The sequence below is a fragment of the Methylobacterium sp. PvR107 genome (assembly GCF_017833295.1).
GTDB lineage: Bacteria > Pseudomonadota > Alphaproteobacteria > Rhizobiales > Beijerinckiaceae > Methylobacterium.
In genome coordinates this window covers 3,945,413-4,001,126 of record NZ_JAFIBW010000001.1, presented here as the reverse complement: position 1 = coordinate 4,001,126, position 55,714 = coordinate 3,945,413, and the positions used below count along the sequence as shown (strand labels likewise).

Here is a 55,714-nt window from a genome sequence, read left to right as displayed (position 1 = left end):
CGCCGACGCCGCGAGGCCGGGTGGCACGGCAAGAGCGACCCGAGACTATCAGGGAGGTTGCGATGGGGCGCTTCTTCGCGTCGCTCTTCGGGCAGGTGGTGGTCGCCCTCGTGGCCGGCATCGTGCTCGGCATGGTCTGGCCGGATCTCGCGGTCGCGCTCAAACCGCTGGGCGACGTCTTCATCAAGCTCATCAAGATGGTGGTGGCGCCGCTGGTGTTCGGCGTCGTCGTGCACGGCATCGTCGGCGCCGGCGACCTGCGCAAGGTCGGCCGCGTGGGGCTCAAGGCCCTGATCTATTTCGAGGTGGTCACCACCATCGCGCTCGCGCTCGGCCTCGTCCTCGCCTACCTGTTCGCGCCCGGCCACGGCATGAACATCGATCCGGCGACCCTGGATGCCAAGTCGCTCGCCGGCTACACGGAGCGGGTCGGGCAGGTCACCGGCACTGTCGACTTCCTGATGAAGCTCGTGCCGACGACCTTCGTCGACGCCTTCGCCAAGGGCGACATCCTCCAGGTCCTGATCCTCGCGATCCTGTTCGGCGCCGGCCTGTCGCTGCTGGGCGAACGGGGTCAGCCGCTGGCCGATAGCCTGGAGCGGATCACCGAGGTTCTGTTCAAGATCGTCGGCTTCATCGTCCGGCTCGCGCCCCTCGGCGTGCTGGGCGCGGTTGCGTTCACGGTGGGCAAGTACGGGATCGTATCCCTGAAGCAGCTCGGCATGCTGGTGGCCTTGTTCTACGCCGGCGTCGCGTTCTTCGTGCTGGTGGTGCTCGGCACCATCCTGCGGCTTGCCGGCTTCAGCATCTTCAAGCTCCTCGCCTACCTGCGCGAGGAGCTGACGGTCGTGGCCGGCACCGCCTCGTCCGACTGCGTCCTGCCGCAGGTCATGCGCAAGCTGGAGCGGCTCGGAATCAAGGATTCCACCGTCGGCCTGGTGATCCCGACCGGCTACTCGTTCAACCTCGACGCCTTCTCGCTCTATCTCACCCTCGCCACGGTGTTCATCGCGCAGGCGACCAACACCGACCTGTCCTTCGGCCATCTGATGCTGATCCTCGGCATCGCGCTCCTGACCTCGAAGGGCGCGCACGGCGTGCCCGGCTCGGCCATCGTGGTGCTGGCCGCCACCCTCTCGGCGGTGCCGGAGATCCCGGTGATCGGGCTGGTGCTGGTCCTGTCGGTCGACTGGTTCGTCGGGATCGCCCGGGCGCTCGGCAACCTGATCGGCAATTGCGTGGCGACGGTGGTCATCGCCGCCTGGGAAGGTGATATCGACCGCGCGCGGGCCCGGCGCGTCCTGGACGGCGAGCCGGCGACGGATACGGCGGTGATCCTCGATGCGCCCATCCCGCACCCCCAATCCGCCTGACCGCGGCGTCCCGGCCCGGCGGATCATCGGAGACCTGTCATGACCGCATCGACGTACCATCCCGCCTGCGGCGGCCTGCCGGGGCAGACGTCGCTGATGACCGGCCGCGCGGTTTTCACCGAGGCCTACGCGGTCATTCCCCGGGGCGTCATGAGCGACATCGTGACGAGCTTCCTGCCCGGCTGGGACGGCACCCGGGCCTGGATCCTGGCACGCCCCCTGTCGGGCTTCGCCGAGACCTTCGCTCAGTACCTGATGGAGGTCGCTCCCGGCGGCGGCAGCGATCGGCCGGAACCCGACGCACAGGCGCAAGGCGTGCTGTTCGTGGTCGAGGGCAACCTGAGCTTGAGTCTCGAGGGCCGGAGCCACGCCCTGCGACCGGGCAGCTACGCCTACCTGCCCCCCGGCGCGGCCTGGAGCCTGCGCAACGGCGGCGCCGAGCCGGCCCGCGTCCACTGGATCCGCAAGATCTACGAGCCCGCGCCGGGCCTCGCCGTGCCGGACGCCTTCGTGACCCACGAATCCGCGATCGCGCCGGCCGGCATGGCCGGCACCAACGGCGCCTGGGCGACGACCCGCTTCGTCGCCTCGGAGGATCTGCGCCACGACATGCACGTGAATATCGTGACCATGCAGCCGGGCGGGACGATCCCGTTCGAGGAAACGCATGTGATGGAGCACGGCCTGTTCGTGCTGGAGGGGAAGGCCGCCTACCGGCTCAACCGCGACTGGGTCGAGGTCGAGGCCGGTGACTTCATGTGGCTGCGCGCCTTCTGCCCCCAGGCCTGCTATGCGGCCGGCCCCGGCCATTTCCGCTACCTCCTCTACAAGGACGTGAACCGGCACCCGGCCCTCACCCTGCGCGGTCCCGCACGATGAGCGCGCGGCCGGACGCCCCTTCTATCACGGCCCGGCCGCTGACGGCCGAGGCCTTCGCGCCGTTCGGGCAGGTGATCGACACGGCCGGCACCGCGCCGCGCCCGATGAATGCCGGCATGGCGCGCCGCTTCCACGATCTCGCCGCGATCGAGGTCGTGGGCGACGGCGCCCGCACGGTGATCGGGCTGGTCGAGGCGCAGCCCTACCCGCTGCCGTTGCGCCTGACCCTGGTCGAGCGGCATCCCCTCGGCGCGCAGGCCTTCGTCCCCTTGAGCGCCGCCCCGTTCCTGGTCGTGGTCTGCCCGGACGCGGATGGCCGGCCCGGCCGGCCCCAGGCCTTCGTTACCGCACCCCGCCAGGGAATCTGCTACGCCCGCGGCACGTGGCACGGCGTGCTGACACCGTTCGGGGCGCGCCAGGACTTCGTCGTCATCGACCGCGGCGGACCGGGCGTGAACCTCGAGGAGCACGTCTTCGCCGATCCCTGGACAATCCACCTGCCGGGCGTGGACTGACGGCCGGCCTGCCCGCGCCGCATCGCTGGAAGCGTGTATAGGCGGTCGCGCGGCGCGGCTGGGCGCCGGGCGAACCATCCGGGATCACGATGTGCAACCTCTACAGCCTGCGCACCGGACCCGCGGCGCTGCGCCGGGCCTTCGGGATCGCGGAGGACCGCACCGGCAACCTGCCGCCGCTGCCGGCGATCTTTCCCGATCAGCTGGCGCCGGTGGTGCATACCGGCGCGGCCGGCCGGGACCTCGCCATGATGCGGTGGGGCATGCCGGGGCCGAAGGCCTTCGGCGAACAGCCGGTCACCAATGTGCGCAACACGGCGAGCCCGCACTGGCGCCCCTGGCTCGGGCCGGCCCATCGCTGCCTCGTGCCGGTCACCGCCTTCAGCGAATACGCCGACACGAAGCCGCGCAAGACGCCGGTCTGGTTCGCCCTCGATGAGGAGAGGCCGCTCTTCGCCTTTGCGGGCATCTGGCGGCCCTGGACGGGCGTGCGGGGGACCAAGCGCGAGAACCCCGACCGGGTGGCAGAGGAGCACCGGGTGTTCGCGTTCCTGACCACGGAGGCGAACGGCGTCGTCGGCCCGGTCCATCCGAAGGCGATGCCGGTGCTCCTGACCAATCCGGAGGAATGGGCGACCTGGCTCGAAGCACCAACGGCCGAGGCGCTTCGGTTGCAGCGGCCCCTGCCGGACGACGCGATGCGCGAGGTTGCCCGCGGCGCGCGGTCGGACGGGCCCGGGATCGACGGCGAGGCTTGAACGGGCCAGCCCGTCCGCGTCAGCCGCCGGCGGGATCGGAGGACGGGTCTGCCGCGGCGGGCCTCCTCTCGGCGCTCCAGCCGCGGGCGCGCCAGCGCGCCGCCACGGCGGCGTTGAGCCGGGCGATCCGAGCCCGGTGCGCCTCCCAGAACGTGCGCGGCGTTGCCGGCACGGGATCCGCCCGCTCCCGATGCGCGGCGGCCGACTCTCCGGCGGCGAGGCGGATCGACCCGGCCGGGCGAGGATGCGCAGGGGCGAGCCGCGCTTCGGGATCGGCGAGGATCGCCTGGGCGCGGGCGCAGTAGAGCTGCGACAGGGGCGACATCACCTCCGCCCCATGTCCGGCCCTGTACTTCATCAGGGCGCGGCAGAGATCACCGTCCGCCCGGCGCCAGGCCTCAGCGAGGTAGCGGACCCCGTAGCGTACGTTGATCTCCGGCGCCGCCAGTTCCGCGACGGTGCCGCGGAAGCCGAGCATCGCCGCCGTGGTGGGCCTCACCTGCATGAGCCCGATCTCGCCGACGCTGCCCACCACGGTGGGATCGTAGCCGCTCTCGATCCGCGCCACGGCGTCGGCCACCGCCAGCGGCAGACCGGTTCCGGCTGCCTCGCGGGCGATCAGCGGCAGGAAGCGGGCGCGCGCATCCGCGGCCGGCACAGGCGTGGATGCTGGCGGAATGGGCGGCAGGGCGGCCATGCCGAGCGCGTGCACGGCCAGGAAGGTCGCAGGCCGCGCCTGCGCGGGCGCGGCGCAGACCAGCAGCAGCAGGAACAACGGAGCGCGCATCGGCCGCCACGCGGGAGGTTCGCGCTCTGGTTACGCCTCCGGCCTCAACGAAGCCTTAGCGTGCGGGGCGCCGCCGGATCTTGGTTCCGGAAGCCGCTCGCATCACTGGACCGAGCCGCCGTCCCGCGCCTGGAGCAGCCGCAGGGCCTCGCCCAGCACGGCGTGCAGATCCGCGGCGCCCTGCGGGCTGAGGGGCAGGCCGACCCGCTGGCCGTGGATCGTGTCGAGCACGACCATGGCCAAATCCTCGCCGATCAGCAGGCTCGGCTGCGGCAGGCAGAGCGGCAGGACGAAATCGCCCGTGGTCTCGCCGAGGACGTCCACCGCATCCGTCGGGCGGAAAGGCGGTTTCGGATCGGTCATCGTATCCTCCTGTCCTCACGGTCCGAGGCGGCGCCGGCCGCGCGCCTCAGTCGCGATCGCGGTCCGGCAGGCGGAGCGACCGCACCGTCAGCGTGTCGATATCCAAGGACCCGACCTGCAGGGAACCGACCCGGGCGCGGCCGACCGAGAGGCGGCCGATCGCGAAGGCGCCCAGCGCGATCGCGCCGATCGCCGCAGCCCCGATCGCGAGGGCGCCCAGGGCGGAGGCCCCCACCGTTCCGGCCCCGACGGCACCCGCCCCGATGGCACCCGCCCCGAGGAGGGCGGTGTCGCGGGGCGGCGGTTCGACCGCGGCCGCGCGGCGGCTGGAGTCCTCCGGAACCCTCGATGCGCTCATGCGGGATCCTCTCGCGACCCGTCCCTCGGGACGATCCCTATACCCGACCTTAACCGCGTTTTCACGCCGAGGATGGACGCTGAACACCGACCCGGACCGCGCATGCGCGGCTAGAAAGGAGCGTCTCCGTGCAGCATCTGCTCCAGGCCCTCGCGATCTTCTCCTTCGGCTGCATGCTGATCCATGTCGGGCGCCCCTACGCCCGGGCGACCACATTCCTGCTCTCGGCCACCGCGCTAATGCTGAGCGTGACTCTCGGAACCGTCCTCTTCCAGCGGATCGGCCTGCCCATGGGCACGGCCGAGGCCGGAGCGCCGTCCTGGCTGTCGCCGGGCTCGATCGATCCGTAGAGCCGCGTACGATAGCCGTCGGCTCCTGTCGCCTCCGCATCGACGATGGTGGCGGGCGCGGTCTGGTCGGAGAGGATGCATCCGACTTGACGCGCCGGAAGGCCTGCCTGACGCGCCGGGCCTGTCTGGGTCTAGCCGGATCAGGGCCAGACACGGATCGCCACCGGGCGGCGGATCAGATCCCGGTCGGAGGTGATGGTGCAGCCCTCGATGCGCAGGCTCGCGTAGGTCAGGATCGCGCTGTCGCCGACATCGTCGAAATTGCGTCCTTTGGCATCCGGATCGAGGATTGACGGATAGGCGATGAGCGGGGCCGTCGCCGTGCACGGGTCGTCATACAGGGTGGCGCCCTCCACGAGCAGGCGCGGGCTGTCCCAGGTGATCAGGTCGCGCGAGGAGGTCCAGTAGAAGCCGGAGCGCGGAAATCCTTCCCCCGCCTTGGCCATGAACACGGCGATCCAGGCGCCCGAGCCCCGGTGGCGGACCACCGCCCCGACCGGTCCCGGGAACGGTCCGACCGGGCGGCAGGTGGCCGGGCTCGGGCGGGTGGCCAGATACGGGTCTGGAAAGGCTGCACCGAAGCCGGTGCCGGTCCAGGCTCGCCAGCGCGCCGGGTCGGCGGGATCGTCGCTGCGAAACAGGCAGACACCCGCCTCCTGGTCGCTGCCGGGGCGGGTCCAGCCCGTGGTCGAGGCGAGAAAGTAGCGCCAGCGCCCGTCCGCGACGATGTTGGACGGGTTGAAGAAGCCCCGATGCCGGCCCTGGTCGACCTCCTGCCGGAACGGGGCGCCTGCCACGACGACCGGCGGAATCTTCCGCTTGAAGCTGCGCCCTCCATCCGCCGAGGCGGCCGCCGTGATCGTGTTGTACCAGCAGGCCATGTAGGTCCCGGCCGGGCAGCGGCCGGGATGCTCGTTGGCCTGGTACTCGTGGTGCAGCATCGCGGCCACGTGGCTGCCGTCCTCGGTCCAGGTGGCGGTGATCCAGGATCGGTCGTCGTAGACGGCCGGATCGGACTTCTCGCCGGAATCCAGCACCACCGTGCAGTCGAGCTTGAGATGGCCCAGATCCGGCCCCCGCAGCGCACGGTTGCGGTAATGCAGGCCGAAGAGAGCCACCGCGCCGGAGGCGTCGCGGAAGGCGCGGGCCGGCGCATCCGGGACATCGGCCCCGTCGCAGGCGTCGCGGCCGGCCTTGAAGACGATCGACGGCGGACCGACGAGCGTCAGGGCCGAGAGCGGGGGCTCGGAGGCGGCTTGGGCTGGGAGGGGTAAGAAAGTCGGGATCAGCAGTGCCGCGCATGCGACGCGCGACGGCCCCCCTCCCCCCTTTGCGGGGGAGGAGGGCCCCTGCGTCAGCAGGGGTCGGGCCGAGACGTAGTCCCGCAAGTGGGGAGCGACGCGTCGGGCGTGGTCGCAGCCCTCATGGAGGTTACAGCCTCGTTCTGCACCCTTGCTCCCCGCGGCCGACCCGCTTCGCGGGCCACCCACCCCCGCAGAGGGGGGAGGGAGTGTGCGCGGCGCGGCCCGCCCAAATCCCTTCGGCCACAGTGCGACACCACCGCGCCATTCCCGTGCGATCCAGTCCGCCACGCCCATGGCCGCCATCCGGCTGCGTCCCGGCCACGCCTGGACAAACGGGGCGAGATTCGCTTGAGAACCATTACAGAGTGCTTGCCGACCGGCGGCCTGACTGAAAGTCTCCCATGGTTCTCCTGATCCTCGGGCTCGTGCTGTTCATCGGCACGCATGCCTTCTCGATGGCCCGCACCCGGCGCGCCGCGATCGTCGACCAGGTCGGCGAGGGCCGCTACAAGCTCGGCTACACAGCCCTGTCGCTGCTCGGATTGGTGCTGATCGGGGTCGGCTTCCACGATTACCGGCTCGCCGGCTACATCCCGGTCTGGGACCCGCCGGTCTGGACGCGCCACCTCGCCCTGATCCTGGTCTGGCTGGCCTTCGTGTGCCTCGCTGCCGCCTACCTGCCGGGTCATATCCGCGCCAAGGCCAAGCACCCGATGCTGCTCGCCGTGAAGATCTGGGCCACCGCGCATCTCCTGGCCAACGGCGATCTCGGCTCGATCCTGCTGTTCGGCGGCTTCCTGGCCTGGGCGGTCTCGGCGCGGATCAGCGCCAAGCGCCGGGCGCTCGCTCCCGGTGCCGTCGTCGCCCAGCACGCCGGCCCGGTCGCGGCGCCCCATGGCTGGCGCAACGACATCCTGGCGTTGGTGATCGGCACGGCCGTGTGGTTCGTCTTCGCGCGTTATTTGCACTATCCGGTGATCGGCGTGCCGGTCTGGCCAGGAACACCGGCCTGAGACACCGCTGTCGCCAACCCGCCGCCCGTGTGTTAGGCGCGGGGCCCAATCGAGGTACGAGGTGGCGCGCCCATACAGGCGGGCCGGGATACGATGGCCGAGAACAACGAGTTCCTTCGCGAGGTCGACGAGGATTACCGCCGCGACCGGATCCTCCAGATCTGGAAGCGCTACAGCGGCGTGATCATCGCGCTCGCCGTGCTCCTGGTGGCGGGCGTCGCGGGCTGGCGCTACTGGCAGAACCAGCAGCGCGCGGCCGCCGAGACCGCCTCCGTGCAGTTCGACGATGCCAACCGCCTGGCCAAGGACGGCAAGGTCGCGGAGGCCGACAAGGTGTTCGACGCCCTGGAGGCGCAGGGCCCCGCGGGCTATCGCCTGCTCGCCCGGTTCCGGTCGGCCGCCGAGACCGGCAAGGGCGATGCGTCGGCGGGGGCCGCGGAGTTCGACAAGCTCGCCGACGATACCGGCCTCGGCGACGGGCTGCGCGACCTTGCGCGCTTGCGCGCGGCGTTGCTGCGCCTCGACGGGCCGAACCCGGACCCGGCGCTGGCCAATCTTCAGGGCCTGGCCGCCGGCACGCCGTTCCGCCACACCGCCCGCGAGATGCTGGGCCTCGCCGCCCTGAAGAAGGGCGATTACGAGGACGCTGGCCGCTGGTTCGACCAGATCGTGGCCGATCCCGACACCCCGCGGAACCTGCGCGAGCGCATCGAGGTCTACGCGGCGATCGTCGCGGGCGGCCCCGTCACGGTCACCGAGGCCAAGCCCGAAGCCGCCGCGCCGCCCCCGCCGATCACGCGCTGATCTCACTTCTGACTGTTCGAGAACCACCATGGATATGCCGACCGTCGCCATCGTCGGGAGGCCGAACGTCGGCAAGTCGACCCTGTTCAACCGTCTCGTGGGCAAGAAGCTCGCGCTGGTCGACGATCGCCCGGGCGTCACCCGCGACCGGCGCGAGGGCGACGTCGCGTTCGGCGGGCTCCACTTCCGAGTGATCGACACCGCCGGCCTCGAGGAGGCGGACGAGAAGACCCTCACCGGCCGGATGCGGATGCAGACCGAGGCGGCGATCCTCGCCGCCGACGTGGTGCTGTTCGTGATCGACGCCCGCGCCGGCGTGCTGCCGGCCGACCAGCCCTTCGCCGAGCTGGTGCGCCGGGCCGGCTGCCCGGTGATCCTGATCGCCAACAAGGCCGAGGGCGGCGCGGGGCTCGCCGGGGCCTACGAGGCCTTCACCCTCGGGCTTGGCGATCCGATCCCGTTCTCGGCCGAGCACGGCGAGGGCCTGGGCGAGCTCCACGAGGCGCTCAAGGGCGCCCTGCCCCACCGCGACGACGAAGAGGACGAGGACGAGGACGCGGCCCCCCCCGGCGGCCGGTCCCTGAAGGTCGCCATCGTCGGCCGCCCGAATGCCGGCAAATCGACGCTGATCAACCGCATGCTCGGCGAGGACCGCCTGCTCGTCGGCCCCGAGGCCGGCATCACCCGCGACTCGATCTCGCTCGACTGGGAATGGCGCGGGCGCCGCATCAAGCTGCACGACACGGCGGGCATGCGCCGCCGCGCCCGGATCGACGACAAGCTGGAGAAGCTGGCGGTCTCGGACGGGTTGCGCGCCGTGCGCTTCGCCGAAGTGGTGGTGGTGCTCCTCGACGCCACGATCCCGTTCGAGAAGCAGGATCTGACCATCGTCGACCTCGTGGAGAGCGAGGGCCGCTCCCTGGTGATCGGCCTCAACAAGTGGGACCTCGTCGCCGACCAGCCCGGGCTGCTCAAGCAGTTGCGCGAGGATTGCACCCGGCTGCTGCCGCAGGTGCGCGGCGTCGCGGTGGTGCCGCTCTCAGGCCTCGCCGGCGACGGCGTCGACAAGCTGATGCAGGCGGTGGTGCAGGCCGCGGAGGTCTGGGACCGGCGCATCTCGACCTCGCGCATCAACGACTGGCTGAACGAGGCGACCTCGCGCAATCCGCCCCCGGCGGTTTCGGGCCGGCGGATCAAGATCCGCTACGCCACGCAGGTGAAGAGCCGGCCGCCCCACTTCGCGCTGTTCGGCAACCAGCTCAACGCCCTGCCGAAATCCTACACGCGCTACCTCGTGAACGCTCTGCGCGAGGCCTTCGACCTGCCAGGTACGCCGATCCGGCTGAGCCTGCGAACCTCGCAGAACCCGTTCGACAAAAGCTGATCCGGATTCCGGGTGACCCGGGTTCTACGAGCCCCTCAGCACGCCGCCTCGGCGATCCAGTCCACCGCAGACGCCAGCGCGGCGCGCTCGTCCTGCCCCTCGGCCAGTGTCCGCTCGTAGGCCGCGATCTGACCGTCCGCGCTCGTCCCCTCGGCGACGATGCTCCGCGCGCGGGCCACATCTTCGGCGCAGGCGAGCGCGTCGGCATCCTCGACCACCAGGGCCAGCACCGCTTCCAGCGCCTCCGCGAACGGCACGGCTTCGCCGCGCGCCTCATCGATCAGCGTCGCCCGCACGCCGCTGTGCTGGGCGCGCCACAGGTTTTCCGAGGCCAGGGCCCGCGAGACCCCATCCAAACCGGCATGAAGGTCCGCTCGGCGCACGCACAGGCGCACGAGGCACCGGAACAAAGCGGCGATGCACAAGGAATCGTCGAGGCGCGTGCAGGCATCGGCGATGCGCAGCTCCAGCGTCGGGAACTTGATCGACGGCCGCAGCGACCACCACAGGAAACTCGGATCGGCGATGGCCCCGGAGCGGGTCATGATCGACACGAACCGTTCGTAGGCGGCCGCGTCGGAGAACAGCTCCGGCAGGCCGCTGCGGGGCAGCTCGCCGAAGATGCTGAGCCGATAGGCCATCAGCCCCGTCGCCTCGCCCTGCCAGAAGGGCGACGACGCCGACAGGGCGAGCAGCAGCGGCTGGAACGGCAGCAGCCGGTTCATCAGGTCGATGCGCGCGTCCGGATCCGGCACCTCGACGTGGACATGCATCCCGCAGATCAGCGCCCGCCGGGCCGCGATGCCGACATCCGACAGGATCCCTTTGTACCGCGCCCCGTCGGTGGCGGTCTGGCGGGCCCAGCGCGCCAGAGGATGGGTCCCGCAGGCCAGCAGGCGGAGCCCGTTCTCGGCCGCGATGCCGGCGAGCTGCGCCCGCTGGCCGCCGAGATTCTCCCGGGCAGCCAGCGCGTCGGTGAGCGGAGGCGTGCAGACCTCGACCTGCGCGGCCACCAGCTCGCGCCCGGTCTCGGGCAGCTCCGCCTTCACCCGCGCATGGAAGGTCGCGAGGTCGCCCCGCGGCGTCCCGCGGGTCTCGGCATCGGCGAGGAAGTACTCCTCCTCGATGCCGAAGCGGTAGCTGTGGGCGCTCATCGTGGTCTCCGGACGATCATCCGTCCAAGATAGACGCCGCGAACGCAGTTTCGACCTCACGGGACCGAACCGATCCGGCGCGCGGACCCGGACGTGCCGGGATCAGGCCGACCGGAGGCTCGTGGGGTCCGGTCGCGCGGCGCGCCACAGCCACAGGGCCGTTGCGACCAGCAGGAGGGTCGCGAGCGCGCCGGCCCAGCTCAGCGCGTCCCAGCCGGCCCAGCGGCCGGGACCGATGCCACGCACGAGCAGCGGGCCGACGATCTGTCCGGTCGCGAAGGCGGTGGTCATCCGGGCGAGCAGGGGTGTCGGATTGTCGGGCCGCGCCTCGCGCGCCAATTGCAGGCCGGCCATGGTGGCGATCATAAAGGTGCCGCCCACGCAGATCGCCGACACCGCGACCGCCCAGAGGGCCTGGACGGCCAGGGGCAAGGCGGTCCCGAGCGCCATGATGCCCTGGGCCGCTGCCCAGAGCCGCCGGCGCGGCACGTGCGGCAGCCATAAGGCCACGGCCGCGACCGAGACGGCCGCCGCAAGCCCGAATAGGGGCCAGGCGAGGCCGAACACCAGGGGATCCGGCGTCAGGGCCCGCGCCATGGCGGGCAGGAAAGTGGCCGGCACGATGTAGCCGAACCCGAACGTGCCGTAGCACAGCACCAAGCCGAGCTGACCGCTCCGGCCGCCATGGGCCGTCGCCGCAGCCTCGCGGGCCACCTGCTCGTCCGAGGCCGCATCCGGCACTCGCGGCAGCCACCAGGCGAGGATCGCCCCCGCTGCGGCGAGCAAGCCGAGTTCAAGCCAGAGCCAGTCCGCCGGCTGGCGGCCGCCGAGCCAGGCCAGGGTGCCGGCCAGCGCGATCCCGAGCCCGACACCCGCGTAGATCCACGCGCCGAGCTGCGGGGCCCGGCGCCGAGCCAGTTCGGCCAGGCACCAGCTGCTCGCGCAGACCAGGGCCCAGGCGCTGAACACGCCGGTCGCCGCGCGCAATCCCGCGCCCGTCACATGCGCCGCGGCCCTGTCGGCTGCCGCCGTCGCCAGCGTCGCCAGCGCCACGCCGAGCAGGCTCAGCAGCAATCCGCGGCGCGGGTTGCCGGCAAATCGCGCGGCCGTCAGGGCCCCGACCAGATAGCCGACATAGTTCGCCGCCGCCCATTCGGCGCCCGCGGCGGCGCTGAGCGTGCCGTCGCGCATCATCAGCGGCATGAGCGGCGTGAACGCGAAGCGGCCGATCCCCATGGCGACCGCCAGGGCGACGAGGCCGCTGCCGACGACGGCCAGGGCCGCCGGGTCGACGGGACGGGAGGAGGGATCGCGGGAGCTCATCGGACGGATTGAGCACGCCGCAACCCCGTTGAAAAAGTGAATTCTTCTGAGGTATCGTTCTCTCGATGAGAACGATGGACTTGGACGACCTGCACATCTTCCGCTGCGTGGTGCGCGAGGGCGGCGTGACGCGGGCCGCGAGCCTGCTCCACCGCGTGCCGTCGAACGTCACCACCCGGATCAAGCAATTCGAGGAGCGGCTCGGGGTCGCCCTGTTCCGCCGCCAGGGCCGCAACCTCGTTCTGACCGAGGCCGGACGGACGCTCCTGGGCCATGCCGAGAAGCTTCTGGACCTGGCGGACCTCGCCGAGCAGGAGCTGCGCAGCGGCGTCGTGGGCGGGCTGCTGCGGCTGGGCTCGCTGGAGAGTGCCGCCGGCGCGCGGCTGCCGCCGATCCTGTCGGCCTTCCACGCGCGCTACCCCGACGTGACCATCGAGCTGAGAACCGGCACGACCCGCGCGATGCTCCAGCAACTCGAGCGTTTCGAGATCGAGGCGGCCTTCGTGTCCGAACCGTTCGAGCGCGGAAAGCTGTCGTCGGTGCCGGCCTTCGACGAGCATCTGGTGCTGATCACCGGCCGGAAGGTCCCCCGGGTCGGCCACGCCGCCGCGCTGAGCGGGCAGACTCTCGTGGCGTTTCCGCACGGCTGCTCCTACCGCCAGCGCCTGATCGAATGGCTTGCCGAGGCGGGGGCCTCACCCGCACGGATCCTGGAGATGAGTTCGTATCACGCCATCGTGGCCTGCGTGGCCGCCGGCACCGGCGTCGCGATCATCCCGACCGAGGTGCTCGATCAGGCGGTGGTGGGTAGTGCGGTCGAGCGCCATCCGCTGCCGGCGCATCTGCGCCTCAACCGGACCCATCTCGTATGGTCAGGGGAGGCCAGCGCTCCTCTGCAGGCGCTGATGGCGCTGCTTCCCCCCGCGGGCGGGGCGGCGCCGTCCGGCGTGGAACGTGCGCCTCAGGCGGCCCGCAGCGGGCCGCCGACGAGCCACGCGGGATCGAACCAGCGGTCGGCGTCGCCGTCATAAGGCAGGCGCGTGATGTCCCAGTTCTGAATGTACTTCGCGTAGACGTTCCACACGGCAATGCCGCCGCCCACGAAGATCCGCCGGCCCGGGTAGCGCTTGAGCACGGCTTCCGGATCCTCGTGGCTGCGGATCACGTCGATGGTGCGGTCCTTGAAGGCGAATTCGGGCACCGAGGCCACGGTCTTCGGCCCGGCGATCAGTACATGGCCCATGGTGAGCGCGAAGAAGCGCGTCACGTCCTCGACGAAAAGCGGGTCGGTGTTCCCTTCCCAGGGCAGGTGACCGTTGAGGCCGAGCTGGCCGCGCAGGCCGATCGCACAGATGCAGCGGACGTCGATCATCGGAAGCCACTCACTGAAAGGAAACCGGTTCGTCCCGTCCAATCCCGCATCGTGAGGTGCCCGCGCCAGCGGGCCTCGAAGGAGGGATCCAGAGAAGCGCGAGACTTCTGAAGGCCTCCGCCTCGCTCCGTCACCTCAGGATCTGGGGCTGGGGGAGACACCCCCATCAAACAATCGCCGCCGCGATCATTCGGGCGCACGGAAGCTCAGCACCCGGTCGGTGGGGAAATCGTAGAGCTTGCCGGTCTCGGTCCAGTCCGGCGCGGCGAGGCGCACGAAATGGGGAGCGAGGTCCTCGGGCGTCCGGAGGGTTTCCGGATCCTCGCCGGGCATCGCCGAGCGGCGCATCCCGGTGCGCAGGGGACCGGGGTTGAGCAGCATCGCCTTGATGGCCGTGGTTTCGTTCTCGGCCGCGTAGGTGCGGACCAGCGCCTCGAGCGCGGCCTTCGAGACCGAGTACGGTCCCCAATAGGGCCGGCACTTCGACGATGCGCCCGAGGAGACGAAGATCGCCCGGCCGGCATCCGACATGCGCAGCAGCGGGTCCAGCGAGCGGATCAGGCGCCAGTTGGCGGTGACGTTCACGTCCATCACCTGCCCCCAGATCTTCGGGGTGATGTGGCCGATCGGCATGAGCGCACCGAGGATGCCGGCATTGCCGACGAGGATGTCGAGCCGCTTCCAGCGCTCGTTGATCGCCGCGCCGAGCCGGTCGATGGCTTCGTAATCGGAGAGGTCGAAGGGCACGAGGGTGGCGCTGGAGCCGGCGGCGCGGATCGCGTCGTCCAGCTCTTCCAGGGCACCGACCGTGCGCGCCACCGCGATCACGTGGGCGCCGGCCCCGGCGAGCGCCAGGGCTGCGGCGCGCCCGATGCCGCGGGATGCGCCGGTGACGACCGCGACGCGGCCTTCGAGATGTCTCTGAGACTCAGCCATGCGCAGGACCTAGCGCATTTCCGCGCGCGGGGGATGCCCGTTCGCGCGGAACCCCCAGATCCTGTCAGTCCGCCTCGGCCAGCATGGCGAAGCGCTTCGGCCCCGCGATGGACAGGTCCGTCAATCCGGTCGGGTACTCGCCGGTGAAGCAATGGTCGGTATATTGCGGGCAGGCCGTGTCCCGCGTCTCCTCGCCCATCGCCCGGTAGAGGCCGGGGATCGACAGGAAGGCGAGCGAATCGGCGCCGATATACTCGCGCATCCCCTCGAGATCGTGGGTCGCAGCGAGCAGCTTCTCCCGCTCGGGCGTGTCGATCCCGTAGAAGTCCGGGTAGGTGATCGGCGGCGAGGCGATCCGGAAATGCACCTCCGCGGCGCCGGCCTCGCGCATCATCCGGACGATCTTCACCGAGGTCGTGCCGCGCACGAGGCTGTCGTCGACGAGGACGATGCTCTTGCCCTCGATCGCCGCGCGGTTGGCCGAGTGCTTCATCCGCACGCCGAGCTCGCGGACCGATTGGGTCGGCTGGATGAAGGTCCGGCCGACATAGTGGTTGCGGATGATCCCCATCTCGAACGGGATTCCGGTCTCCTGCGCGAAGCCGAGCGCCGCGGGTACACCGGAATCCGGCACCGGCACGACGATGTCGGCCGCCACCGCGGCCTCGCGGGCGAGCTCCCTGCCGATCGCCTTGCGCACGCCGTAGACGCTCTTGCCGTTCACCACGGAATCCGGCCGGGCGAAGTAGATGTACTCAAAAATGCAGGGCCGCATCGGCACGGCGTCGGCGAAGCGGATCGACTCGATCCCCTCCTCGGAGATCACCACGATCTCGCCGTTCTCGATGTCGCGCACGAACCGGGCGCCGATGATGTCGAGCGCGCAGGTCTCGGAGGCCAGCATGTAGCGGCCGTCGAGCTCGCCCAGCACCAGCGGGCGGATGCCCATCGGATCGCGGGCGCCGATCAGCTTCTTGTTGGTGAGCGCCACGATCGCGTAGGCGCCCTCGATCGCCTGCAGGGCGTCGATGAAGCGCTCGATGATCCGCGGCTTCCGCGAGCGGGCCGCGAGGTGCAGGATCACCTCGGTGTCAGAGGTCGACTGGGTGATCGCGCCGTCGCGCACCAAGTCGCGGCGGATCGACAGGGCGTTGGTCAGGTTGCCGTTATGGGCGACCGCGAGACCGCCGCTGGCGAGCTCGGCGAAGAGCGGCTGCACGTTGCGCAGGATCGTCCCGCCGGTGGTCGAGTAGCGCACGTGCCCGATAGCGGACCGGCCCTTGAGGCGGGCGATGGTCTCGCCGTCCGAGAAGGAATCGCCCACGAGGCCCGGGCGCCGCTCGGAGTGGAACACGGAGCCGTCGAAGGAGACGATGCCGGCCGCCTCCTGGCCGCGGTGCTGCAGGGCGTGCAGCCCGAGCGCCACGATGGCCGAGGCCTCCGGGTGCCCGAAAATGCCGAAGACGCCGCATTCCTCGCGGAGCGTGTCGCCATCGAGGTCGAAATCGGCGCTGGGATTGGCGGCGTGTGACATGAGGCGGTCGATCACTCACAGGACCCGGCGGCGACGGGCCGGCGCGCCGGTCGTCGCGGATACAATCCGATCAACCCCGGAACCGCTATCTAGGCGCTCCGCGTGCGCCGACCTACGGCGAATACCGCAGATCAGCGTCGCGTCGGGGTCGGCGCGGTCTCGGTTCGGCGCTGGGGCGCCGGATCGGTCTCGGCCGGCGCGTCGGTGGCCTCGTTGGGCGGCGCGCCGGTCTTCGGCTTCTTGAACTGCTTGAGGAAGCCTTCCGGGTTCTCGGGCAGCTGTGCCACCAGGGCGTCGCCGGACTTCTCCAGCATCGGGCGCGAGCGCGCCTGCGCGGCCCAGTCGGGCACCTTGCCCTGAACCAGCCAGGACAGGAACACCCAGCCGATCACGCAGATCAGGAAGCCGCGAGCCGCCCCGAACAGGAAGCCGAGCGAGCGGTCGACCGCGCCGATACGCGAATCGAGCACCACGTCCGAGATCTTCACCGTGATGATCGACACGATGATCAGCGTGCCGAGGAAGATCGCCGCGATCGAGGCGACCAGCGCGACGGTGTCGCTGTTCACGTGCTGCTTCACGGTGGGAAGGAGCATTGGGTACAGCGTCCAGGCGACCGCGGCGGCGGCCACCCAGGCGACGATCGCCAGCACCTCACGGGTGACGCCACGCACGGCCGCGAGCAGCGCGGAGACCGCGACGATGCCGAGCACGACGAGATCCAGAACGGTAAACGGCATCGTTGAGCTTTTGGTACCCGAGAGGATGGCGCGTCGGCCGTGCGGCTCCCCCGGACCGCAGTGGATTTATACCAAGCCGGACCACTGCCGTCACCCTGGCGCACGCGCCTCGGCCCGGAGCTGTGCCGTCCATGCATCAGCCCCCCTGATCAGACGGACCTAGCGATGGGTGCAGGCCAGCTCGCGGCGGACCCGGCTCACCCCCGCGCCGTCCGGATGCTATGGGTCAGGCCTGTGCTTCCGGGATCCCGGTCGCGAGCGGAGGGAGAGGGTCTGCGTGGTCGAAGCCGGACCAATGACGGAGATCGGCGCCCACGGGGCCCGGCTGACGATCGACCTCGGGGCGATCGCGGCGAACTGGCGAACCCTCGCTGCGCGCGGCCAGGGTGCCGCCTGCGCCGCCGTGGTGAAGGCCGACGCCTATGGCTGCGGCATCGCTCGGGTCGGGCCCGCCCTCTGGGCGGCCGGCTGTAGGACCTTCTTCGTCGCCCACCTGTCCGAAGGCGTCGCGGCCCGCGCCGCCCTGCCGGAGGCCGCGATCTACGTGCTGAACGGCCTCGCCCCTGGCGCTGCCGGGGCCTTCTCGGCGCACAACCTGCGCCCGGTCCTCGGCAGCATCGAGGAACTGTCGGACTGGGCGGCGTTCTCGGCTGGGCGCCTGCCCGCGGCGCTCCATGTCGACACCGGCATGAATCGGCTGGGTCTGTCGGTGCCGGAGGCGCTGGACCTCGCGGGCGACCCGCGGATCGCGGCTTCAGGCATCGACCTGATCCTCAGCCACCTCGTCAGCGCCGAGAAGCCGCAAGATCCGGTCAATGCCCGGCAGATCGCCGACTTCGCCCGGGTGCGTGCGGCCTATCCGGCCCTGACCGCCTCGCTGGCGAATTCATCCGGCGTCTTCCTCGGCGGCGCTGAGCACGACCTTCTGCGGCCGGGCTACGCCCTGTTCGGCGGCAACCCGACACCCGGGGCCGCGAACCCGATGCGCCCGGTGGTGAAGCTGGAGGCGATGATCGCCCAGGTGCGCGATGTCGCGGCCGGCGCCACCGCAGGCTATAACGGCCGCTGGACCGCCGCCGCGCCCAGCCGGCTGGCGACGCTCTCGCTCGGCTATGCCGACGGCTTCCCCCGGGCGATCAGCGGACGCGGGCAGGCGCTGGTCGGCGACGTGCCGTGCCCGATCCTCGGCCTCGTCTCGATGGACCTGATCATCCTCGACGTCACCGCGGCACCCACGGCGGAGCGCGGCGCCACCGCCGTGCTGATCGGCGACGCTCTCGACATCGACGTGGTCGGCCGCGCTGCCGGGACGATCGGCTACGAGATTCTCACCGGCCTGGGTTCTCGTTATGTTCGAACCTATGTAGAGTCCTGCTGATTCACCCGTCGCGCTGAGAGGTCACTCCGTCATTCCGGCGCGCCACAGGCGAACCCGGAATCCAGAACCGCCAGCGCCTCTCGCTGAAGCGCGGCGCCTCCATCGAAACGGGGCACCGCGGCGGCTCTGGATTCCGGGCTCCGCTCCGCGGCCCCGGAATGACGGCCAGTCCCGAAAGCTCGCGACGCCCGGACCCGACCGAGCCATGGCCAAGATCCACCAGACCTTCGTCTGCCAATCCTGCGGGGCGGTCTACAACCGCTGGCGCGGGCGCTGCGAGGCCTGCAACGGCTGGAACACGATCGTCGAGGAGGCACCCTCCGCCACCGGCCAATCCGGGCCGGCCGCGACCCGGCCGTCGCGCAATCGTGGCCGCGTGTTCCCGCTGGAGGGGCTGACCGGCGAGGCCAAGGAGGCGCCGCGCATCCCCTCGGGAATCGGCGAGCTCGACCGGGTCACCGGCGGCGGCTTCGTGCGCGGCTCGGTGATCCTGCTCGGCGGCGATCCCGGGATCGGCAAGTCGACGCTGCTGATGCAGGCCTCGGCCGCCATGGCGGGGACGGGCGAGCGGGTCGCCTACATCTCGGGCGAGGAGGCGGTGGGGCAGGTGCGCTTGCGGGCCGAGCGGCTGGGGCTCAGCGCGCTCCCGGTGCAGCTCGCGGCCGAGACCAATGTCGAGGACATCGTCGAGACCCTGAGCCAGGGCCGGCCGCCGGCGCTCGCGATCATCGACTCGATCCAGACCATGTGGACCGAGACGGTGGAATCGGCCCCCGGCACGGTCACGCAGGTCCGCTCCTCGGCCCAGGCGCTGATCCGCTTCGCCAAGACCACCGGCACGGCGGTGATCCTGGTGGGCCACGTCACCAAGGACGGGCAGATCGCCGGTCCCCGCGTGGTGGAGCACATGGTCGACGCGGTCGCCTCCTTCGAGGGCGACCAGGGCCACCATTTCCGCATCCTGCGCGCCGTGAAGAACCGGTTCGGGCCGACCGACGAGATCGGCGTGTTCGAGATGACCGATGCGGGCCTGAGCGAGGTGCCGAACCCCTCGGCTTTGTTCCTGGCGGGCCGCGACCATCAGGCCGCCGGCACGGCGGTCTTCGCCGGTATGGAGGGCACGCGGCCGCTGCTGGTGGAGATCCAGGCGCTCGTCGCCCCCTCCTCGCTCGGCATGCCCCGGCGGGCGGTCGTCGGCTGGGACCCGAACCGGCTGTCGATGGTGCTCGCCGTGCTGGAGGCCCATGGCGGCATCCGGCTCGGAAGCCACGACGTCTATCTGAACGTGGCCGGCGGCCTGCGCATCACCGAGCCCGCGGCCGACCTCGCGGTGGCGGCCGCCCTGGTCTCATCCCTGTCGGGCGCCGTGCTGCCGCCCGAGACGGTGTATTTCGGCGAGATCGGGCTCTCCGGCGCGATCCGGCCGGTCGCACAGGCGGGATCGCGGCTGAAGGAGGCCCAGAAGCTCGGCTTCGCCAAGGCGCTGATCCCGCAGGGTCGCGGCGAGGGCGAGAAAGCGCTGTCGGTGGAGACGCTGCGCCACATCGCCGACCTGGTGGCGGGGATCAGCGCGGGCGCGCCGCGGAAGGGCTCCGGGCAGCGCGGGCGGCAACCGTCGCGCTACGCCGACGAGGAGATGTGAGGGCTCCCGTCTTTGCTGGCGAAGCGAAGCAAGGACGGCGCTTCTACCCCCCCGTCACGCTCATGTGCCGCGGCACGGCCGCCGGGCGCTGGCGCTCGATGACGAAGTCGTGGCCCTTGGGCTTGCGGGTGATCGCCTCGACCACCGCCTGGGCCAGCACCGCATCGTCCTGCGAGGCGCGCAGGACCGCCCGGAGATCGGCCGAATCCTCTTGACCCAGGCACATGTAGAGCTGGCCCGTGCAGGTCAGGCGCACCCGATTGCAGCTCTCGCAGAAATTGTGGGTCAGCGGCGTGATGAAGCCGAGCTTCCCGCCGGTCTCCTCGACGCGCACGTAGCGCGCCGGGCCACCGGTGCGGTCGGGCAGCGGCGTGAGGGTGTAGCGGGTTTCCAGGCGCTGCCGGGCGACCGACAGGGGCAGGAACTGGTCGGTCCGGTCCGCCTCGATCTCGCCGAGCGGCATGACCTCGATCAGCGTCATGTCCATGCCGAGGCCGTGCGCCCAGGCGATCATGCTGGGGATCTCGTCGGCGTTGACATCGCGCAACGCCACCGCGTTGATCTTCACCTTCATCCCGGCCGCCCGCGCCGCCGCGATGCCGTCGAGCACCACCTTGAGGTCGCCGCGGCGGGTGATCGCCCGGAATTTGTCCGGGTCGAGGGTGTCGAGCGAGACGTTGATCCGGCGCACGCCGAGGCTCGCCAGCTCGTCGGCGTAGCGTGTGAGTTGCGTGCCGTTGGTGGTGAGCGTCAGCTCCTCCAGCGCCCCGGACTCGAGGTGACGCGAGAGGCGGCGGAACAGATGCATGATGTCCCGGCGCACCAGCGGCTCGCCGCCGGTGATCCGGAGCTTGCGCACGCCGCGGGCGATGAACACGCCGCAGAGTCGGTCCAGTTCCTCGAGAGTCAGCAGATCGCGCTTGGGCAGGAACTCCATGTGCTCGGACATGCAGTAGGCGCAGCGCAAGTCGCAGCGATCGGTCACCGAGATACGCAGATAGGAAATCGCCCGCTGGAACGGGTCGATCAGCGGCGCGGGCCCGGCGGGCGCGCCGACCGCGAACGATTGCGGCGTCAGGGAGCTGTCATCGAGCATCGTCCGGCATATGATGCCCTAAGCGGTCGCGGGCAAGCAGGTCCCGGGCCGCAGCCCCAGATTGCGTGAGGAGTGTGGCCCGTGACCGAGGATCTGTGGCCGACCGAGATCCGCCTGTCGGCCGATCGGCGGGTGCTCAACGTCGCCTTCGAGGACGGGGCGCGCTACGCCCTTCCGGCCGAGTACCTGCGGGTCTCGAGCCCGTCGGCCGAGGTGCAGGGCCATTCGCCGCTGGAGCGGAAGGTGATCGGCGGCAAGCGCGCCGTGGCGATCCTGGCGGTGCAGCCGGTCGGCAATTACGCGGTGAAGCTCGGCTTCGACGACATGCACGACACCGGCATCTACGGCTGGGGCTACCTCCACACGCTGGGACGCGAGTACGAGACCCGCTGGACCACCTACCTCACCGAACTCGCCGAGCGCGGGCTGGACCGCGAGACCGCGCGCACCGCCTCGGTGAAGCAGGGCGGGGGCTGCGGCTCGGGCTCCTGCGGGTGCCACTGAGGGCAGCCGCTCCAGCTTACTCTGGCCCCAAGCCGCGTCGTTGCGAGTGGAGCGGAGCAATCCAGCGGCGCCACGATCTCAGAGGTCGCGCCTCCCTGGGTCGCTTCGCTGCGCTCGCGATGACGGCGCGGGTCGATTTGCAACTTGGCGAAGGCCAGAGGCTTGCATCGCGTCGGCGCGGGCGCGTCGAGTCGCCCACCACCTTCGGAGCCCCCATGGCCTTCGCCTGCACCATACCCGCCACGCCCACCGTCCAGCAGGACGACGCCACCGTGCGCATCACACGCTGGGACTTCCCGCCCGGCGCCGTGACCGGCTGGCACGAGCACGGCTGGCCGTATTTCGTGGTGATGCTGGTGGACGGGATCCTGCGTGTCCATGACGGCGCGGCGGTCAGCGAGACGGCGCTCGCGGCCGGGCAATCCTACATGCGTCCCGCGGGCATCCGGCACGACGTGATGAACGGGTCCGACCATCCGATCGCGTTCATCGAGATCGAGGTGAAGCGCCCGGATACGCTGGTGACCCTGCCCGCCGCCTGAACGCAGAAGGGCCGGCCTCGCGGCCGGCCCTCCCGTCAAATCCGGAAGACCATCAGCGCTGGACGATGACCTTCGTGCCCACCTTGGCGTGGGTGTAGAGATCCATCACGTCCTCGTTGGTCATGCGGATGCAGCCCGACGACACGGCGGTGCCGATCGTCTCCGGCTCGTTGGAGCCGTGAATCCGGTAGATCGAGCCGCCGAGATACATCGCCCGGGCGCCGAGCGGGTTCTCAAGACCGCCCTTCATGTAGCGTGGCAGGTCAGGCCGGCGCTTCAGCATGGTCGATGGCGGACGCCAATCCGGCCATTCGCGCTTCATCGTGATGGTCTGCACGCCGCCCCAGGTAAAGCCCGGCCGGCCGACGCCGACGCCATAGCGCAGGGCCTGACCGCCGCCTAGCACGTAGTAGAGCCGCCGCTCGGCCGTCGACACGACGATCGTGCCGGCGCCGTAGGGGCCGTTATAGGCCACGGTCTCCCGCGGGATTGCCGACATCTGCGGCACCGCGGCATCGGCGCTCAGCGGGTCGGCGGCGTTGAGCGAGGCGTTGGCCACCGGCACCGCGACGGTCTCGACGGCCTGCGGGCGCACCCGCACGGTGAGCGCGTCGTTCAGCGGCTGGCGCGTCAGCGGGTCGATCTCGTAAGCCAGAGCCGGCGCGGCGCACGCGGCCGCGCCAAAAAGCCCGATCAGGGCGGGAAGAAAACGACGCATCAAAGCCTCTCGGGGCAGGCGCGGAATATGGCGGGAACGCGGCGAATACCGGGGCACGATGCCGTGCCGATCGTCGCCATTGGGTAAACGCTCGTGCCCTAAAACCAAGCCTGAAACCGACCCGTCCAGGCGGTTCCGCCCGCCCGTGACTCGATGGCAACACTGTGGCAGCTTGGCCATAAGAGTGGGGATGCGTGCCGTGGGCCCTGACGATCGCGACCCGTGCCGCGCCCGGTTCGGCGGGCAGCGCGAAGGCGCGTTTGCAGCCTTGCCGCTTGCAGCCTTACCGCGCGGAGACGTGGCTGCCGTCTCACCGCGTCAGCCCGGGGCCGCGCAGCCGAACCCGGGATCCAGACGCACCGCGGCGCCAGTACCTCGCTCCGAGCGCGGCTCTGGGTTCCAGGCTCGCCTGCGGCAACCCGGAAGGACGAAGCGGGGCCGTGTCAGGCCTCGTCGGCAGCGAGCCAGATGGCCGGCTCGCGCGGGGCCAGGCGGAGCGGGGCCGGCGCGGCGGGCAGCCCGCGAATCTGGGCGAGTTCGGCCAGTTCGGGCGCCTGTGCGGTGTCGTCGGCGGTGAGGAACAGGCCCCGAGCCCGCGCGGCGCGGCCGAGATCGGCGCGGCTGGTCCAGACGCTCTGGGCCGGGCTGGTGATCAGGGCCACGGCGAGCGGCGCCATCCAGAGCGTCAGCCAGACATTGCCGGCGAGGACCAGAGCGAAGCCGATCAGGGCTCCGACCACCACGGCGTCGGCCTGAAGCCGGAAGGCCTCCGCCCAGGAGACCTGCCGGTCATCCCGATCCTGCGTTTCCCAGCGCACCACCCGGCCCAGGAAGGTCGAGACCACGGCGCCGGCGGTGAACAGGGTCAGGACCGGCCACAGGACAACCCACACGGCCTGCTCTAGGACGGCGCTCGCCAGCAGCGCCCGGGTCCCGCCGAAGGCAGCCCGGCGCTCTGGCGCCGCCAGGACGTGGCCAAGGCTCAGGAGCTTCGGCAGCGCCAGCACGGCGACGCTGAGGATCGCCAGCGCATGAGCCGCCCCGCCTTGTCCGGTCAACCCGTAGGCGAGCAGGCCGAGATCGCCGGTCCGCGCAGCCTGCCAGGCGGCCAGCCCGACGAAAGCGATCCAGAGGGGCATCATCCCGTAGGAGAGGATGCCGACAAGGAGATGCCAGCGGCTCGCGGCGCGGAGTCCCGTCCAGGGCAGCACCCGCAGGTGCTGGAGGTTGCCCTGGCACCAGCGCCGCTCGCGGCCGAGCAGGTCGACGAGATTCGTGGGCATCTCTTCCCAGGTACCGCCCAGCTCGGGCAGCAGCCGCACCTCCCAGCCGGCGCGGACCATCAGGGCGCCCTCGACGATGTCGTGGCACAGGATCTCACCGCCGAGCGGCTCCCGCCCCGGGAGCTTGGGAAGCTGCGCGTTCGCCGCGAAGGCCTCGATCCGCAGGATCGCATTGTGGCCCCAGTAACTGCCCTCCGGCCCCTGCCAAGTCTCCAGGCAGCGCAAAGCCAGCGGCGCGTAGAGGCGGACGGCGAATTGCTGGATGCGGGCGAACAGTGTGTCCCGGCCCGCCGCGTACGACACGGTCTGGATCAGGCCGGTGCGGGGGCTCTCCTGCATCAGACGCACGAGCCGGGTCATCGCGGCGCCCGTCATCAGGCTGTCCGCGTCGAGGACGATCATGAAGGCGTACTCGGCGCCGTAGCTCCGGCAGAACTCGCCGATGTTGCCGGCCTTGCGGCCGACATTCTCGGTTCGGCGCCGGTAGCGGATCCTCGGCAGGACCGGGTCGGCCGCCGCCCAGGCCTGGATGCGGGCGAATTCGTGCTCCTCGACGGCAGCGATCGCGCCGTCCCGCGTGTCGGAGAGAACGAAGATGTCGATGCCCTGCGCGTCGGCGTGGGCCAGCGAGCGCGCCATCACCCGCAGGCGGGCGAACACCGCCACCGCGTCCTCGGCGTGGATCGCCACCACGGCGGCGGTGCGTCCGGCTCCCGCGATCGCGGGGTCGGCCTGCTCGGAGCGAAGCTCCAGCGTCGACTTGGCCCGGTCTCCCAGGACGCCGGCGATGAGCCCGTAGACGTATTGGCAGGCAACAAAGGCCTGCCAGCCCATGACGAGGCTGAACAGCACCAGCACCGCCCAGGCGAGCGGGCTGACACCCGCCGGGTAGGCGAGCGCGGCGAGCCATGCGAGACCGCCAGCCGTGACAAGGCTCGGTACCGCCAGGGCGAGGCGTCGGACCCGGAGTACGCGCGCCGGTCGCGAATCCGTCCAGACCTCGTGATGCGGAACCGCGGCCGACGGATCGGATGTGACCGGGCCTGCGTTCCGATGCGGCCGCTCGGCGGAGGAGGTGACGCGTGAGGACATGGCGCGAGGAACTCGACCGTGGAAGGCTGCCGGCCGCCCAGCCGCGCGAGGCCGGGAACCGATGACCGTGAATACCGATGTGCGGGGTGAGGACACGGAGCCGACCCGGCCGCACGGGCCGCCGGAAGCCGAACGGATCAATCCCCCCTCCCGGCGCCGCGTTCTTCGAACAGTCCTGACCGCGGCTGCCGGCACGGTTCTACCTAGCGCGGCCGATCTGAATGGGTCCAGAACGTGGGCCGGGTCGGCGCTTCCGCCGCAGGGTGGCGCGATGACGTTCGAGACGCTGTCCGATCAGGCGGCGCGCCTGGCCGCAGCCGCCTACGTCGCACCGCCCGAGGATCTGCCGCCCGCGCTCGCGGCCCTCGATTACGACGGCTACCGGGCGATCACGTTCCGGTCGGGCGAGAGCCTGCACCTCGGCCGGAACTTCAGCGCGCAGTTCTTCCACCGCGGCTTCCTGCAGCGCAAGCGCGTGGCGCTCCACCTCCAACCCCTGAGCGGGCCGGCACGCCCGATCCCCTACGAGAGCCGGCTGTTCGACCTCGGCCGGCGGCTCGCCGGCCAGAATTTCGCGCCGGATCTCGGCTTCGCGGGCTTCCGCCTGCACTACGCCTTCCCGGACACGCCCTCGTGGCGTCCGAAGGGCTTCCAGGAGGAGTTCCTGGTCTTCCTCGGCGCCTCCTATTTCCGGTTGCGGGCGGCGAACCAGGAATACGGCCTCTCCGCCCGCGGGCTCGCGATCGGCACCGGAGCCCCGGAGGGCGAGGAATTTCCCGACTTCATCGCCCACTGGATCTGCGAGCCGCAGCCCGAGGCACGCACCCTGACGGTGCTTTCCATCCTCGACAGTCCGAGCCTGGCCGGCGCCTACCGGTTCGAGATCGCCCCCGGCGATCCGGCCCGGATCACTGTGACCGCGGCGCTCCATCCGCGTCGCCCGCTCGCGAAGCTCGGCCTGGCGCCGCTCACCAGCATGTTCCTGCACGGCCAGAACGGACCCGGCGCCCGGGGCGCGAAGCCGTTCGACGACTTCCGACCGCAGGTGCACGATTCCGATGGGCTCTGCGTCGCAGCCGGGGGCGATCCAGCGCGGGTCGATCGCCTCTGGCGGCCTCTGGTCAACGGCCGCAGCCAGCCGCAGATCTCCGCCTTCGCGGCCAAGCCGCTGGCGGGTTTCGGGCTGCTGCAGCGCGAGCGACGGTTTGAGGCCTATCTCGACGTGGAGGCGCGCCAGGAGGCCCGGCCCGGCCTGTGGGTCGCGACCGATCGTGCGGACAGTGCCTTCGCGGCGGGCGCGGTGCAGCTCTACGAGATCCCCTCCGGCGAAGAATACGCCGACAACATCGTCGCGGCCTTCGTGCCGGCGGCTCCGGCGCAGCCCGGTACCCCGCTGCGGCTCGCCTACGGCCTGACCACGGTCGGAGCGGAGCCGGTGACGGCGATCCCCGAGACCGCCCTCGCGAGGGTCACCTCCACGCGCTTCGGCTCGGCGGAACGCCTGCGCCCGACCAACCCGCCGAACCCGCAGCGGCGGCTCTGCGTGATCGATTTCGAGGGCCCAGGCCTGCCAAAAGGCCCCGACGACGACGTCGCCGCGGAGGTCTCGGCCAGCGCCGGCACGATGCACGAGCCGGTGGCCAACTTCGTGCCGCAGACCGGCGGATGGCGGATCTACGTCGAGTGGCGCCCGCCGGACCCGATGCCGACGGGCGATGTCGTGCTGCGCGCTCGGCTGGTCCGGGGGCCGGCCCCGCTCAGCGAGACCTGGGATTCAGCCGTGTGATCCCGTCGTCCCTTCGCCGAGCGCGCTCAGGCGGTCCGGCGCTCCTGTTCCAGGCGCCGCGCCAGCCGGGTCGCGCCGTAGACCTCGCTCAGGCGGCGGCGCGCGGCGGAGACCGGCGGCGCTTGCCGCTCGACATGGGCGGCGGCGATGACGCGCAGGGCGGCAGCGACCGAACGCTCCAGGCGGCGCTCGACCCGTGCGGCGTCCTGATGGATGTCCAGCATGTGATGATCCCTCGTGCAGACCGGATCCACCCTCTCGCGGGGCAGTGATCGGCGGCAGAGACAGTCTTCACATCGGGCTTGACCGCATCAAGGCAGCTTGGCCGTAAGCCGGCGCGTGGCGCTACCGCAATTCCTCGTGCCAGGTCCGACCGTCGCGCTCGATCAGCGCGATGGCGGCGGTCGGCCCCCAGCTCCCGGCCGGATACGGCCGCGGCGCCTCGGGCCGGTCGGCCCAGGCCTTGAGCACGCCGTCGGCCCAGGCCCAGGCGGCTTCGACCTCGTCGCGGCGCATGAACAGGGTGGCGTTGCCGCGGACCACGTCCATCAGCAGGCGCTCATAGGCGTCGGGATAGCGCTGCTTGAAGGTCTCCTCGAAGGAGATGTCGAGATCGGTCGGGCGCAGGCGCAGGCCGCCGGGCCCCGGATCCTTGGTCATCACCTCGAGCTTCATGCCTTCCTGCGGCTGCAGGCGGATCACGAGGCGGTTCGGCTCGCGGCCGAAGGCCTCCTCGGGGAAGATCGAGAACGGCGAGGCGCGGAACTGCACCACGATCTCGGAGAGCTTCTGGGGCAGGCGCTTGCCGGTGCGCAGGTAGAACGGCACGCCGGCCCAGCGCCCCGACTGGATCTCGACCTTCATGGCCACGAAGGTCTCGGTCCGGCTCTCGTGGCCGAGCTCGGCGAGGTAGCCGTCCACGGGCTTGCCGTCGACGGCGCCCGCCACGTACTGGCCGCGCACCGTCGCGCTCTGGATGTCGTGCGTGGTGATCGGCTTGAGGGCGCGCAGCACCTTCAGCTTCTCGTCGCGGACCGAGTTCGCCTCGAGATTGAGCGGGCTTTCCATGGCGGTGAGGCAGAGCAGCTGCAGGATGTGGTTCTGCAGCATGTCGCGCATGGCGCCCGACGTGTCGTAGTAGCCGGCCCGGCCCTCGACCCCCACCGTCTCGGCGACCGTGATCTGGACGTGGTCGATCACGTCCGAGGTCCAGAGCCGCTCGAAGATGGTGTTGGCGAAGCGGAGCGAGAGCAGATTCTGCACCGTCTCCTTGCCGAGATAGTGGTCGATGCGGAAGATCTGCGACTCGGGGAAGACCTCACCGACCGCGTCGTTGATGGCGCGGGCCGACTTCAGGTCCTTGCCGATCGGCTTCTCCAGCACGACGCGGGACTTCTCGCCCACGAGCCCGTGGGTGGCGAGGTTGCGGCAGATCGAGCCGTAGAGGTCGGGTGAGGTCGCCAGATAGTAGGGTCGGACCTGCCCGGGCCGCTCGTCGAGCTTGGCCACGAGGTCGTCCCAGCCGCTCTCGCCCGCGCCGTCGACCGCGACGTAATCCACATGGTCGAGGAATCGGGCGAGGGCGTCCTCGGTCAGGTCGGAAGCGGGCACGAAGCGCTTCAGCGCGTCGCGGGCATGCTCGCGGAAGGCATCGAGGGACAGTTCCGAGCGCGAGGCGCCGATGATCCGGCTGGTCTCGGGGATCTGGCCGTCCCGGAAGCGGTAGAACAGGGCCGGCAGAAGCTTTCGCGCGGTCAGATCGCCGGTCGCGCCGAACACGACGCAGTCGAAGGAGGCGACGGGGATGATCGTGGCCAAGAGCGGCTCCCGGTTGGCGTGCGCTGACTCGTGCGGTTGCTGCGTCGCACTCACCTAACCTGGGTGCAAGGGCTTCGCCAGACGAGGGGCGCAGGTCAGCGCTGCCCGGATCGGGTCGAGGCTGCGACAGGTCCGGTCAACCCGATGGCGTCACGCTCCGTCCTTGCGCGCGCAGCGAAGCAACCCAGGGCCGCGCCACGCCGAATGGGTCAGCCCTCCATAAACCGCTTGAACGCCTCCGCGTAGTCCGGATGCCAGCGCGACAGGGCGGGCCTGTTCTCGATGATGTCGCCGGACGCCCAGGCGATGCGCTTCGCGTCCTGGGCTCGCGTGGTCTCGTTGTCGGGGCAGAGGATGTAGAAATCCTGCCCGGCGAGCCGCTCCAGCATGAAGGCCACGGTCTCCTCGGGCGTCCAGGCGCCGGCCGGCTTCTCGGCGACGCCGCGGGCCTTGGTCAGGCCCGTGTAGACGAAGCCGGGGATAAGCAGGTGGGCGGTGGTCTGGCAGCCCGCGCGGTTGCGCAGCTCGTGGGCGAGCGCCTCGGTCACGGCCTTCACGCCTGCCTTCGAGACGTTGTAGGGCGCGTTGCCCGGCGGCGTCGTGATGCCCTGCTTCGAGCCCGTGACGATGAGCGCGCCGGGCTTGCCGCCCTCGATCATGGCCGGCGCGAAGGCGTGGATGCCGTTGACCACGCCCCCGAGATTCGTGCCGAGGATCCGCGTCCAGGTGTCGGCGTCGGAGAACAGCGTGCCGCCGGCCTCGATGCCGGCATTCAGCATCACCACGGCGGGCGGGCCGGCCTTGGCCACGGAGGCCGCCAGCGCATCCATGGCTCTACGATCCGCGACGTCGGTCGGCACCGCGCGGACCTCGACGGCGGCGAGTTCGGCCACGGCGGCACGGGCTGCGTCCAGAGCGGGTCCCGGCAGATCGACGAGCCAGACGTTCATGCCGGCCCGGGCGAAGGCCTGCGCGGCGGCAAGCCCGATCCCGCTCGCAGCACCGGTGACGACCGCGTTGCGACCGGGACTGATCGCGGGATGCTGGCTCATGACTCGGTCCTCGGCTGGATGGCGCCCTTCAGATGGGGCGAGCCTGGAGGAAGGCGAGTTCGCGGCAGCGTATCGAAACCCCGCAGAAGCCGCGGATCGTCGCAGGGGCGGCTTCTGTTAGGGTGAGGCTGCGCCCTTTGGACTTCAGGACCCGGATGCCCCCTCCCCCGAGCCGCCGGTCAATCCTCATCGGTGCGGCCTCCCTCGGCCTCGCGACGGCGGCGGGGGCGGCGGGCGCGGCCGGGTTCGGGCCCCTCGGCCGGCCATCCTGGTCGGGTGACAGCCTCCAGGCCGCTGCGGCCGCCAAGGGCCTGACGTACGGCTGCGAGGTGCCGTTCCACCGCTTCGACGCGACACCCGCCTACCGGCAGGCGGTGGCGCGCGAGTGCGGCCTCCTCGTCTGCGGCACCGAGATGAAGATGGAGGAGGTCCTGCCGGCGCCCGGCAAGACCGACTTCGCCCGCGGCGACGCGCTCCTGCGCTTCGCCAGGGGGAACGGCCAGCGCATGCGCGGCCACACGCTCGTCTGGCATGCGGCGCTGCCGCCCTGGGTCGGGCCGCTGCTCGGCCGGGCGAGCGCCGTCCAGGCCGAGGACTTCATGCGGCGCTGGATCGAGACGGTGGCGGGCCATTACCGGGGCCAGATCGTCGCCTGGGACGTGGTCAACGAGATCCTCGGCAACGAGGCCGATCCCGACCGCGGCGGGGGCTTGCGCGACTCGCCGTGGCTCGCCTCGATCGGCCCCGGCTACGTCGATCTCGCCTTCCGGATCCTGCACGAGACCGACCCCGCGGCCGCCGGCACCTGGAACGAGGACGCCGTGGAGCAGGGCGTGCCCTGGATGGAGGCCAAGCGCACCAAGGTCCTGCGCCGCCTGGAAGCGATGCGGTCCCGCGGCGTGCCGATCCGGCGCTTCGGCCTGCAATCACATCTCACCAGCACGATCCCGATCGACCAGGGCCAGCTGCGCCGCTTCCTGCGGGAGATCGGCCAAATGGGACTGGGGATCGAGATCACCGAGCTCGACATCGACGACCGGGCATTCCCGTCCGACGTGGCCACCCGCGACCGCAAGGTGGCCGACTTTGCCCGCCGCTTCCTCGACGTGGTGCTGGACGAGCCCGCCTGCCTCGATGTCGTGACCTGGGACATCTACGACCCGGATACGTGGCTGAACGACCACCCCTATCGCAAGCGGCCCGACGGCCTGCCGCAGCGGGCGCTGCCGCTCGACGCGCAGTTCCAGCGCAAGCCGCTCTGGCACGCGATGAAGGCGGCCTTCGAGGCCGCGCCGGATCACAGGACCGCCCGCGACAAACTCAGGCGGGCGTGACGCCGGCCCGGCGGCCGCCCTCGACGAGACTCGGCTCCGGCGGCCGGTCCACCAGGAGCCGGCGACGGAGACGCGCGCATGGGCGCTCGACAAGGCCGTACATGCCCCAGCACCAGACCAGCGTCACCGGGAAGGCCGCCAGCATCAGCCCGATCCCGTGGAGCCCGGGCCTCAGGTGCAGCACCAGCGCCACCACGGTCATGTGCGCGAGGTAGAAACTGTAAGACCATAGCCCGAGCCGGCGCATCGGCCGGCTCGCCAGCAGCTGCACCAGACGTCCCTCCCCGTGCAGCAGGTAAGCGAAGGGCACGAACAGGGCGGCGCTCTGGAGCGTGTAGCGCAGGCTCTCGCGGAAGGCAGGGTCGCGGACCGCCAGGGTCCCGAGGATCACCGCCAGGCTCGCCGCGACGTGCCAGAGCGCGGGGCGCCACGCCCGGTCGGCCGGGATCACCGGGTTGTTCCACAGGCCCAGGCAGCCGCCGAACAGGATCGCGTCGATCCGGGTGTGGGTCCAGCTGTAGTTCAGGCTGTAATCCGGCAGCCGCCAGACATTGATGCACCGGATCGCCAGGACCGCCGCGCAGAGTCCCAGGCAGGCGAGCGCGGCCCGGTGCGGCCGCAGGCGCCCGAGCCAGAGCACGAAGGCCAGCGGGAAGACGAGGTAAAAGTGCTCCTCGATCGCGAGGCTCCAGAGCGGCACCGGCAGCACCGCCTCGGTGCCGAACAGGCCGGGGTAGTTGGTCAGAAAGGTCACTTGGCCCAGCACCGCCGCCGGCTCGACCGGCATCCAGTCGAGGACGCCCACCGCGTAGAGCGCTCCGGAGGCGAGCAGCGTCAGGTACATCGGCGGCAGGATGCGCAGGCACCGCCGAAGGTAGAAGGCGGGGAGCGAGACCGCACCTGTCCGCGCCCGCTCGATCCGCAGGAGCGTGGTGATCAGGTAGCCGCTGAGGAAGAAGAAGATTGTGACGCCGAAGCCGCCCGGCACGACGTGGCTGTAGCCGCAATGGGCCGCGAACACGATCAGGATGGCGAGCGCCCGAACCCCGTCGAGCTGCGGCAGGTAGGGCATCGCGGCGGGACGCGGGTCTCCGGGATGCGGCATTCTGGGGACCGATCTCCTGTTTGGGCCTGGGCTGCCACGGCGGACCAGCCATGCGGTGTCCGATTGACCGCCTCGGTCGAGGCAACCCGTTTCGTCATCACGAGCGAAGCGTCACCCGGGGCAGCGCGCCGTCGATGAACGTGGCGCTGTCTGGATGGCTGCACGCCGCCCGCGAAGACGAGGGTGCCGAAGCCAGCCAATCACAAAATGTATTAGCGCCCTTTTCGCGCCGGCCAACATCCGCACGAAACCTCACGCGGCTGGACCAATTGCGGGATCGTGAATCCCGATCTCGGACCGCTCTCGGGGTCGGAGGAGATTGGTAACCACGCCGGCCCATCATCCGTCCCGGTCGCGCCGCCTGAGCGCGTCGGGAGTGTTGCGTATGGTCCCGGTCCCACCCCGCCGTCCTGCCGGCCCGCGCGCCCTTCTCGGTGCGGGCCTGTCGCTCCTGGCGCTGCTCGGCACGTCCGTCGCGGCGCTGGCAGAGGGTGCCCCCGCGGCCGTCCCGGCGGCCAGCCCGCCTCCGGGGCCGATCCCTCCGCGCGCCATTCCGGTCTCCGTGCCACCGAGCCCGGACGCCGCATCGGCTGGCAAGGGCCCGGAGGCCAAGGTTCCGGAAACCAAGGTGCCGGAGGCAAAAGGTCCCGAGGCAAAGCCGACCGAGCCCAAGCCCACGGAGACGGCATCCCCCGAATCCAGGTCCCTCCAGGGCAAGCCGCAGGAAGCGGCGAGGAAACCGCGTGAGCCGGCGCCCCTCGTCTACGCCAAGGTCTCCGCAGACCCGAATCCGACGCTGACGTCGCGCACCTTCCTGGACACGCTCCGGGCGGCGGAGCGCTACGCGGCCTTCGCGGAGGCCGGCGGCTGGGAACGGCTGCCCGAGGATCTCGCGCGCCTGAAGCCCGGCGAACGCAGCCCGGGGATCCCGGCGCTGCGCCACCATCTGACCCTGACCGGCGATCTGGCGGCGGACGCGCCCCCGAGCGACCGCCTCGACCCGCCCCTCGTGGCGGCGATCGCGGCCTTCCAGGGCCGCCACGGCCTGCCCGACAGCGGCATTCTGGGCCGCCTCACGATCAACGCGCTCAACGTGCCGGCCCCGGTGCGTCAGCGTCAGCTCGCCGCCTCGGCGGCTCGGCTGATGGGCTCGAAATTCCCGTTCGGCGAGCGCTACGTCGTGGTCAACATCCCGTCGGCCGTCGTCGAGGCGGTGGAGAACGGCGCAGTGGTCCGCCGCTACGTCGCGGTGGTCGGCTCCCCCGACAAGGCGACGCCGGCGGTCGAGACGCGGATCACCGACATCAACTTCAACCCGACCTGGACGGTGCCGGCGTCGGTGGTGAAGAACGAGATCATCCCGCAGATGCGGAAGAATCCCGGTTATCTCGCCAAGAACCACATCCGGATCCTCGGCGCGACCGGCGAGGTCGACCCGACCAAGATCGACTGGGCGGGCGAGAAGGCCGTCAACTACACGCTGCGGCAGGATTCCGGCTTCGACAATTCCCTGGGCCAGGTGCGGATCGACATGCCGAACCGCTTTGCCGTCTACATGCACGACACGCCGGCGAAATCGCTATTCGCCGCCAGCGTGCGCTTCCACAGCCACGGCTGCGTCCGCGTCGGGCAGGTGAAGGAGCTCGTCGGGTGGCTGCTGCAGGGCACCGACGGTCCGAACGGTCCGGGCACGAGCTGGGGGCCGATCGAGATCGAGACCGGCATCGCCGACGGCGAGCGCCGCGACATCAAACTGCCCAAGCCGGTTCCGGTGACCTTCGTGTACCTCACGGGCTACGCCACCCCGGACGGCAAGGTGCATTTCCGCGACGACATCTACAATCTCGACACCCCGGCGCCGGAACCTGCGGCCACCGGCGCGATCCCGCCCGCGGCCGCCGTCCCCGCGCTCGTGAAGCCGGCCGCCACTGCGCCGACGGCCAGACCCGCCGGGGTGCCCCCGGCGGCAGCCAATCCCGGCCCGACGAAGCCCGCTTCGGCCAAGCCCACGGCGGAGCGCCGCTGACAGGGGCCACTTCATGGGTGCCGGCTTTCGGGATGGAGCCGCGCGAAGCCTGACGTCCTCGCGGGCCACCCGTCCGTGTCATGCCGGGGCGCAGCAGGCGAACCCGGGATCCAGACCCTGTGTCGGTGAAAGACTTGGCGCGTCGGTGGGTCTGGATCCGGGTTTCCGCTTCCGCGGCCACGGGAAGACGATGGCGGGAGCGCCCTGCATCCGAGCAGACGTCAAACCCCCGCCAGTTGCAGTTGCACCTTCACCAAGCCGGGATCCTCCGGGTCGCGTCCCTGCGCGAAGCCGAGGCGACGGCAGACGGCCAGCATCGGCCTGTTCTCAGCCAGCACCGAGCCCTCGACCCGGCCGATCCCCTCCGAGCGCGCCCAATCGATCATCAGGCGCATCAGGGCGAAAGCCAGGCCGGTGCCCCGGACGTCGCGGCCCACCGCGATTGCGTACTCGCCGCTCTCGTGATTGGCGTCGGCGTGCAGCCGTACGGCGCCGAGCATCCGCTCGCCCCCGTTCGGCTCGACCTCGGTAGCCACGAACGCGATGGCCCGGGCGTAGTCCAGCTGCGTGAGGCGCGCCAGGAAGGCATGGCTGAACTCGCGCACCGGCCCGAAGAAGCGCAGACGCAGATCCTCCGGGTCGAGCCCCTTGAAGAAGGTCAGGAACAGGCCCTCGTCCTCGGGCCGCACCGGCCGCACGCGGATCGTGCGGTCCTTGAGGTTGAGGGTGCGGACCCACTCCGCCGGGTAAGGGCGGATCGCGAAACGCGGATGGCCGCGGCCGTATTGCCGCTTGTCGGAGCGGCCGATCCGCACCTTGGCGTCAAGCGCCAGCACGCCGGTCTCGTCAGCCAGCAACGGGTTGATGTCGAGCTCGCGGACCTGCGGTAGGTCGGCGGCCAGCTGGGACAGCTTCACCAGCGTCAGCGCGATCGCCGGCAGGTCGGCCGCCGGCACGTCGCGGTAGCTGTCGAGACGCCGGGCGACGCGGGTGCGGCCGATCAGGTCGCGGGCGAGGATCAGGTCCAGCGGCGGCAGGCCGAGCGCCCGGTCGTCGATCACCTCCACGGCCGTGCCGCCGCGGCCGAAGACCACGACGGGGCCGAAGACCGGATCCTCGGCGAGGCCGGCGATGAGCTCGCGCCGCTGGCCCCTGCGCACCATCGGCTGCACGGCGAAACCGGTGACCCGGGCGTCCGGACGCTCCCGGCGCGCCCGAGTGAGGATGCTGCCCGCGGCCGCGCGGACATCGGCTTCGCTGGTGAGGTCGAGATGAACCCCGCCGACATCGGATTTGTGCACGACATCGGGGGAGACGACCTTGAGGGCCACGGCTCCGCCCGCCGCGATGATCGGCCAGGCGGCTGCGGCGGCCGCATCCTTGTCGGGGGCCAGCGTGATCGGAACGGTCGGGATGCCGTAGGCCTCCAGCAGGCCGTTCACCGCGATCGGATCGAGCCACGCGGCGCCCTGGCGGAGGGCGCCGGCGATGATCGAGCGGGCGCGGGCCGTGTCGGGGGAGAAGTCGCGCGGCAGCGAATCCGGCGTGCGCATGAGGTCGTCCTGCGCCTCGCGGTAACGCACGAGATGCAGGAAGCCCTCGATCGCCTCCGAATCGGTGGTGAAATGCGGGATCCCGGCCCGGGCGTAGGCGTCGCGCGCGGCCTCGGCATCGCCCAGGCAGACCGCGAAGACCGGCTTCTTGCGCGTCTGGCCGGCACGGGCCCGCTTGACCGTCTCGGCGATCGCGCCGGCGACCTCGCCGGCCTCCGAGCGGGCGGTCGGGACGTGGATCGCCAGCACGGCATCGCTCGTCCGGTCCACGAGCATCGGGCCCAGGGCGGCCGAGAAGGCCGGGCCGGCCGCATCGATGCCGAGGTCGAGCGGATTGCCGGCCGGACGCCCCTCGGCCGCGGCGGCTCCGGCGAGGCTGCCTGATTTCTCGATCAGCCGGTCGGCGGCGAGCAGGCCGATGCCCCGGCCGTTCGACAGGATGGCCAGCCGATCGCCCGGGAACGGACGCTGGCGCCCCAGGGTCTCGACCGCGGAGAACATCTCGTCGAGATCTTGGACGGCCAGGAGACCGGCCCGCCGGAAGGCCGCCGCGTAGACCGCGTCCGGGCGGGCCAGCGCGCCGGTATGGGTCACGGCCGCCCGGCTGTCCGGCCGATGGCGACCGGCGCGCAGAACCACGACGGGTTTCGCGCGCGCCGCGGCGCGCGCGGCCGACATGAACCGGCGTGCGTCCGAAACCCGGTCGAGACAGAGAAGGATCGCGCGGGTGCGGTAATCGGCAGCGAAATGATCCAGGCAATCGGCCACGCCGATATCGAGCACGCTGCCCAGCGAAAGGACCGCCGAGAAGCCGGTCCCGTGGCGGGCGCCCCATTCCACGAGGGCCGCGGCGACGGTGCCGGATTGCGACACGAGCGCGAGGTCACCGGCCTTGGGGGCGTGGGCGAAGAGGCTGGCATTGAGCTTGGCGCCCGGAACCGCCAGCCCGGCGCTGTCGGGCCCAAGCAGGCGCAGGCCATGGGCACGGGCGATCCGATGGGCCGTCGGACCGGGGTCGTCCGGCTCCGAGCCGAGTCGCGCGGTAAGGATGACGGCCGCCCCCGCGCCGATCTCGGCGGCCTGCGCCACGACGTCGGGAACGCCCGGCGGCGGCACCGCGATCAGGACGAGATCGGGGACGGCCGGCAGATCCGCGATCCGCGGCACGCAGGGCAGGCCGTCGACGGCGGCCTGGTCGGGCTGAACCGGCATGATCGCGCCCGGAAAACCGGCGCCGCGCAGGCTGTCCAGCACCCCGCGACCCAGCGAGCCCTCCCGCGTCACGGCCCCGACCAGGGCAATCGAGCGGGGCGCCAGCAGCTTGTCGAACCGATAGGTACTCACGACCGGCCGCTCACGGGGCCGCCGTCACGGGATGAGATCCGGTGGGCGATGCGTGCCGGCGTGCATGCGGTGTCCCTCGCTCGCACCGGGATCCGGCGAGCCCCCAGGCCTGCGCCGCTCTAGCAGATCGCGCAGCCCGCCGCACGTGCGATGCCCGATCGAAACGCCTCTGTCGGACACGCCTCCCGGCCCGATCGGACACAAAGAGCCACCCACTATGTCCAATATCCACCAGCCTTTATCGTCGTCAAACCGGATCTTGCCAACCTATCTCGATTGGTCTTGCCATCAAATTCACATCACCATAGTAACTGCGCCTTAACTACCCTGTATCAGGCCAACCAGAAACAGATTCCGGCCGTTCCGCCCAGACCGGCGGCCGAGGCCAGGGATCGCGAGGAGATCGAGGGATGGATGCCACGGTTGAAGGGCAACCGGACTACCTCACGCTGTCGGTCGACATCGTATCGGCCTTCGTGCGCAACAATCCGGTGCCCGCGCCGGAACTGCCGGGCCTGATCGCGGCGGTCCATGCGACCCTGCATGGGCTCAGCCAGCCCGCTGCAGCGCCGGCGGAGGCGTTACGGCCTGCCGTCCCGATCCGGCGTTCGGTCCAGCCGGACTTCATCGTTTGCCTGGAGGACGGAAAGCGGTTCAAGTCGCTCAAGCGTCACCTGCGCACCCATTACGATCTGACGCCCGACGCGTACCGCCAGAAATGGGGCCTCCCGCCCGACTATCCGATGGTGGCGCCGAACTATGCAGCCGCGCGCTCCAGCCTCGCCAAAAGCATGGGGCTCGGCCATCAGCGCCGGAAGGGCTGAGCGCGTCCGCGCGCATCCACAGCTTTCCGGCCCCGGTTTAGGTATCGGGCAAGGGGCGCTTGCGAGGGTCGAGCGACCCTCCGCACTCCCGAGACCCGATGTCCGGCAAGCCCAGCCCCGTCGCCCGCCTGTTCTGGACGGCCGTGATCGGCTGCCCGTTCGGGTTCTGGTACGGCACGCCCGGCTTCGCGGCGACGGGCGTCGTGCTCACGCTGGTGCTGACGCGCCATGTCGGTCGGCCCGGCCGCTTCCGGGCGCGGGTGCGCCGCATCGCCCGGGCGCATGGCGAGACCCTGGCGCTCCGGCGGCGGCAGGAGAGCTTCTGCGACGCCTACGGCAACAGGATCGAGGACGGCTGGCTGCGCGAGCGGGCATACTTCCTCGATCGCACGGTGCTGCCGCAGATCGGTCCGCGCTACGCCGATCTCGCCGTCTCGGAGCGCGAGCGGATGCTGGCAATCGTCGAGGCCGAGGCCGCTGCAGTCGCACTCCCGGACGAGGAAGAGGCTCCGGAATCGGGGCTCGATTACGAGCGTTTCTGCGCCGAGCGCCTCGTCGAGGCCGGCTGGCGGGCGCACCGGACTCCGGCGAGCGGCGATCAGGGTGCCGATATCGTGGCGGTGCGTGACGGCCTGCGCCTCGTGGTCCAGTGCAAGCGGCTGAGCAAGCCCGTCGGCAATGCCGCGGTGCAGGAAGCGGCGGCGGCCCAGCGCTACTGGGCGGGCGACCGGGCCGCGGTGGTCTCGAATGCCGGGTTCACGCCGGCGGCCCGCCGGCTCGCGACGGCGACGGGCGTGCTGCTCCTGCATCACGATGCCCTCGCCGCGCTCGACCTCGCCGCGATGTGACGGCTTCAGGCGAGCGGGCCTGGAATGGCGCTCTCCGCCTCGCTGAGCAGGCGCGCCTCATGCCGACGCACGAACAGCCAGAGGGCCAGGCCGCCGAACACCACCAGCGCCAGCAGCGTCAGGCCGACCGGACCCACGATGTGCTCGATCGAGCGTCCGCAATAATATGACCCGATTCCCATGCTGGCCGCCCAGGTGACCCCGCCCAGCGCGTTGAAGGCGAAGAAGCGCCGGGCATCCAGCCGGTTCACGCCCGCGAGCAGGGCCGCGTAGGCACGCAGCATCGCGGTGAAGCGGCCGAAGAACACGATCTTCCCGCCATGCCGGCGGAACAGATACTGGCCGAGCTTGAGACGTCCGTGATCGAGGGCGATCATGTGCCCGTAGCGCAGGAGCAGGGGCATGCCCCAGCGGCGGCCGGCCCAGTAGCCGACATTGTCACCCAGAATCGCGGCCGCCGCGGCCGCGGTGATCACGAGGCCGATATTGAGGTTGCCGGTGCTGCCGGCATAGACGGCGGCCGAGATCAGCACCGTCTCGCCCGGGCACGGCACGCCGGCGCTTTCCAGGGTGATGATCACGAAAATGGCGATGTAGCCGTAATTCGCGATCAGGTCAGCGATAGGCAAGTCGTTCAGGAAGGCCATGCGGTCCTCGAGGCCGGTCTTCGGGCAAAGCCCGAAGACAGAAGCGGGGGGAACGTGGCCTTAAAAGGGCTCGCTGAGGGCGGAAGGCCGGCTCAGAGCACCTTCAGGAGCGCCTCGGCGCCCGAGGCCTCGGCCTTCGAGGGAGTCTCCTCGACGTTCAGGATGCGCACGACGCCGTCCTCGACGAGCATGGAGTAGCGCTTCGAGCGCATGCCGAGACCGAAACCGGTGCCGTCCATCTCCAGACCGATCGCCTTGGCGAAGTCGGCATTGCCGTCGGCGAGGAATTCCAGGCCTTCGGCACCGCTGGCCTTGGACCAGGCGTCGAGGACGAAGACGTCGTTGACGCTGGTGACGGCGATCGCGTCGACGCCGCGGCCGAGGATCTCGTCCTTGTGGGTGACGAAGCCCGGCAAGTGGTTGCGGTGACAGCTCGGCGTGAAGGCGCCGGGCACGCCGATCAGCACCACGCGCCGGCCCTTGAACACGTCGTCGGTGGTGCGGGCGATCGGGCCTTCCGGACCGGTCACCCGGAACGTGGCCTGGGGCAGATGGTCGCCAACCTGGATCATCACGGGTTCCTCGTTGCCGCGCGCCGAGATCGCGCGCGTGAGCAGCGCGCCTGACCTAGCGTGGCGGACAGGGCCTGTCGAGGAAGCCGCGTCGAAGTCCCGTGCCCGTGACGGCGCGGGAGACCGGTCGCGCGCTTTGTCCGCTGGACAAGCGGAGGGCACCGCGTAGCATGTGGGTATGCAGAACCCAGCGTCGCCCACGCGTTCCGCGCTCACCGGACCGGACTTCCTCGACGGCCAGTTCCTCGTGGCGATGCCGGGGATGGCAGACGAGCGCTTCGCCCGCTCGGTGATCTACGTCTGCGCCCATTCCGCCGACGGGGCGATGGGCATCATCGTGAACAAGGCGGCGACCGACATCAGCATGCCGGACCTGCTGGTCCAGCTCGACGTGGCCCCCGAGGCGGACGCGATCCGCCTGCGCGAGCGCGTGGGGCACATGCCGGTCCTGATGGGTGGTCCCGTCGAGGGACGGCGCGGGTTCGTCCTCCACACCGACGATTTCCACATCCAGCAATCGACGCTGATCATCGACGACGGCATCTGCCTGACGGCGACCGTGGAGATCCTGCGGGCCATCGCCAGCGGCGAGGGTCCGGCGAGCGCCGTGCTGGCGCTCGGCTATGCCGGCTGGCAGGCGGGCCAGCTCGAGAGCGAGATCATGGCCAATGGCTGGCTCAACTGCCCGGCCGATCCGGCCCTGATCTTCAACGCCGACCTCGACGCGAAATACGACCTCGCCTTGCGGGCGAACGGCATCGACCCGGCGATGCTGTCGATGACCGCCGGCCGGGCCTGATCCGGCCAAGAATCGCGACGGCGGCGCGCCGCCAGCCAGCGATTCGGCGCGGATCGGCGCGGCCGCCTATTCCGGACCGGCGTCGGCACCGCCGCCCGCGTCCGGATTCATGCCCTCGACGGCGGGCTTCGGCCGGGGCCGGCGCGGCGCGGCCGCGGCGGTCGGCACCGCCGTGTTGGCGCCGAGGCGGGTGGCCAGGGACAGTGCCCGGTTCTCCGTGACACGCAGGTGGCAGAACCCGTGCGCGCCCTCCCGGGCATAGGTGCGGCAGAGTTGCTCGCGGTCCGACGAGAAGGCCGCCTGCTCGCTCACGATCGGCCGCACGTCCTCGCGCCGGGCCCGCTGCGTCATGAGCTTGTAATTGTCGCGTACGGCCTTGTCGGCGACGCCCCGGCCCGTATCGAACTCGCCGGCCCGCGGGAGCAGGGTTGCGGCAGCCGGCCCCCAGAGGCCCGCGGGTGTCGTGGCGCAGTCCGCGGCCGAGAAGGTGCAGATCGGTCCTGAACCCAGGGTCGAGACCAGGACGCCACCCTCGGTGACGTCAAATCGCAGCGGACACTCCGCGCCGGCTGCCTCGAAACGCGGGACGCCCTCGGGCTTGCCCTCGGAACTCAACGTGACGGGGTTGCCGCCCGCGAGCGGCACCGTGCACGAGTCAGCGGGCTGCGAGATCTTGGTCCCCGGCAGCTTGATCCGAACGGTAATCCCGGTGCCGGACCGTTCCAGCTTCAGGGAGCCGGACAACCCGTTCAGCATGAGGTCCTGGCCGAGGATCCCGTCCTCCGAAGGGGTCTTGAGCACGACCGGCCGTGCCGGCGCGGGCGCCGGACGCGGCGCTTCGGCCGCCGGAGGCTGACCCGGTTCGCCGGGCGCGCCCGGAGCAGGTGCCTGTGGCGGAGCCTCGGGCACGCCGCGGGGCGGCAACGGCGGCCGCTCCGGCTTGATGCCGAACAGACGCTCGAAGAAGTTCTGCGCGCGCGCAGGCGGCGACGTCAGCATCGCGGGCATCGCGACAGCGACCGCTAGGATCGGGAGCAGGAAGCTGCGGTTCAGACGCATCGTTCTCTACGGGGACACGAAGTGGCGGGGCCACACGCAACCCCTTGTCGAAACGTTAACACGCCCGCGATGGCGCGGAGGTGGCAGCGAAGCAACAAAATGCCATCACGCTATCGGGCCAGACCGCGGCCGCGAGCGATATCCTGACGGGAACACAAGGGGATAGCGACGTTGCGTCCATCCCTTCGCGGCACGCAGGCTTCGCCTTGCGAGCACGTTGCGGGCTTCTTATATCGCCCTCGACGCGGGATTGCGCGCTGGGTTTCAGCCGTTCACGGCCCTTGATCCGGCCCGGGTCCCATACTCACATCACCTTCGTACACCGCCATGGGCCGAGCTGCTTCGGGGCTCGGCGGTCTGCTTGAACGCGACACAAAGAGGGATCCCACCATGGGTAAAGTTATCGGCATCGACCTCGGCACCACCAATTCCTGCGTGGCCGTGATGGAAGGCACGCAGCCCAAGGTTATCGAGAATTCGGAAGGCGCGCGCACCACGCCGTCCATCGTCGCCTTCACGGACGACGGCGAGCGGCTCGTCGGCCAGCCGGCCAAGCGCCAGGCGGTCACGAACCCCGAGCGCACGTTCTTCGCCATCAAGCGGCTCATCGGCCGGACCTACGACGACCCGATGACCCAGAAGGACAAGGGCCTCGTGCCCTACACGATCGCCCGCGGCGACAACGGCGACGCCTGGGTCGAGGCGGACGGCAAGAAGTACTCGCCCTCGCAGATCTCCGCCTTCACGCTGCAGAAGATGAAGGAGACTGCCGAGTCGCATCTCGGCCAGCCGGTCACGCAGGCGGTCATCACGGTCCCGGCCTACTTCAACGACGCCCAGCGTCAGGCCACCAAGGACGCCGGCAAGATCGCGGGCCTCGAGGTGCTGCGCATCATCAACGAGCCGACCGCGGCGGCGCTCGCCTACGGCCTCGACAAGAAGAAGTCCGGCACGATCGCGGTCTACGACCTCGGCGGCGGCACCTTCGACGTCTCGATCCTGGAGATCGGCGACGGCGTCTTCGAGGTGAAGTCGACGAACGGCGACACCTTCCTGGGCGGCGAGGATTTCGACAACCGCATCGTCGAGTACCTGACGGCCGAGTTCAAGAAGGAGCAGGGCATCGACCTGACCAAGGACAAGCTGGCCCTCCAGCGCCTCAAGGAGGCCGCCGAAAAGGCCAAGATCGAGCTGTCCTCGGCCACCCAGACCGAGATCAACCTGCCCTACATCACCGCCGACAACACCGGCCCGAAGCACCTCGCGCTGAAGCTCTCGCGCGCGAAGTTCGAGTCGCTGGTCGACGATCTGGTGCAGCGCACGATCGAGCCCTGCCGCAAGGCGCTCAAGGATGCCGGCGTCTCGGCTTCCGAGATCGACGAGGTGGTGCTGGTCGGCGGCATGATCCGCATGCCCAAGATCCAGGAGGTGGTGAAGGCCTTCTTCGGCAAGGAGCCCCACAAGGGCGTCAACCCGGATGAGGTCGTGGCCATCGGCGCCGCCGTGCAGGCCGGCGTGCTCCAGGGCGACGTGAAGGACGTCCTGCTCCTCGACGTGACCCCGCTGTCGCTGGGCATCGAGACGCTGGGCGGCGTGTTCACCCGGCTCATCGACCGCAACACCACGATCCCGACCAAGAAGTCCCAGACCTTCTCGACGGCCGAGGACAACCAGAACGCCGTCACGATCCGGGTCTTCCAGGGTGAGCGCGAGATGGCCGCCGACAACAAGCTGCTCGGCCAGTTCGACCTCGTCGGCATCCCGCCGGCGCCCCGCGGCATGCCGCAGATCGAGGTGACCTTCGACATCGACGCCAACGGCATCGTCAACGTGACGGCCAAGGACAAGGCGACCAACAAGGAGCACCAGATCCGCATCCAGGCCTCGGGTGGCCTCTCGGATGCCGATATCGACCGGATGGTGAAGGACGCCGAGGCCAATGCCGAGGCCGACAAGAAGCGCCGCGAGCTGGTCGAGGTGAAGAACCAGGGCGAGAGCCTGATCCACGCCACCGAGAAGTCGGTGACCGAGTACGGCGACAAGGTCCCGGCTTCCGACAAGGCCGCGATCGAGACCGCGATGACCGCGCTCAAGTCCGCGCTCGAGGGCGAGGATGTCGAGGCGATCAAGGCCCGCACCACGGACCTGATGCAGGCCTCGATGAAGCTCGGCGAGGCCATGTACGCCGCCAACCAGGCGGCCGGCCCGGATGCCGGGGCCGAGGCGGCGGCCTCCGAGAAGAAGGACGACGTCATCGACGCCGACTTCCAGGAGGTCGACGAGAAGGACCATAAGAAGCGCGCCTGAGGCGCATTTCTGATACGACCGCGCAGGGCCGGAGCGATCCGGCCCTGCGTTTGCGTGGGCCGCGGATCCGAAGGCTCTGTCATTCCGGGGACGCGAAGCGGAGCCCGGAATTGAGATCCGCCGACCGATCGAAGGTCTGTACCGTCGGCGCTTCTGGATTCCGGTCTCGCCTCAGGCGCCCCGGAATGACGGAGCGATAGTAGAAGCGTCGCGATCCGGAGTTCGGGCCGACGGAAAGGCACCTGAGGGCGGGATGTCGAAGCGGGACTATTACGAGATCCTGGGGGTCACCAAGACCGCCACGGAAAGCGAGATGAAGGTCGCCTTCCGCAAGCTCGCGATGACCTATCATCCCGACCGCAATCCCGGCGACAAGGACGCCGAGATCAAGTTCAAGGAAATCAACGAGGCGTATCAATGCCTCTCCGACGGCCAGAAGCGCTCCGCCTACGATCGGTTCGGCCACGCGGCTTTCAGCCAGGGCGGCGCGGGCGGACCCGGATTCGGAAACGAGTTCGGCGACTTCATGTCGGATATCTTCGACAATTTCTTCGGTGACGGCCGTGGTGCCGCCGGCGGCGCACGGGGGCGCGGCGGCGCGCCGGGCCGCGAGCGCGGGGCCGACCTGCGCTACAACCTCGAGATAACCCTGGAGGAAGCCTTCGCCGGCAAGGCCGAGACCATCAAGATTCCGACCTCGGTGACCTGCGAGGCCTGCGACGGCTCCGGCGCCAAGCCCGGCTCGAAGCCGCGGACCTGCCCGACCTGCGCGGGCTACGGGCGCGTCCGGGCCGCACAGGGCTTCTTCGCCATCGAGCGCACCTGCCCGAACTGCCACGGCCGCGGCGAGATCGTCGACGATCCCTGCACCACCTGTCAGGGCGCGGGCCGGGTGAACCGTGAGCGCACGCTCTCGATCAACGTGCCGGCGGGCGTCGATGACGGGTTGCGGATCCGGCTCGCCGGAGAAGGCGAGAGCGGCCTGCGCGGCGGGCCGGCAGGCGATCTCTACGTCTTCCTGTCGATCAAGCAGCACGAGTTCTTCCAGCGCGACGGCGCGGACCTGTTCTGCCGGGTGCCGATCTCGATGGTCACCGCCGCACTGTCGGGCGAGATCACCGTGCCGGTGATCGACGGCTCGCAGACCCAGGTGCGCGTCCCCGCGGGCACGCAGACCGCCAAGCAGTTCCGCATCAAGGGCAAGGGCATGCCGGTGCTCCGCTCGCGCGAGGTCGGCGACCTCTACATCCAGGTGTTCGTCGAGACCCCGCAGAACCTGACCAAGCGCCAGCGCGAGCTGCTCCAGGAGTTCGACCAGTCGGCCCTCCCGGAGAACCATCCCGAATCCGCGGGCTTCTTCTCGAAGGTGCGGGACTTCTTCGGCGGCGCCGTCCGTCCGTGAGGTTGGATCCCAAACCCGGGAAGACCTGTTATGCATGCTGCCGGCGTGGCCTGCGTACCCTAGGCGCCGTCCCGGCTTGACTGTAAGACAGCGCCGGCCGTTAGCCTTTCATTCTCATCCGGCATCAAGGAATCCAGGACTTGCCGCCGCTCCGCCGTCCCAACGCGAAGGCTCCTGCCGCCAGGAGCGCGATTTTCGGGCCGCGGCGCGACCCCTTGGAGGACGAGGCCCGCTTCCTCCGCTCCTGGTTCGAGCGGCCGCTGGTGACGGGCGCCGTGACACCCTCGGGCAAGATGCTCGCCCGGACCATGGCATCCTATGTGGATCCGCGGCGGGAAGGCCCCGTCGTCGAACTCGGGCCCGGCACCGGCCCGGTGACCGAGGCGCTGATCCGGCGCGGCGTCGCGCCGGAGCGGCTGATCCTCGTCGAGTTCAATCCCGATTTCTGCCGCCTGCTGACGCACCGGTTCCCCGGCGTCACGGTGATCCGCGGCGATGCCTACGACATGCGCGCGAGCCTCAAGGCCGTGCTCAATGAGCCGGCCGCCGCGACGATCTCCAGCCTGCCTCTGTTCACCAAGCCGCTGGAGCAGCGGCTCGATCTGCTCAACACCGCCCACGACCTGATGCAGCCGGGCGCGCCGTTCGTGCAGTTCACCTACGCGGTGGTGCCGCCGATCCCGGCCCGCTGCGAGGCCGGCAGCTATACCGCCGACCGCTCGAACCGGGTCTGGCTGAACCTGCCGCCGGCTCGGGTCTGGGTCTACCGCCGGCCCTGAGCTGATCACGGTCACCGCTCCAGCGACGTTTTTCCAGACGGCAGTGATCGACGACCCCGTGATTCCGGGGCGCCGCAGGCGAGCCCGGAAGCCAGACGCACTGCGTATGGCAAATCCTGGCGCGTCGGCGGGTCTGGATTCCAGGCTCCGCTGCGCGGCCCCGGGATGACCGCGTGGGGACCCGTGCGCCACCGAGGCTCCCGACCGCAGAGTAGTCTAGACGTTTCGGAGGCGACGGCCGGGCCGAGCTGAACACGGCCTGAGCGAGCAGCTCACGTTGGCGTCAACTGGAAGGGTTCACACCTGCGACATGGCCGGACGCGCGAACGCGCCCGGCGTGGAACAGGAGGACCTCGATGTTCACCAAGACCGCACGCACCCGCCTGGCGGCAGCGCTGGCCTTCGGCGGCCTTGCTCTCGCGGCGCCGGCCATGGCCGCGCCTCTGAGCCGCGATGCAGGATTGCAGCAGGGCTCCGGCGAAATCCAGACTGTCCAGTACGGTCATGGCTACGGCCACCGCCACGGCGGCTGGGGTCATCACGGTTACGGCCCGCGCCATCACGGCGGCTGGGGTCGGGGGCACCATTACGGCTGGCGCCACCATGGTTTCGGCCCGCGTCACCATCACGGCGGCTGGGGCCATCGCCACGGCCACGGCCGCTGGTAAGCCCATGAGGTGCGCGCATTCCCCGTGAGCGGGGGCGCGCCTTTCCAGGACACCGCAGCCGCGCCCGGCTCCCGCCCGGGTGCGTCCGCTCGACGGGCCGGACGCTAGCCGGCGCTCACCCGCTCGATGACGGCCGGCCGTTCCGCCGGCATATCCCCCATCCGATAGGCGGCCCGCAGGGCGGCCTCCGCCCGATCGGCCGCGGCCGCGTCGGCCGAGTGGACGATCCCGAGCAGGCCGCCGGACGCGCCGGGAGCGGCGAGCTCCGTGAAGCCGACCCGTGGGTCGATGGGATCCGCCGGCCGGGTGCGTCCGCCGCCGAGTTCGATCACCGCGAGGCCGAGCGCCCGCGTCGCGACCGCCGCGACGGTTCCGTTCTGATGGACCGGCCGCTGCACCGGCGCCTCGGACAGCGATCGGGCCGGCTTTTCCAGAAGGTCGCTCGGCCCGCCGAGGGCCGCGACCATGCGGGCAAAGCGTTCGGCCGCCCGGCCCGAGGCGAGTGCCTGCTCCAGCCGCCCCGCGGCGGCGTCCCGATCCAGCGCCAGACCGCCGGCCACAAGCATCTCGGCCCCGAGCGCCAGCGTAACCGCGTGGAAGCGCGGCTCGCGGCGCTGGCCCGTCAGATAATCGATCGCGTAGGCGACCTCGACGGCGTTGCCGGCGGCGCTGGCCAGCGGCGCATCCATGTCGGTGATCAGCGCGGTGGTGCGCAGGCCCGCGCCTCCGGCCACCGTGACGATGCTCTCGGCCAGCGCCCGCGCCGCGGGCAGGCTCTCCATGAACGCGCCGGAGCCCTGCTTGACGTCCATCACCAGCCCGTCGAGGCCCGCGGCGAGCTTCTTCGACAGGATCGACGCGGTGATCAGGTCGAGGGATTCCACCGTGCCGGTCACGTCGCGGATCGCGTAGAGGCGCCGGTCGGCCGGGGCGAGGTCGGCCGTCTGCCCGATGATCGCACAGCCGACATCTGCGACAACCCGCCGGAACGCGTCGAGGCCCGGCGTTGCGTCATAGCCCGGAATGCTGCCGAGCTTGTCCAGCGTCCCGCCGGTATGGCCGAGCCCCCGTCCGGAGATCATCGGCACGTAGCCGCCGCAGGCCGCCACCATGGCGGCGAGCGGCAGGCTCACCGTGTCGCCGATCCCGCCGGTGGAATGCTTGTCCAGCACCGGACCGGGCAGGGTCCAGGTGAGGACGCGGCCCGACTCCGCCATGGCCCGGGTCAGCGCCACCCGCTCCGGCAGCGCCAGCCCGCGAAAGAACACTGCCATCGCGAAGGCCGCGGCCTGTCCCTCGCCGACCGCGCCGTCGGTCAGGCCCTGGACGAAGGCGCGGATCTCCTCGGGATCGAGGGACTGGCCGTCCCGCTTGGCGCGGATCGTCTCCTGGGGGAGCCGCACCCTCAGAGCTCCCGCGCCTGCATCAGCGCCCCGAACAGGCTGCTCGCCCCGAGCCGGAAGGTCTTCTGGGTTATCCAGCCCGGCCCCATGACCCGATCGGCCAGGGCCATGTAGGTCGCGGCGTCGGCGACGCTGCGCAGGCCGCCGGAGACCTTGAGGCCCGCCGGTCGGCCGCTCGCGCGGATCTCCGTGAGCATCGCCTCGGCGGCGTCCGGAGTCGCCGAGACCGGGCTCTTGCCCGTGGAGGTCTTGAGGAAGTCGGCACCTGCCTCCAGGGCGAGCCGGCTGGCTTCCCGGATCCGCGTCGGGTCGGCGAGCTCGCCCGTCTCGAGGATCACCTTGAGGATCGCCGAGCCGCAGGTGTCGCGCACGGCCTCCACCATGTCGCGGGCGAGAGCCGTGTCGCCCCGCAGCAGGGCGCGGTAAGGCAGGACCAGGTCGATCTCGTTCGCCCCGTCGCGCAGGGCCTCGGCGGTGTCGTCGGTGGCGCGGGCGCAATCCTCGCCGCCGGCCGGGAAATTGATCACCGTGGCGACACGGATCCCGGTGCCCGCGAGCGCTCGCGCGCCCTGCTCGACGAAGCGGGGCCAGACGCAGATCGCCGCCACGCCGCCGCTTTTCGCGTCCCGGCAGAGGGCGTCGATCTTGGTCTCGGTGCAGGTCTCGCCGAGATCGGTGAGGTCGAGGAGCGGCAGCGCCCGGCGGGCGACCGCGCCGGCTTCGGGATCAGTCATCGGACACGTCTCCGTCGGGCAGGCCGGCCACGAAGGCCCGGACCAGGCGTCCCAGATCCGCCGCGGCGCGGGCTGCCACCGCCTTCGTCTCCGCGTGGTGCGGCGCGCCCCCGGCAATCCCGGCCGCGAGGTTCGTCACCACCGAGACAGCCGCCACCGGCAGATCGAGGAAGCGGGCGAGGATGACCTCGGGCACCGTGGACATGCCGACGCAATCGGCCCCGAGGATACCCGCCATACGGACCTCCGCGGGCGTCTCGAAGCTCGGGCCGGAGAACCACGCGTAGACGCCCTCCCCCAGGGGCACACCGCAGGCCGCGGCCGCCGCGCGGAGCCGCGCCCGGAGGTCCGGATCATAGGCTTCGGTCATCGGCACGAAGCGGGCGTCGCTGGCCTCACCGATCAGCGGATTCAGGCCGGAGAGATTGATGTGGTCGGCGAGCAGCACGAGGCTGCCGGGGCCGGTCTCGGGCCGTAGCGAACCGGAGGCGTTGGTGAGCAGCAGGCGTCGGGCACCGAGCTGCCGGGCGCAGGCGAGCGGCACCCGCATCACCGCCGGATCGCCGTGCTCGTAGGCATGGGCCCGCCCCTCGAACACCAGGACGGGCCGTCCCGCCAGGGTGCCGCGGTGCAGCCGGCCCCCGTGGCCGCTGACGCCCGGCCCCGGAAAGCCGGGGATCGCCGCATAGTCGATGGCGGTCGCGTCCTCGAGGGCGGCCGCGATGCCGCCGAGGCCGGTCCCGGTCACCACCGCGCAGGCGTAAGGTCCCGCGAAGCCGGCGGCGCGCAGCGTGTCGAGGGCAGCCGCCTCACTCACCCAACGTCTCCGGACCGAAGGATTCGGGCAGAAGCTCCGCCAGCGTGAAGCTGCGGAGGATGCCCTCCGAGCCGGCCGCGTGGATCGGCGTGTCCGGCAAGGCGAATTCGCGGATGCGCTGGCGGCAGGCACCGCAGGGCGTCACGAGGCCGGCGCCGTCGCCGCAGACCAGGATCGCCGTGACCCGCCGGCCGCCGGCAGCAATCATGGCGGCGATCGCCCCCGCCTCCGCACAGGTGCCGACCGGATAGGCGGCGTTCTCGACGTTGCAGCCGGCATGGATCGCGCCGAACTCGTCTCGGAGCGCGGCGCCGACCCGGAAGCGGGAATAGGGGGCGTGCGCCCGTTCGCGCACAGACCGGGCCGCCGCGAACAGGGCGGCGAGCCCGTCATCCTCGTGTCCTGAACCGACGGCCTGCATGGCCGATCTTTGGCACCCGCCGGGGCGCCCTGTCGAGGGCCCTGCCGGGGGGGCAGGGTCTGGTCAGAGCGGGCTCAGCGGATCGCCGCGCCGGCCCCGAGGAGGCTTGCGGCCTGACGCAGGTCCGCGTCGTCCCGCGGGCCGCTGAGGGCGTAGGCGGTGTCGCCGGCATTCCACGAGACGACGTCGCCGTCGTCCGAGCCGGTGAGCGTCGCCGGGCCGCCGCGGATCCCGCGGGTGGCGAACAGCGACGCCTCGCCGAAGGTCGCGGCGTCGAGGGCGATCTCGATGCCGGTGCCGTGCCGGGCGGGGAAGATCTGGATGTCGCGCACATGCCAGCCGTCCGGAAGGGCCGGCAGGTCGATGCCCGTGACGGTGCGGAGGCGCGCCCGGTCGTAGACCGGGCCGTCGCCCTGCCCGGCGATGCTCTTGCGCAGCTGTGCCACCGCGCGGGCCTGCCGGGCATCCGACAGCAGCGTCGGATCCGGAGTCGCCGCCAGGGTATCGGGCACGCCGAACCGGCCGATCTCGTCGTGGGCGAGCCATCCGGCGCCGACGAGCACCACGATGGCGGCGGCCCGCTTCAGGCGCGAGGCGACCCGGCGCCAGCGCAGGTTCCGGTCGAAGCGGCGCGCCAAGGCGACGGTCCGGTCGGGCCCGGGTCCCGGCACACGCTCGAAACAGGCCCGCAGGGCGTCGCGGTCGTGCATCTCGGCCATCACGCGGGCCGCGGCCGCGGGATCGGCCGCCAGATGCGCCTCGACCTCAAGGCGGCGCATCGGGTCGATCTGCCCGTCGACGAAGGCGATGAGATCGTCGTCTGTGATCGGATCAATCATCGTGAAGTCCTCGAATCCAGCGTAGCCCGGAGGGCGATCCGCCGGCCGCAATCGTGCTATCGTGCCGGCACCGCGCGCGGTGCCGGTCCATCCTCAGACCTCACCGACGGCGCGCCGGAGCGGCCAGACCGAGCGGCGCTGCGGCTCGTCCGACACGACGAGCCGCAGCGCCGACGGTGGCCCGCGCCGTGTCTCGGGGGATCGGCCGGACCCTGCCTCACCGGCGGCCGGGTCGGTCCGCGCGCCCTCCTCGAAGGCCCGCAGCGCCGCCCGGCCGCGGCCGAGGCGGGACATCAGCGTGCCGATCGGAATGCCCAGCACGGCGGCCGCGTCGGCATAGGCCATCCCCTCCAGGGTCACGAGGTGCAGGGCGGCGCGCTGCTCCTCGGGCAGGGTGAGAAAGGCCTGCCGGATCTGGGCGAGACGGACCCGGCCCTCCTGGGCCGGCGGCGCCATGTCGTCGGACATCCGGACCAGCGTGTCGGCGTGGCGCGCCTCGACCTGCCTGCGGCGCTGCTCGTCGATGAAGGCGTTGTGCAGCACCGTCATCATCCAGGTGCGCAGGTTCGTGTTCGGGCGCAGCGTGCCCTGCATCTCCAGGGCGCGCACCAGGGTGTCGTGCACGAGGTCGTCGGCCCGCAACGTGTCGCGGGTGAGCGACCGCGCGTAGCGCCGCAGCGGCACGAGCAGATCGAGAAGGTCGGGACGCTTGTTCTTATCCGATGCCATAGGGTGTGAACGCGGACACGCGGACGTTTAATCCCTTCGCGCGCGCACGGCTGAGCTCAGGCCTGGTCGAGGGTGGCGGCGATCCCCGAAATCACGCGCGGATCGGTGGGCTCGACCTGCGTGGCGAAGGCTGCCGCGAGGCTGCCGTCGCGGGCGATCAGGTACTTGTGGAAGTTCCAGCGGGGCGTCTCGGCCGGGCGTTCGGCTGCGGCCCAACGGTAGAACGGGTGGGCGCCCGGCATCCGCACGCGGGTCTTGGCGGTCAGCGGGAAGGTGACGCCGTGGTTCTTCCGGGCGGCCTCCGCGATGGCCGGACCGTCCAGGGGCTCCTGATTGCCGAAATCCGGCGAGGGCACACCGATGACCATCAATCCCCGGTCGCCGAAGCGGGTCCACAGCGTCTGAAGGCCGGCGAGCTGCCCGGCATAGCCGCAGGCCGTCGCCGTGTTGACCACGAGGATCGGTCGGCCAGCATAGGCCGAGAGAGGCATCGGGCCGCCCTCCGGTGTATCGAAACCGAAATCCGTCGCTCGCGGCCCATCGGCGGCATGGGCGCCGCCGGCAAGCCCGGCGCCAATCAGGATCAGGGCCTCCCGGCGCAGCAATGTCATGACGGCAGCCTCGTTCCCGGCGAGCGCCCGCGCGCCCGACGCCGGAACGTGCCGGACCGCGTGGGGTTTCGTCCCTCCGTGATGTCGATTCGTCGCAGGCGCCGGCCGCGCCTCAGGCCGCCCGGATCGAGTCGATGAACCGGCGCATCTCCGAGTCGAGCTTTCGGGCCTGGTTCGTGAGTCCAGAGGCCGAGTCCAGGACCTGCGCCGCGGCCGCGCCGGCGCCCTCGGCCGCGCGGGCCACGCCCGCGATGCTGCCCGTGACCTCCCCGGTCCCAAGCGCCGCCTGCCCAACATTCCGGACGATCTCCTGGGTCGCCGAGCCTTGCTGCTCGATCGCTGCGGCAATCCCGCCAGCCTGCCCGCTGATCTCGTTGATGCGGCCGACCACGACTGCGATCGCGTCCGACGCGTCTCCGGTCCAGGACTGGATCTCGCCGATCTGCTTGGCGACCTCCTCGGTGGCTCTGGCGGTCTGGCCCGCCAGTTCCTTGACCTCGCTCGCCACCACCGCGAAGCCGCGTCCCGCCTCGCCGGCCCGTGCCGCCTCGATCGTGGCATTGAGCGCCAGCAGGTTGGTCTGCGCCGCGATGCCCGAGATCAGACCGATCACGTCGCCGATCCGGGCGGCGCCAGCGCGCAGCGTCCGCATGAGGTCGGCGGACTTTCCCGCCTCCGCGACGGCTGCACCGGCGAAGTCCGCCGAACTCTGCACCTGACGGCCGATCTCCGCGACCGTGGTGCCGAGTTCCTCGGCCGCCGCCGCCACCGTGTTGACGTTCGAGGCCGCCTGTTCGGCCGCCGAGGCCACGGCGGTCGATTGCCGTGCGGTCTCGGCTGCGGCCACGCTCATGGTCTCGGCGGTGGATTGCAGCTCGGTCGCAGCCGCGGAGACGGCGCGCACGACGCCGCCGACCGCCGCCTCGAAGCCGTCGGCCATCTCACGCATCGCCGCCTTGCGCTGGGCCTCCAGCGCCGCCCGCGCCTCCGCCGTCTTCGACTCCAGGTCCTTGGCCCGGGCAAGCCCGTCGCGGAAGACCTGCACGGCCTCGGCCATCGCGCCGATCTCGTCGCCGCGTCCGACACCTGGCACGGCCACCGAAAGCTCGTCCGCGGCCAGCCGGGTCATTGCGCCCGTTATCGCGCGGATCGGACGGGCTATGCTCAGCTGCAGGAGCGCCAGCCCGGCCAAGGCCGCGAACACCATCAACCCGAGACTGGCGGTGCGCGACGACGCGATGGCCGCCATCGAGCCCGCGGTACGGACCTTGAGGAGGTCCTGCTCGGCCTTCGTCAGCTCAGCCGCCTTTGCGCGCAGGCCGTCCATCGCCCCCTTTCCGGCCCCCGAGCTCTCGATGCGCCGTGCCTCGTCCCGCGTTGCCGGATCCTTCATCAGGACAATCTCGCGATCCGCGACGTTCCGGCTCCAAGCCTCGGCCAGCAATTTCAGCTCCGCGAGCCTCGCCTGCTGCTGCGCGTTGCGCATGGTCAGATCCCGAGCCGCCTCCCAAGCCGCCGCGAAGGTCTTCCGGCCGGCCGCGTCGGGCTCGAGGAAGCGAGGATCGGCGGCGATCAGATAGCCGCGCAGCCCCGTTTCACGGTCGATCATCGCGGTGGTCATCCGGCCGATCTCGGAGAGAACTTCATGGGTGTGGACCGTCCAAGCCTCGGTCGCCTCGATCTGGTCGACGTTCCTGAGGGAGATCACCGACACGCCGACCGTGATCGCCAGCATCACCGCCATGATCAGCGCGATTTTCATGCTGATCCTGAGTTTGACCAGTCGAATGCCCATGATCCGCTCTCGCCCGCACGATGGCAACCCGACCGGGCAACCATTCCGCGAGGACCAAGGAGATGATTGCTGTAAAAATCAAGCGGTCTCCTCAAAAAGCCGCCGCCTGCACGCACAACCGCCAGAATAAATCGAGATCGAAATCAAGTTTTCGCTTATTTTATCGCCGCTAAACGCACAAGATAGTCGATTTTTAATCACGCAATTTGCGAACTGATGCCGAGATATGCATCTTTATTGGTACGCCTGCTGCAGATCGACGGTGCAGTCCCGGCCGACCCGCGCGTAATTCTCGGCGAGCCAAGCCTGCGCGGCGGCCCGTCCCTTGTCGCGGAGGCGCTTGAACACGGTCCACCGCGCGTCGAGCTTGGACGCCGCGTTGTACGCCTCCAGCGCGTCGGTGCCGTCGATGCGGTGGACCAGGACCCGACGGTATTGCCCCTGGCCGAGCGTCCCCTCCTCGATCAGCCCGTCGAGGAAGTCGATGGCCCGCAATTCCCGCATCAAGTTGGCGTTGAAGGTGATCTCGTTGAGCCGGTCGCGGATCTCACTCTCGGTGCGCGGCGTCTCACGCCGCTCCACGGGATTGATCTGCACGAGCAGGATGTCGCGGGTCTGGGCGCCGCGATGGAGCGGGTAGAGGGGTGGATTGCCGAGATAGCCGCCATCCCAGTACGGCACGCCGTCGATCTCCACCGCCTGGAAGACGGTGGGCAGGCACGCCGACGCCATCAGGTGATCGACGGTCAGGCGCTCCCGCTCGAACACCGCGAGCTTGCCGGTCCAGACGTTGGTGGCGGAGACGAACAGGCCGGCAGTCTCGGCCGCGCGCAGGCGCTCGAAATCGACCTGCTCGGCCAGGGCCTTGCGCAGCGGGTTGATGTTGAGCGGGTTCGACACGTAGGGGCTGGGCGCCAGCATCTTGGCCCAGAACTCGGCCACCGGATTGCCCTTCCACAAGTTGAACAGGCCGCCCACGAAATGGCGCTGGGCCGGCCCGAGATCGCCGTCGAGGCTGACCTCGCGCCAGAACCGCTCCAGCCCCTCGCGGGCCCCGTCCGGGCCGCCCTTGAGCCAGCCATCCACCAGAACGACGGCGTTCATCGCGCCCGCGCTCGCCCCGGTCACCGCCTCGAAGGCGAGGCGCCCGTCCTCGATCAGGGCGTCGAGCACGCCCCAGGTGAACGCGCCATGCGCGCCGCCACCCTGCAGCGCCAGGGAGACCGGTTTCTCGGCCAGA

53 protein-coding genes (1 of these 53 only partly in view) are annotated in these 55,714 nt (G+C 70.8%); 23 read left to right on the top strand and 30 right to left on the bottom strand.

What is annotated here, in order from left to right; translation table 11 throughout:
- Positions 1–62 precede the first annotated feature (62 nt).
- The 4 genes from JOE48_RS18805 (at position 63) to JOE48_RS18790 (ending at position 3,525) form a co-directional block, all read left to right on the top strand.
- Positions 63–1,373 (top strand): dicarboxylate/amino acid:cation symporter, encoded by a 1,311-nt coding sequence (locus JOE48_RS18805; RefSeq protein ID WP_210032080.1) that lies wholly within the window; start codon positions 63–65, stop codon positions 1,371–1,373.
- 39 nt (positions 1,374–1,412) lie between these two features.
- On the top strand, positions 1,413–2,252 hold the full coding sequence (locus JOE48_RS18800; protein ID WP_210032079.1) for a bifunctional allantoicase/(S)-ureidoglycine aminohydrolase: 840 nt from the start codon (positions 1,413–1,415) through the stop codon (positions 2,250–2,252).
- On the top strand, positions 2,249–2,767 hold the full coding sequence (locus JOE48_RS18795) for an ureidoglycolate lyase (RefSeq protein WP_210032078.1): 519 nt from the start codon (positions 2,249–2,251) through the stop codon (positions 2,765–2,767). Before JOE48_RS18800 ends, JOE48_RS18795 begins: the two co-directional genes overlap by 4 nt.
- An 89-nt stretch (positions 2,768–2,856) precedes the next feature.
- Positions 2,857–3,525 (top strand): SOS response-associated peptidase, encoded by a 669-nt coding sequence (locus JOE48_RS18790; protein ID WP_210032077.1) that lies wholly within the window; start codon positions 2,857–2,859, stop codon positions 3,523–3,525.
- Positions 3,526–3,544: 19 nt separating this feature from the next.
- Here JOE48_RS18790 and JOE48_RS18785 read toward each other — a convergent pair whose 3' ends face one another.
- From JOE48_RS18785 to JOE48_RS18775, 3 genes are all read right to left on the bottom strand, one after another.
- On the bottom strand, positions 3,545–4,312 hold the full coding sequence (locus JOE48_RS18785; protein WP_210032076.1) for a lytic transglycosylase domain-containing protein: 768 nt from the start codon (positions 4,310–4,312) through the stop codon (positions 3,545–3,547).
- Between the two features lie 102 nt (positions 4,313–4,414).
- On the bottom strand, positions 4,415–4,675 hold the full coding sequence (locus tag JOE48_RS18780; RefSeq protein ID WP_210032075.1) for a hypothetical protein: 261 nt from the start codon (positions 4,673–4,675) through the stop codon (positions 4,415–4,417).
- A 46-nt stretch (positions 4,676–4,721) separates the two neighbouring features.
- Positions 4,722–5,033, bottom strand: a complete 312-nt coding sequence (locus tag JOE48_RS18775) for a hypothetical protein (RefSeq protein ID WP_210032074.1) — start codon at positions 5,031–5,033, stop codon at positions 4,722–4,724.
- A 128-nt stretch (positions 5,034–5,161) separates the two neighbouring features.
- Here JOE48_RS18775 and JOE48_RS18770 point away from each other — a divergent pair, with 128 nt between their 5' ends.
- Entirely contained in the window at positions 5,162–5,383 is a 222-nt protein-coding gene (locus JOE48_RS18770) for a hypothetical protein (RefSeq protein WP_210032072.1), read from the top strand.
- A gap of 140 nt (positions 5,384–5,523) precedes the next feature.
- On the opposite strand, the gene JOE48_RS18765 is transcribed toward JOE48_RS18770, so the two are convergent.
- Positions 5,524–6,675 (bottom strand): hypothetical protein, encoded by a 1,152-nt coding sequence (locus JOE48_RS18765; protein WP_210035887.1) that lies wholly within the window; start codon positions 6,673–6,675, stop codon positions 5,524–5,526.
- A gap of 413 nt (positions 6,676–7,088) precedes the next feature.
- Here JOE48_RS18765 and JOE48_RS18760 point away from each other — a divergent pair, with 413 nt between their 5' ends.
- The 3 genes from JOE48_RS18760 (at position 7,089) to der (ending at position 9,888) form a co-directional block, all read left to right on the top strand.
- Positions 7,089–7,700 (top strand): NnrU family protein, encoded by a 612-nt coding sequence (locus JOE48_RS18760; protein ID WP_210032070.1) that lies wholly within the window; start codon positions 7,089–7,091, stop codon positions 7,698–7,700.
- 93 nt (positions 7,701–7,793) lie between these two features.
- Complete coding sequence (locus JOE48_RS18755) at positions 7,794–8,504, top strand: tetratricopeptide repeat protein (protein WP_210032068.1); 711 nt, start codon at positions 7,794–7,796, stop codon at positions 8,502–8,504.
- A gap of 28 nt (positions 8,505–8,532) precedes the next feature.
- Entirely contained in the window at positions 8,533–9,888 is a 1,356-nt protein-coding gene (gene der / locus JOE48_RS18750; protein ID WP_210032066.1) for a ribosome biogenesis GTPase Der, read from the top strand.
- Positions 9,889–9,923: 35 nt separating this feature from the next.
- Here the strand turns inward: der and JOE48_RS18745 are convergent, their stop codons facing one another.
- Positions 9,924–11,042 carry a carboxylate-amine ligase gene (locus tag JOE48_RS18745; RefSeq protein WP_210032064.1) on the bottom strand — a complete coding sequence of 373 codons (1,119 nt, stop codon included), beginning with the start codon at positions 11,040–11,042 and terminating at the stop codon, positions 9,924–9,926.
- A gap of 102 nt (positions 11,043–11,144) precedes the next feature.
- Entirely contained in the window at positions 11,145–12,365 is a 1,221-nt protein-coding gene (locus JOE48_RS18740) for a YbfB/YjiJ family MFS transporter (protein WP_210032063.1), read from the bottom strand.
- Between the two features lie 74 nt (positions 12,366–12,439).
- On the opposite strand from JOE48_RS18740, the gene JOE48_RS18735 reads away from it, so the two are divergent.
- On the top strand, positions 12,440–13,396 hold the full coding sequence (locus tag JOE48_RS18735; RefSeq protein ID WP_210032062.1) for a LysR family transcriptional regulator: 957 nt from the start codon (positions 12,440–12,442) through the stop codon (positions 13,394–13,396).
- On the opposite strand, the gene JOE48_RS18730 is transcribed toward JOE48_RS18735, so the two are convergent.
- The 4 genes from JOE48_RS18730 to JOE48_RS18715 all read right to left on the bottom strand — a co-directional run bounded on the left by JOE48_RS18730 (position 13,327) and on the right by JOE48_RS18715 (position 16,947).
- Positions 13,327–13,737, bottom strand: coding sequence for a dihydrofolate reductase (locus JOE48_RS18730; RefSeq protein WP_210032061.1), 411 nt, complete (start codon positions 13,735–13,737; stop codon positions 13,327–13,329). The two genes, JOE48_RS18735 and JOE48_RS18730, sit on opposite strands and share 70 nt — an antisense overlap.
- A gap of 186 nt (positions 13,738–13,923) precedes the next feature.
- Positions 13,924–14,673 (bottom strand): SDR family NAD(P)-dependent oxidoreductase, encoded by a 750-nt coding sequence (locus tag JOE48_RS18725; RefSeq protein WP_210032060.1) that lies wholly within the window; start codon positions 14,671–14,673, stop codon positions 13,924–13,926.
- Between the two features lie 64 nt (positions 14,674–14,737).
- The gene (gene purF / locus JOE48_RS18720; protein WP_210032059.1) at positions 14,738–16,207 is read right to left on the bottom strand and encodes an amidophosphoribosyltransferase; all 1,470 of its coding nucleotides are present in this window, start codon (positions 16,205–16,207) and stop codon (positions 14,738–14,740) included.
- Positions 16,208–16,338: 131 nt separating this feature from the next.
- Positions 16,339–16,947, bottom strand: coding sequence for a CvpA family protein (locus JOE48_RS18715; protein WP_210032058.1), 609 nt, complete (start codon positions 16,945–16,947; stop codon positions 16,339–16,341).
- A 295-nt stretch (positions 16,948–17,242) separates the two neighbouring features.
- Here JOE48_RS18715 and alr point away from each other — a divergent pair, with 295 nt between their 5' ends.
- On the top strand, positions 17,243–18,325 hold the full coding sequence (gene alr / locus JOE48_RS18710; protein WP_210032056.1) for an alanine racemase: 1,083 nt from the start codon (positions 17,243–17,245) through the stop codon (positions 18,323–18,325).
- A 205-nt stretch (positions 18,326–18,530) separates the two neighbouring features.
- Complete coding sequence (gene radA / locus JOE48_RS18705) at positions 18,531–19,967, top strand: DNA repair protein RadA (RefSeq protein WP_210032053.1); 1,437 nt, start codon at positions 18,531–18,533, stop codon at positions 19,965–19,967.
- Positions 19,968–20,010: 43 nt separating this feature from the next.
- Here radA and moaA read toward each other — a convergent pair whose 3' ends face one another.
- Positions 20,011–21,063 (bottom strand): GTP 3',8-cyclase MoaA, encoded by a 1,053-nt coding sequence (gene moaA, locus JOE48_RS18700; protein ID WP_210032051.1) that lies wholly within the window; start codon positions 21,061–21,063, stop codon positions 20,011–20,013.
- Positions 21,064–21,144: 81 nt separating this feature from the next.
- Here moaA and JOE48_RS18695 point away from each other — a divergent pair, with 81 nt between their 5' ends.
- Positions 21,145–21,567, top strand: a complete 423-nt coding sequence (locus tag JOE48_RS18695; RefSeq protein WP_210032048.1) for a gamma-butyrobetaine hydroxylase-like domain-containing protein — start codon at positions 21,145–21,147, stop codon at positions 21,565–21,567.
- Between the two features lie 215 nt (positions 21,568–21,782).
- Entirely contained in the window at positions 21,783–22,109 is a 327-nt protein-coding gene (locus tag JOE48_RS18690) for a cupin domain-containing protein (RefSeq protein WP_210032047.1), read from the top strand.
- A 52-nt stretch (positions 22,110–22,161) separates the two neighbouring features.
- Here JOE48_RS18690 and JOE48_RS18685 read toward each other — a convergent pair whose 3' ends face one another.
- Positions 22,162–22,827, bottom strand: coding sequence for a L,D-transpeptidase (locus JOE48_RS18685; protein WP_210032046.1), 666 nt, complete (start codon positions 22,825–22,827; stop codon positions 22,162–22,164).
- A 443-nt stretch (positions 22,828–23,270) separates the two neighbouring features.
- Positions 23,271–25,202 carry a glucans biosynthesis glucosyltransferase MdoH gene (mdoH, locus tag JOE48_RS18680; RefSeq protein ID WP_210032045.1) on the bottom strand — a complete coding sequence of 644 codons (1,932 nt, stop codon included), beginning with the start codon at positions 25,200–25,202 and terminating at the stop codon, positions 23,271–23,273.
- 271 nt (positions 25,203–25,473) lie between these two features.
- On the opposite strand from mdoH, the gene JOE48_RS18675 reads away from it, so the two are divergent.
- Entirely contained in the window at positions 25,474–26,988 is a 1,515-nt protein-coding gene (locus JOE48_RS18675; protein WP_210032044.1) for a glucan biosynthesis protein, read from the top strand.
- A gap of 26 nt (positions 26,989–27,014) precedes the next feature.
- On the opposite strand, the gene JOE48_RS18670 is transcribed toward JOE48_RS18675, so the two are convergent.
- The 3 genes from JOE48_RS18670 to JOE48_RS18660 form a co-directional block, all read right to left on the bottom strand.
- Complete coding sequence (locus JOE48_RS18670; RefSeq protein ID WP_210032043.1) at positions 27,015–27,212, bottom strand: hypothetical protein; 198 nt, start codon at positions 27,210–27,212, stop codon at positions 27,015–27,017.
- Between the two features lie 121 nt (positions 27,213–27,333).
- On the bottom strand, positions 27,334–28,806 hold the full coding sequence (gene zwf / locus JOE48_RS18665; protein ID WP_210032042.1) for a glucose-6-phosphate dehydrogenase: 1,473 nt from the start codon (positions 28,804–28,806) through the stop codon (positions 27,334–27,336).
- Between the two features lie 209 nt (positions 28,807–29,015).
- Positions 29,016–29,858: an SDR family NAD(P)-dependent oxidoreductase gene (locus JOE48_RS18660; RefSeq protein WP_210032041.1), complete on the bottom strand. Its 843-nt coding sequence runs from the start codon at positions 29,856–29,858 to the stop codon at positions 29,016–29,018.
- Positions 29,859–30,013: 155 nt separating this feature from the next.
- On the opposite strand from JOE48_RS18660, the gene JOE48_RS18655 reads away from it, so the two are divergent.
- On the top strand, positions 30,014–31,192 hold the full coding sequence (locus tag JOE48_RS18655; RefSeq protein WP_210032039.1) for an endo-1,4-beta-xylanase: 1,179 nt from the start codon (positions 30,014–30,016) through the stop codon (positions 31,190–31,192).
- Here JOE48_RS18655 and JOE48_RS18650 read toward each other — a convergent pair.
- Entirely contained in the window at positions 31,179–32,297 is a 1,119-nt protein-coding gene (locus tag JOE48_RS18650; RefSeq protein ID WP_210032037.1) for an acyltransferase family protein, read from the bottom strand. The two genes, JOE48_RS18655 and JOE48_RS18650, sit on opposite strands and share 14 nt — an antisense overlap.
- A gap of 385 nt (positions 32,298–32,682) precedes the next feature.
- Here JOE48_RS18650 and JOE48_RS18645 point away from each other — a divergent pair, with 385 nt between their 5' ends.
- Positions 32,683–34,323 (top strand): L,D-transpeptidase family protein, encoded by a 1,641-nt coding sequence (locus tag JOE48_RS18645; RefSeq protein ID WP_210032035.1) that lies wholly within the window; start codon positions 32,683–32,685, stop codon positions 34,321–34,323.
- Between the two features lie 221 nt (positions 34,324–34,544).
- Here the strand turns inward: JOE48_RS18645 and JOE48_RS18640 are convergent, their stop codons facing one another.
- Complete coding sequence (locus JOE48_RS18640; RefSeq protein ID WP_210032033.1) at positions 34,545–37,220, bottom strand: bifunctional acetate--CoA ligase family protein/GNAT family N-acetyltransferase; 2,676 nt, start codon at positions 37,218–37,220, stop codon at positions 34,545–34,547.
- Positions 37,221–37,630: 410 nt separating this feature from the next.
- Between JOE48_RS18640 and JOE48_RS18635 the strand changes: the two genes are divergently transcribed.
- Together JOE48_RS18635 and JOE48_RS18630 are read left to right on the top strand one after the other, a co-directional pair.
- Complete coding sequence (locus JOE48_RS18635) at positions 37,631–38,044, top strand: MucR family transcriptional regulator (protein WP_210032031.1); 414 nt, start codon at positions 37,631–37,633, stop codon at positions 38,042–38,044.
- Between the two features lie 98 nt (positions 38,045–38,142).
- Positions 38,143–38,892 (top strand): restriction endonuclease, encoded by a 750-nt coding sequence (locus tag JOE48_RS18630; RefSeq protein ID WP_210032029.1) that lies wholly within the window; start codon positions 38,143–38,145, stop codon positions 38,890–38,892.
- Between the two features lie 5 nt (positions 38,893–38,897).
- Here the strand turns inward: JOE48_RS18630 and JOE48_RS18625 are convergent, their stop codons facing one another.
- On the bottom strand, positions 38,898–39,539 hold the full coding sequence (locus tag JOE48_RS18625; RefSeq protein WP_210032027.1) for a DedA family protein: 642 nt from the start codon (positions 39,537–39,539) through the stop codon (positions 38,898–38,900).
- A gap of 92 nt (positions 39,540–39,631) precedes the next feature.
- Positions 39,632–40,114: a peroxiredoxin gene (locus JOE48_RS18620; RefSeq protein ID WP_210032025.1), complete on the bottom strand. Its 483-nt coding sequence runs from the start codon at positions 40,112–40,114 to the stop codon at positions 39,632–39,634.
- A gap of 175 nt (positions 40,115–40,289) precedes the next feature.
- On the opposite strand from JOE48_RS18620, the gene JOE48_RS18615 reads away from it, so the two are divergent.
- Positions 40,290–40,910 (top strand): YqgE/AlgH family protein, encoded by a 621-nt coding sequence (locus JOE48_RS18615; protein WP_210032023.1) that lies wholly within the window; start codon positions 40,290–40,292, stop codon positions 40,908–40,910.
- Positions 40,911–40,976: 66 nt separating this feature from the next.
- On the opposite strand, the gene JOE48_RS18610 is transcribed toward JOE48_RS18615, so the two are convergent.
- Positions 40,977–41,969 (bottom strand): hypothetical protein, encoded by a 993-nt coding sequence (locus JOE48_RS18610; RefSeq protein WP_210032021.1) that lies wholly within the window; start codon positions 41,967–41,969, stop codon positions 40,977–40,979.
- 390 nt (positions 41,970–42,359) lie between these two features.
- On the opposite strand from JOE48_RS18610, the gene dnaK reads away from it, so the two are divergent.
- From dnaK to JOE48_RS18590, 4 genes are all read left to right on the top strand, one after another.
- Positions 42,360–44,276 carry a molecular chaperone DnaK gene (gene dnaK, locus JOE48_RS18605; protein WP_210032019.1) on the top strand — a complete coding sequence of 639 codons (1,917 nt, stop codon included), beginning with the start codon at positions 42,360–42,362 and terminating at the stop codon, positions 44,274–44,276.
- A gap of 253 nt (positions 44,277–44,529) precedes the next feature.
- On the top strand, positions 44,530–45,678 hold the full coding sequence (gene dnaJ, locus JOE48_RS18600; protein WP_210032017.1) for a molecular chaperone DnaJ: 1,149 nt from the start codon (positions 44,530–44,532) through the stop codon (positions 45,676–45,678).
- A gap of 140 nt (positions 45,679–45,818) precedes the next feature.
- The gene (locus tag JOE48_RS18595) at positions 45,819–46,457 is read left to right on the top strand and encodes a class I SAM-dependent methyltransferase (RefSeq protein ID WP_210032015.1); all 639 of its coding nucleotides are present in this window, start codon (positions 45,819–45,821) and stop codon (positions 46,455–46,457) included.
- A gap of 356 nt (positions 46,458–46,813) precedes the next feature.
- Positions 46,814–47,125 (top strand): hypothetical protein, encoded by a 312-nt coding sequence (locus JOE48_RS18590; RefSeq protein WP_210032013.1) that lies wholly within the window; start codon positions 46,814–46,816, stop codon positions 47,123–47,125.
- A gap of 104 nt (positions 47,126–47,229) precedes the next feature.
- Here the strand turns inward: JOE48_RS18590 and deoA are convergent, their stop codons facing one another.
- The 9 genes from deoA to JOE48_RS18545 all read right to left on the bottom strand — a co-directional run.
- The gene (deoA, locus tag JOE48_RS18585) at positions 47,230–48,528 is read right to left on the bottom strand and encodes a thymidine phosphorylase (RefSeq protein WP_210032012.1); all 1,299 of its coding nucleotides are present in this window, start codon (positions 48,526–48,528) and stop codon (positions 47,230–47,232) included.
- A 2-nt stretch (positions 48,529–48,530) separates the two neighbouring features.
- Positions 48,531–49,262, bottom strand: a complete 732-nt coding sequence (gene deoC, locus JOE48_RS18580) for a deoxyribose-phosphate aldolase (RefSeq protein WP_210032011.1) — start codon at positions 49,260–49,262, stop codon at positions 48,531–48,533.
- Entirely contained in the window at positions 49,255–50,079 is an 825-nt protein-coding gene (locus JOE48_RS18575) for a purine-nucleoside phosphorylase (protein ID WP_210032010.1), read from the bottom strand. Before JOE48_RS18575 ends, deoC begins: the two co-directional genes overlap by 8 nt.
- Positions 50,072–50,500 (bottom strand): cytidine deaminase, encoded by a 429-nt coding sequence (cdd, locus tag JOE48_RS18570; protein ID WP_210032009.1) that lies wholly within the window; start codon positions 50,498–50,500, stop codon positions 50,072–50,074. The genes JOE48_RS18575 and cdd overlap by 8 nt, the downstream gene beginning before the upstream one ends.
- Before the next feature lie 74 nt (positions 50,501–50,574).
- Entirely contained in the window at positions 50,575–51,339 is a 765-nt protein-coding gene (locus JOE48_RS18565; protein ID WP_210032008.1) for an anti-sigma factor, read from the bottom strand.
- 93 nt (positions 51,340–51,432) lie between these two features.
- Positions 51,433–52,068 (bottom strand): sigma-70 family RNA polymerase sigma factor, encoded by a 636-nt coding sequence (locus JOE48_RS18560; RefSeq protein WP_210032007.1) that lies wholly within the window; start codon positions 52,066–52,068, stop codon positions 51,433–51,435.
- A gap of 56 nt (positions 52,069–52,124) precedes the next feature.
- On the bottom strand, positions 52,125–52,679 hold the full coding sequence (locus tag JOE48_RS18555) for a glutathione peroxidase (protein ID WP_210032005.1): 555 nt from the start codon (positions 52,677–52,679) through the stop codon (positions 52,125–52,127).
- 112 nt (positions 52,680–52,791) lie between these two features.
- On the bottom strand, positions 52,792–54,441 hold the full coding sequence (locus JOE48_RS18550) for a methyl-accepting chemotaxis protein (protein WP_245252874.1): 1,650 nt from the start codon (positions 54,439–54,441) through the stop codon (positions 52,792–52,794).
- 267 nt (positions 54,442–54,708) lie between these two features.
- Positions 54,709–55,714: the 3' portion of a patatin-like phospholipase family protein gene (locus JOE48_RS18545; protein ID WP_210032002.1), read on the bottom strand. Its footprint extends 122 nt past the window's final position; the window shows 1,006 of its 1,128 coding nt (coding positions 123–1,128); its start codon lies beyond the right edge, outside the window — the gene reads right to left on this strand; the stop codon is at positions 54,709–54,711.

Coding starts and splice junctions, on each gene's coding strand:
- JOE48_RS18730 (WP_210032061.1), bottom strand. CDS start 13,737: ATGATCGACGTCCGCTGCATCTGTGCGATCGGCCTGCGCGGCCAGCTC.
- JOE48_RS18725 (WP_210032060.1), bottom strand. CDS start 14,673: ATGGCTGAGTCTCAGAGACATCTCGAAGGCCGCGTCGCGGTCGTCACC.
- JOE48_RS18555 (WP_210032005.1), bottom strand. CDS start 52,679: ATGACATTGCTGCGCCGGGAGGCCCTGATCCTGATTGGCGCCGGGCTT.
- JOE48_RS18550 (WP_245252874.1), bottom strand. CDS start 54,441: ATGAAAATCGCGCTGATCATGGCGGTGATGCTGGCGATCACGGTCGGC.
- JOE48_RS18560 (WP_210032007.1), bottom strand. CDS start 52,068: ATGGCATCGGATAAGAACAAGCGTCCCGACCTTCTCGATCTGCTCGTG.
- dnaJ (WP_210032017.1), top strand. CDS start 44,530: ATGTCGAAGCGGGACTATTACGAGATCCTGGGGGTCACCAAGACCGCC.
- JOE48_RS18785 (WP_210032076.1), bottom strand. CDS start 4,312: ATGCGCGCTCCGTTGTTCCTGCTGCTGCTGGTCTGCGCCGCGCCCGCG.
- JOE48_RS18690 (WP_210032047.1), top strand. CDS start 21,783: ATGGCCTTCGCCTGCACCATACCCGCCACGCCCACCGTCCAGCAGGAC.
- deoC (WP_210032011.1), bottom strand. CDS start 49,262: ATGACTGATCCCGAAGCCGGCGCGGTCGCCCGCCGGGCGCTGCCGCTC.
- radA (WP_210032053.1), top strand. CDS start 18,531: ATGGCCAAGATCCACCAGACCTTCGTCTGCCAATCCTGCGGGGCGGTC.
- JOE48_RS18645 (WP_210032035.1), top strand. CDS start 32,683: ATGGTCCCGGTCCCACCCCGCCGTCCTGCCGGCCCGCGCGCCCTTCTC.
- JOE48_RS18715 (WP_210032058.1), bottom strand. CDS start 16,947: ATGCCGTTTACCGTTCTGGATCTCGTCGTGCTCGGCATCGTCGCGGTC.
- JOE48_RS18685 (WP_210032046.1), bottom strand. CDS start 22,827: ATGCGTCGTTTTCTTCCCGCCCTGATCGGGCTTTTTGGCGCGGCCGCG.
- JOE48_RS18745 (WP_210032064.1), bottom strand. CDS start 11,042: ATGAGCGCCCACAGCTACCGCTTCGGCATCGAGGAGGAGTACTTCCTC.
- JOE48_RS18675 (WP_210032044.1), top strand. CDS start 25,474: ATGACGTTCGAGACGCTGTCCGATCAGGCGGCGCGCCTGGCCGCAGCC.
- JOE48_RS18660 (WP_210032041.1), bottom strand. CDS start 29,858: ATGAGCCAGCATCCCGCGATCAGTCCCGGTCGCAACGCGGTCGTCACC.
- JOE48_RS18625 (WP_210032027.1), bottom strand. CDS start 39,539: ATGGCCTTCCTGAACGACTTGCCTATCGCTGACCTGATCGCGAATTAC.
- JOE48_RS18755 (WP_210032068.1), top strand. CDS start 7,794: ATGGCCGAGAACAACGAGTTCCTTCGCGAGGTCGACGAGGATTACCGC.
- alr (WP_210032056.1), top strand. CDS start 17,243: ATGACGGAGATCGGCGCCCACGGGGCCCGGCTGACGATCGACCTCGGG.
- JOE48_RS18565 (WP_210032008.1), bottom strand. CDS start 51,339: ATGATTGATCCGATCACAGACGACGATCTCATCGCCTTCGTCGACGGG.
- JOE48_RS18635 (WP_210032031.1), top strand. CDS start 37,631: ATGGATGCCACGGTTGAAGGGCAACCGGACTACCTCACGCTGTCGGTC.
- mdoH (WP_210032045.1), bottom strand. CDS start 25,202: ATGTCCTCACGCGTCACCTCCTCCGCCGAGCGGCCGCATCGGAACGCA.
- JOE48_RS18735 (WP_210032062.1), top strand. CDS start 12,440: ATGGACTTGGACGACCTGCACATCTTCCGCTGCGTGGTGCGCGAGGGC.
- JOE48_RS18615 (WP_210032023.1), top strand. CDS start 40,290: ATGCAGAACCCAGCGTCGCCCACGCGTTCCGCGCTCACCGGACCGGAC.
- JOE48_RS18800 (WP_210032079.1), top strand. CDS start 1,413: ATGACCGCATCGACGTACCATCCCGCCTGCGGCGGCCTGCCGGGGCAG.
- JOE48_RS18670 (WP_210032043.1), bottom strand. CDS start 27,212: ATGCTGGACATCCATCAGGACGCCGCACGGGTCGAGCGCCGCCTGGAG.
- moaA (WP_210032051.1), bottom strand. CDS start 21,063: ATGCTCGATGACAGCTCCCTGACGCCGCAATCGTTCGCGGTCGGCGCG.
- JOE48_RS18805 (WP_210032080.1), top strand. CDS start 63: ATGGGGCGCTTCTTCGCGTCGCTCTTCGGGCAGGTGGTGGTCGCCCTC.
- JOE48_RS18740 (WP_210032063.1), bottom strand. CDS start 12,365: ATGAGCTCCCGCGATCCCTCCTCCCGTCCCGTCGACCCGGCGGCCCTG.
- JOE48_RS18630 (WP_210032029.1), top strand. CDS start 38,143: ATGTCCGGCAAGCCCAGCCCCGTCGCCCGCCTGTTCTGGACGGCCGTG.
- JOE48_RS18655 (WP_210032039.1), top strand. CDS start 30,014: ATGCCCCCTCCCCCGAGCCGCCGGTCAATCCTCATCGGTGCGGCCTCC.
- cdd (WP_210032009.1), bottom strand. CDS start 50,500: ATGCAGGCCGTCGGTTCAGGACACGAGGATGACGGGCTCGCCGCCCTG.
- JOE48_RS18775 (WP_210032074.1), bottom strand. CDS start 5,033: ATGAGCGCATCGAGGGTTCCGGAGGACTCCAGCCGCCGCGCGGCCGCG.
- purF (WP_210032059.1), bottom strand. CDS start 16,207: ATGTCACACGCCGCCAATCCCAGCGCCGATTTCGACCTCGATGGCGAC.
- dnaK (WP_210032019.1), top strand. CDS start 42,360: ATGGGTAAAGTTATCGGCATCGACCTCGGCACCACCAATTCCTGCGTG.
- JOE48_RS18780 (WP_210032075.1), bottom strand. CDS start 4,675: ATGACCGATCCGAAACCGCCTTTCCGCCCGACGGATGCGGTGGACGTC.
- JOE48_RS18590 (WP_210032013.1), top strand. CDS start 46,814: ATGTTCACCAAGACCGCACGCACCCGCCTGGCGGCAGCGCTGGCCTTC.
- JOE48_RS18790 (WP_210032077.1), top strand. CDS start 2,857: ATGTGCAACCTCTACAGCCTGCGCACCGGACCCGCGGCGCTGCGCCGG.
- JOE48_RS18760 (WP_210032070.1), top strand. CDS start 7,089: ATGGTTCTCCTGATCCTCGGGCTCGTGCTGTTCATCGGCACGCATGCC.
- JOE48_RS18610 (WP_210032021.1), bottom strand. CDS start 41,969: ATGCGTCTGAACCGCAGCTTCCTGCTCCCGATCCTAGCGGTCGCTGTC.
- der (WP_210032066.1), top strand. CDS start 8,533: ATGGATATGCCGACCGTCGCCATCGTCGGGAGGCCGAACGTCGGCAAG.
- JOE48_RS18795 (WP_210032078.1), top strand. CDS start 2,249: ATGAGCGCGCGGCCGGACGCCCCTTCTATCACGGCCCGGCCGCTGACG.
- JOE48_RS18650 (WP_210032037.1), bottom strand. CDS start 32,297: ATGCCGCATCCCGGAGACCCGCGTCCCGCCGCGATGCCCTACCTGCCG.